Origin of the sequence: Corynebacterium sp. HMSC062E11 (assembly GCF_001811845.1) — a bacterium.
In the GTDB taxonomy this organism is placed as follows: Bacteria; Actinomycetota; Actinomycetes; order Mycobacteriales; family Mycobacteriaceae; genus Corynebacterium; species Corynebacterium hesseae.
Map to the genome: position 1 here is coordinate 111,863 of NZ_KV806797.1, position 41,588 is coordinate 153,450.

The following is a 41,588-nucleotide window of genomic DNA, read 5'->3' on the forward strand; positions in this document are numbered from 1 at the left end:
CGGCAAAGTGGTGGCGCCGCAACATCATCCGCGCTGCCGAGCGCTCCGCCCAGCGCGGAAACACCGTGCGCCTATCGATTTCCGGCCGCAACCTCGATGACCGTAAGGTAGTTGCTGATTTCCTTAAGGCCGCCGAGCGCGCCATGGCAGCAGGTGCCCGCCCCGCTGACTATTCCGTTTTCACGCACGCCGAATAGCCCACCAACCTCTTTTTCTTTGGGGTGTGGCCGAATTAGACGCGGTGTAGGTTTGTGAACCCGTCGGGTGTGCTGGCTGCGTGTTTCACGAGCGCAATCCCCGAATTGCGGTAGCGGACGTAGGTTTCAATTGCCCCACCCGCAATCGGAGCGAGAAAAGCCTCTCTTATGAGGGGCTTGACCTGGCTGAGCAGAGACGAACTTAGCGAGTATTCCGGTGTCGCGGGTCAGTGAGTAAGTGGCAGGAAGCTCCGTCAGTAATGCTGGCGGGTGTCCGGCTGCACTGTTTGCGGCGTCTAGCGCGTACTCGGTACTACATGGGGGGTGGAGGCGCCACGACTCGGTGGCGTTGCGTCAACTTCTACTTGGAAAAGCTAGTTCTTGTGGCTAACTTCAAACAGATCATCGCGATGTGCATTGAAGGTGATGGGGTCTTTACAGGTTTACAGCCAACTGCCCGTGTAAACACATGCAGATAAGCGTTTGGCGCTCTTGGGGCAGAGGTTTAAAAGCGTTCATTTGTTTGAAAATGATGTTTTGCTGCTGTCATTAAATGCGCCAGCTTCTCATACGGGCGCGTACGAAAGTACGGTTCCTTCTCGAATTAGGTGTGGTTCATTGAAAAGCGTGTGCCCCCGGGAGGTTTCCCTGGGGGCACGTGCGTGTTTCTCTTAGCTCTTTAGAACCAAGAAAGTTAGGGCCAATCTACTTAACAACAATCTTTACCATTACCGGCTCGTCATTCACGGTTACTTCCTGACTACCCTCGAGCGCTCGCGCGGAGGAAAGACTGGAAAGCCCTGAACAAGATGCGTTGATGGTATGCGAACCAGGTTCCAACGCGTAGAAGTACACGCCTTTGGCATTAGTCGTGTGTACCTTTTCCTGCGAAAGGCCAAGAAGCTTACATTCGCCTGCCGGGTTACCACTGGAGGTTACAACGCGAATCGTTGATTCTCCTGCATTAGGCTTGGACTGCCCATCGTTGGGGAGGCCTTGGCCGACACTGATTGCAACAACTAGGGAAATAATGCCCAGAACGGTACCAATGAGTCCGAGAAGGTTACTGGGGTTATTAATGAGAGCTTGAACCTGAGCTGGAACCGGGATCTGTGGTTGCATTGTTTTGGATCTCCTTAATGTCATTGAAGGTATTTAGCATGCTTGGGCTTATACGTAGGGCACTGTTTTCAGGGCAGCCGAGATCGCTGATGCCATGCGTGTGAATGCCGATGGCAGCGTTGTCTGTGGCATAGACCGGAGAACCGCTTTGTCCGCCTGTGGTGTCTAAGCTATAGCAAAGTCGAGTTTGGGTTCCTGGATGAAGGATTCCGAAGAGAGAACTTCATGAGTGTCCTTTGCAGGAGAGAGATGATTTGTGGGGTGAGCTGGGGTAAGTCCCTTTCACCTTGTAGTGAATTATGAGGCATCGAAAAGGAGCCTGCAACCGTCAGGCGGTTTGATGTTGCCTTGTGCTCCCCCCCAAAAAAGGGGAGGGGTGGCCTCTTGTTTCATCGGGTCCGGCTGGTCTCTATTCAGATTCGGTTGGGGCGCAGGCCGCGCCGATGATGCCAAGCGCAGCCAGCAGGCCGAGGCCACCGACGGCGTACTGAGCTTCGCGCGGGATGTTGCGGGTCATCGACTCAATCTGCTTCCGGACAGGCTCGAAGCCCGGGATGTTGAACTGCGTGTTGGCAAACCCAAGGAAGGCAACCGGAATGGCGAGGGCTGCGGGGATGGTGAGGCCGAGGGCAGTCGGCAGGCAGTGCTCGCCGGCAGAAGAACCGGAGCTGTGAGTTGGCTTGGTGTCAACCTTGTCGTCATCGTCGGTCTGATCCGGCTCCTCCGACGGAGCCGGCTCCTCAGACGGGTCCGGCTCGTCGGTCGTGGTGCAGTCCTTGAGCTGGTTATCGGTGCGCTTCACCGTCGCAAGGTTAAAGCCCACCTTGACCGGGTCGTGGTCGGAGGAGCGGTAGGGGTTATCGGCCTCGAAGACATCGCCGCCGGTGTAGTTGCGGCGGGAGTATTCCATGGCGATGGGCTCGTCAGAGTTGATGTTCCAGGTCTGCGCGGCCTGCGCGTCGACGTGCTCGTTGGCCAGGATGTGGTCCAGGGAGCCGAGGCGACCGGAGAACTGGTAGGAGGCCACGTTCTGCCAGTCCTCTTGCGCATTGAGCTCTTCCACCGGGATGGTGTAGCCCGCATTGCGGAAGACGGAAATGGCATCTTCCTTGGAGTAGGCGTTCAGGTCACCCATGACGAAGGTGGCTTTCTTCTGCCACTGGGGCTGCTTGGCCAGACCATCGAGGACGGCCTGGGCGTGAGCGTTGCGCACGTTGGGGTTGTTGCCCTGGCCGTCGCCGGTATCCGCATCACCGTTCGCCACAGAGCCCTTGGACTTGAAATGGTTGGTCACCACCACGAAGGAATCGGGGCCCTCAGCAGCACACCTATCGGAAACGGGCTGAAACTCCGCGGCGAGCGGGGTGCGAGCGGTGCCCTTGAAGCGGGCGTCCTCAAGCAAGGTGGCCTCACCCACCGGCTTAACGCGGTCCTTCTTGTAGATGATCGCGGTGCGGATGACGTCCGTATCGGCTGACGCGTTCGCCGGGGCCTTGACGTAGTCCCATTTCTCAGAACCCGCGCGGGAGTTGAGCTCACCCACGAGGTACTTCACGGCGTCATCGTAGGAGCCCCCCACGGTATTCGCGGCGTTCTCGATCTCAGACAGGCCAATGACATCGGCATCAAGGCCCTCCAGCGCGGTGAGGATCTTGCCCTTCTGGTCATTGAACGCGGACTCGGACCACGCACCGCGGAAGGTCCCGCTATCGGAGCCCACGCCGTTGCCAAAACGGTCCTTATACGCCTTCGCGCCGTTGTCCTCGCCCAAGTTGATGAAGAAGTTGAGCACGTTAAACGCCGCCACGGTGTAATCGCCGTCCACCTGCGGGGCCTCCGGACGGGCCGGGTCCCACGTAATCGGCAGGTCCGCGGCGGCAGAGTCACCGGTAATCATCGCGGTGGGTTGGAAGCGCCACTGCTCGTGACCGTAGCCCAGGATGACGCCGGAGTCCGCGAACTCTACCTGGTTGGTGGTGCGGATGGTCTTGACCTCCGAGCCGTTCTGCATGATGTAGGGCAGCTTCGTCGAGGCGCCATCACGGGAGAAGTCGCGGGTGGAGCCGTCGTCCAAAATGACGTACTTTGCCGCGTTAGCGGCTTCCATGTCCTTTTGTTCCTGGCTGCCCGGGGAGACGATGTCGGTGGGCTGACGCAGAGCCTCGGTGCCTGGAGCCAAGCCGAGCTCGCCGTAGCGGTTGAGACCGTAATTGTCGGTCACGGTGTGCACGCCAGGCTTGAGCAGCATGGACTCGAGCTTCTCCCGCTCCTCATCGCCTTCCGGAAGGGCATCGATGGCGAGCGGGGTGACGGCGGGGAGGGCGTCGTCAAGCGTGGAGCCGGCGCTCAGGGCAATCTGGGTCTGCCCAAAGTACTCATCAACGGTGCCGGTGACCTCGACGGAATCCCCGATGGCCGGGTAGAAGCCGGTGCCACCGGTGTAGACGAAGACGGCCTCGGAGGCCTCGGTCGGCGCGGTCTGGCCCGTGCCCGGGGTCTGGATGGTGAAGCCGTTGAGGGACTTCTCACCCTGCCACACCGCGGTAACCACACCTTGGGTGGTGACGTTCTGGCCCTTGAGCGGGGACTCCGCGCCAGTGCCCTGGATCTCCGGGATGGTGACGGCGGAACCCGGCTCGGCTGGGGTGGGGTCTGGGTCCGACACATTTGCGCGGCCGGCAGACTTCGGCGTCGGCGCTGCAGCGCTGAAGTCTGCGGCATTGTCGTCGGTGTCGGAGCCCTCGGCGTCGCGCTGCGCGGAGGTGGAGTTGTCCAGTGCCTGGGCGGGGGAGCCCTCGCTTATCGACGCCTCCCCGTACCCCACGATGTCCACCTCGGCCCCGGAGGCGTCGTAAAGCTTGACCGAGCCTTTGGAGCCGGACAGGTTCAGGTTCCCCTCTACATCAGGGGAAGGAAGCGGCTCCCCGGTGTCGCCGCCACCTTCCTGGATGAGGAAGTAGCCCCCAGCCGGGAGGGAGCCGGATAGCTCGTGCTTTCCGCCTGAGTTGCCAGAAGCGGATAGGTACTCCACGGACCAGCCAGTGAGGTCGAGGTCAGCGGAGGTGGGGTTATAAAGCTCGATGAAATCCTTAGTAAACGCCGCCCCCTTGTTGCCGCCGCCACCGTAGACCTCAGAGATAACGGCGTTGGAGCCGTCCGCCGCCGCACCGGCCTGAGGTGCGACGATGCAGGTAGAGACAAGAGCAGCGATGGCGAGTGAGCCAATGCCTTTGAGATGCATGAGAGGTTCCTTGGATAGGTGAGAACAGGACAATGCATCTCGTTCTACCCGGGTTTCGCACCGAGTGATACCGGAGCGCACTAGGTGAGCTGGGGGTTAAGGTGGGATTCCCCAAGAATTCTTCAGCCGTTTGGTTTGAATTCATCACCCCCCAAAGATTCCGAATCTTTCTTGCCGGCGGGATAGACTGGCGGGGCACCTATACTCACGCACAGTAAGGCAAAAATTTTCATGGCTCGTGTAGTTGTCAATGTCATGCCCAAGGCCGAGATCTTGGACCCGCAAGGTCAGGCCGTTGTTCGCGCGCTGGGCCGCCTGGGGGTTGCTGGTGTCAGCGACGTGCGCCAGGGCAAGCGCTTTGAAATTGAAGTCGATGATTCGGTCAGCACCGAGGAGCTGGAGAAGGTTGCTTCCACCCTGCTGGCCAACACCGTGATCGAGGACTACGAGGTCATCCAGTAATGAAGATCGGCGTTATTACCTTCCCCGGCACGCTTGACGACGTCGACGCGGCCCGCGCCGCCCGCACCGCCGGCGCCGAAGTCGTGTCCCTGTGGCATGCGGACGAGGACCTGCGCGGCGTCGATGCCGTCGTGGTTCCCGGCGGTTTTTCCTACGGTGACTACCTGCGCTCCGGCGCGATTTCGGCGCTCGCCCCGGTGATGCGCGCGGTCGTCGATGCCGCTAACAAGGGCATGCCGGTGCTCGGCATCTGCAACGGCTTCCAGATTCTGACGGAGGCTGGCCTGCTGCCCGGCGCCCTGACCCGCAACCAGGGCCTGCATTTCCACTGCGTGGATACCTACCTCGAGGTGGAGAACGCACAGACCTCCTGGACCAGCGAGTTTGAGCAGGGGCAGCGCATCCTCATCCCGGCGAAGCACGGCGAAGGCCGTTTCCAGGCGGATGCGGAGACCGTGGAGCGCTTGGAGGGCGAGGGCCGCGTGGTCTTCCGCTATACCGATAACTTCAACGGCTCCATCAACGGCATTGCCGGCATCACCAACGAGGCCGGCAACGTGGTGGGGCTGATGCCGCACCCGGAGCATGCCATCGATCTTCTCACCGGCCCGTCCACCGACGGTCTGGGTTTGTTTGTGTCCGCCCTCAAGGTCGTCGCTTAACCCGCGCCGACGGTTAAAGGAGAAACAATGACCGTACACAACGACACCGTCGAGCAGGCGGCCGCGCAGCCTGAGCTGGACCAGCCCTACCGCGAATTGGGCCTGAAGGATGACGAATACGCGCACATTCGCGAGATTCTGGGCCGCCGCCCGACCGACGCCGAGCTGACCATGTACTCGGTGATGTGGTCGGAGCACTGCTCTTATAAGTCCTCCAAGACGCACCTGCGCTACTTCGGCGAAACCATGACCGAGGAGATGGGCTCCAAGATCCTCGCCGGCATTGGTGAGAACGCCGGTGTGGTGGACATCGGAGACGGCAACGCGGTGACCTTCCGCGTGGAAAGCCACAACCACCCCTCCTACGTGGAGCCGCACCAGGGTGCCGCGACGGGCGTGGGCGGCATCGTCCGCGACATCATGGCCATGGGCGCGCGCCCGATTGCCGTGATGGATCAGCTGCGCTTCGGCCCGGCGGATGCGCCCGACACCAAGCGCGTGCTGCCCGGTGTTGTCGACGGCATTTCGCACTACGGTAACTGCTTGGGCTTGCCCAACATTGGCGGCGAAACCGTTTTTGATGAATCTTATGCTGGTAACCCGCTGGTCAACGCGCTATGCGTGGGCACGCTGAAGGTCGAGGACCTTAAGCTGGCCTTCGCTTCTGGTACCGGAAACAAGGTGATGCTCTTTGGCTCGCGCACCGGCCTCGACGGTATCGGTGGCGTGTCCGTGCTGGCGTCTGACACCTTCGAGGATGGCGCGGAGCGCAAGCTGCCAGCCGTTCAGGTGGGTGACCCGTTCGCGGAGAAGGTTCTCATCGAGTGCTGCCTGGAGCTGTACAAGTCCGGCATCGTGGTGGGCATCCAGGACTTGGGCGGTGCGGGCTTGGCCTGCGCCACCTCCGAGCTGGCTGCGTCCGGCGACGGCGGCATGGAGATCAACCTGGACAACGTCCCGCTGCGTGCGAAGAACATGACCGCAGCAGAGATCCTCGCTTCCGAGTCCCAGGAGCGCATGTGCGCCGTGGTGACCCCGGAGAACGTGGAGAAGTTCAAGGAGATCTGCGCGCACTGGGACGTCACCTGCGCCGAGATCGGTGAGGTCACCACCGGCAAGCACCTCATCATTCGCCACCAGGGCGAGGTCGTCGTCGATGCCCCGGCACACACCATCGCCAACGAGGGCCCGGTGTACGACCGCCCGTACGCACGCCCGGAGTGGCAGGATGCGCTGCAAGAATTCGAGGGCGTCGAAAAGCAGGACATCACTGTGGCGCTCAAGAAGCTCGTGGCCTCCCCGGCACTGTGTTCACGTGATTTCATCACTGAGCAGTATGACCGCTACGTACGCGGCAACACCGTGCAGTCCCACCACGCGAACGCTGGTGTTCTGCGCATTGATGAGGAGACCGGCCGCGGTATCGCGGTGTCGGCTGACGCGTCTGGCCGCTACACCAAGCTGGACCCGAACATGGGCGCACGCCTGGCTCTGGCGGAGGCCTACCGCAACGTCGCCGTCACCGGCGCCCGCCCGGTCGCCATCACCAACTGCCTCAACTATGGCTCCCCGGAAAACCCGGACGTCATGTGGCAGTTCCGCGAGTCCGTGCACGGGCTTGCCGACGGCGCCGTGGAACTCGGCATCCCCGTCTCCGGTGGCAACGTCTCCTTCTACAACCAGACCGGCGAGGAGCCGATCTTGCCGACGCCCGTCGTGGGCGTCCTGGGCGTCATCGATGACGTCCACGCGTCCATTGGCAACGAACTCGGCCTCGTGGAGGAACCGGAGGTGCTCGTTCTGCTGGGTGAGACCAAGGATGAGTTCGGCGGTTCCATCTGGCAGCAGGTGAGCGCTCATGAGCAGGGCCATGAGGCGAAGAACGGGCTCAACGGCTTGCCGCCGCAGGTCGACCTGGCTAATGAGCAGCGCCTCGCTGACTTCTTCGTGGGCAACGAAGGTCTGACCGCCGCTCACGATATCTCCGAAGGTGGCCTCGCCGTCACCGCATTCGAGATGGCCAAGCGCAGCGGCGTGGGCCTGAACCTGGATCTGTCCAAGGTCCACGAGGACGCCTTCGTGGCTGCCTTCTCCGAGTCCGCTTCCCGCGTGCTCGTGGCAACGACCGCTGACCGCGTCGACATGCTGCTGCACCGCGCTGAGGAGTGCGGTGTGCCGGCCGTCATCATCGGCCAGACCACCGATAACGGCGAGTTTGAGCTCGGCGGCGAGTCCATTGCTGTCTCCGAGCTTCGTGAGGCCTGGGCAGCAACCCTGCCGGACCTCTTCGGCCACGCGGTGGGCGCCAACTCCGTCGTGGAGTAGACCTCACGCACAGTACTGCAACCGGGCAGGGTTCTCGCCAAGGCGAGGCCCTGCCCGCACTGTCTAATTGCTCCAATCAGCGTTGTAGACTATTAGTAATAGCTGCGTACGGGGGCCGGGGAACAGAGATGGAAGACGTGAAGAGAAAAAGAACTTTGTATGTTTTTCTCGATGAGTCGGGGGATATGCAGTTTGGTGCAAAAGCCTCCACGCACTTCCTAATCACAGCATTTTGCACTTTCAATCCAGCAGGCACTGCGATAGGACTGCAAGCGCTGAAGTATGAACTTATGGCAGCGGGGAGTAAAGACCTTGAGTTTCATGCAACAGAAAATTCGAAGGGAACGCGAAAGCGGGTAATAGACCGAATTAATGAGCTTGATCGGTGCCGTGTCCACACGATCTGGGTGGATAAGCGAATGACGCATCCGACTTACCAGTCTCCACCGCAGCTTTTAGGGCTCTTTGCTGGTGCAATGGGGAAGTGGATTAATGCGGTGTGGGGAGACTCAGAGGTAAGCGACGTAATCTTAATTTTCGACTCGGTTCTTACTGGCAAGGAAAGATCGGCATTTGAAAAGAGGATAAAGCCTCTGTTGAAAGGCCTACAGCTAAAGTTCCGTGTGCTCTTTCATCCAGTAAAACAGGATTTGAACGGTCAGATTGCTGACTACTTTTCTTGGTCCTGGTTTCAGAAAATGGAACGAGGCAAGGGACAGTACGTTCAAGCACTTTCGCAGCGGCACAATTGGGATCAATTCAATATGTTTTCGGCGGGAAAGACCTATTACTGGAGTGGCCCGGTCCGAAAATAAGCGACCGCCCCACCTACCGGCGTAAGCCGGAAAGCCTTCAGGGGCTCTTTCAGTGGGGCGGAACCTTTCGCCTTGAGTTTAGACCTTCATCGTGTGGGGAGGCAAGGGAGCTATTAGGAAATGCCGAAGGCAGGAGCGAGGGGCCGGCCCCGCCCGCCGTGAGGCGGCAACCTCCTAGGAACCAACCAATTAAGCGCCGATGGTGCGGGCGATGGTCTGGTCCCAGCTCAGCTTCATCTGGTGGGAGAAGAGGTTGAAGGTGTGCGAGCCCTGGGGGCTGAAGTAACGGTTCACTCGCACCCCGGCATTGCGGGCGTTGCGGGTGAATTCCTCTGAGCACTGGTTAGCAACCGTCTCTACCGCGCGGGGTCCGAGCCATTGGCCGGGGTTATTGGTCCCATCGATGGGACCCGGGGTGCCGGAGGCCGAGCCCACGAAGACCTCGACGTCGCGCAGGCGCCCAGGGTTGGCGTTGGGGTCGTGCTCGAACCACTGCGGGGAGCCCGGCAGGCCCCACGCATTGAAGGAGGATCCGCCGCCATAGGCGATCATCGCGGTGGAGGTGGGGAAGCCAATCGCACCGGAGCGCACCGGGCAGCCGGAGTAGGAGGCTGCTGCTTTGTAGCGCTGTGGGGCGTGGCCGGCGATGTCGAGTGCGGCGCCGCCCGTGGAAGAAATGCCGCCGATGGCATCGCGGCCGGTGCCGTGGAATTCGGCGTCGATCAGCGGGGGCAACTCAGCGGTCATGTATGTGTTCCACTTGTTGACACCCAGGATGGGGTCCTCGGCATTCCAATCGGTGTAGAGGGAATAGGCGCCGCCGAGCGGCATAACGACGTTGACGTTCTTGCCCACGGCCCAATTGCGGATATCAGAGTGGGTCATCCAGTTCATGCCGGCCTGGCCGCCTTCCACTCCGGGCAGCAGGTAGAAGGAGGGGCGCGGCTTATCGCCCTCGGGGAGCAGGACGTTATTAGAAATCACCGCACGGTTGGCAGGGGACCACACGTCTACCACCCAGTGGTTGCCACCCATGTGGCGCTTTGAGGTAATGAAGGCCTTGTCACCGAGCCAGGGCTGCGGGTTGGTCACGCGCGAGGAAACCTCGCCGATGGTGCTGGACTGTGCGGAAGCGGAGCCGACGCCTGCCGACGCCGCCCCCAGCGCCACCATGGCAGCTGCGAACAGCGCCGCGGTGCGGCGAGAGCGTGAGACAAAGGAAAGCATAATGTGGGTAGTTTACGTGGCCAGCGCCCTCGAACTGCAAATATTGGAAGAAAAACTGGTGAAAACTGTTGCTCCACCCTTGTCTGCCACAATGCTCGTCCGTATAGTTACGGGTACGTAAGTTTTGGGAGTGAATGCGTTATACGCATGACCCGCATCTCAGGCAAGGCAAGGCCCCCACTATGAACGCACCCAGTGCTCAGAAATCGTCCCCGCAAGAATTTCCAGTTGAAGAAGGCTCTGTGCAGGAAAGCAGCACGATAGAGCAGCTCATCCAGCGAACGTACTGGATGGCGGACCGCGGCCCGCGCCCATTAACGCGCGGCTGGGGGCACTTCTTTGCGGCCATTGCCTCCCTGATCGCATCGACGGTTCTGATTACCTTTGCGTGGATGACGCTGCCGTGGTGGCAGGGGCTCGCGGTGACGGTCTACGGCGTCGGCGTGGTGGGCCTCTTTACGGTCTCGGCGTTGTACCACCGCTGGCCGTGGGTGTCTATGCGTGCGGTGCAATGGTGGCGGCGTGCTGACCATGCGACGATTTCGGTGTTTATCGCGGCGACCTACACGCCCTTGTGCGCCATCGTGCTGGAGCCAACGCAGGCGTTATGGATGCTGACCTCGGCGTGGGTGGGCGCCATCATGGGCGTCATCTTGAATCTGGTGTGGATTAATCACCCACGCTGGCTGGACGTGGTGGTTTACCTCGTGCTGGGCTGGCTCATCCTGCCGCTATTGCCGAACCTGTGGCAGTCCGCAGGACCGGCTGTGGTGTGGCTTCTCTTTGCCGGCGGCGTGGTCTATTCAGTGGGTGCGTTGATGTACGGCTTCAAGTGGCCGGGGCGCAACGCGCGCTGGTATGGCTACCACGAGCACTTCCACACCGCGACGATTGCCGCGGCGGTGGTGCACATGGTAGCCATCTGGATGGTTGTTGCGGGCTAGCCGAATACGGGGGCTAGCTTCACGGAATTTATGGGGATGGAGCTTATTCAGCGTCGGTGAGGTCCTCCGCGAGGGGGAATTCGACGACTAGGCCTTGGCACAGCACGCGTGCGTTAGGGTTGCCATCCCACGTGGGATTAAAGCCAACCGCACGCAGCGCTTCGACGAGTAGCTCGCCAACGGCCACAGGTGTGCTGAGCTCGGCATCGGTTCTCATGGTGCCGAAACCAAAGAAGAGGTCTCCGGTGTGGATTAACCTGTCGACGTCCTGCATGTGGCAATAAACATATCCTGCGGCACCGTCTTCTTCCGCCTTTTCGGCGCCGCATTCAGCGCCGTCGGAGGCGTCCCAGCCCTCGTCGAAGCTGAAGGCTAGGTTGCGCTGTTGCAGCTCATCACGGAGGGCGTCGAGGCGCTGTGCGTCTGCGGACTTCTCTGTGACCTTCTGTGCGTACTTAGCGGCAACTTCGTCAATGATGGAATCGAAATCTTCCGGGAAGGGATCCGTGCGCACTGTCGTCCACTCGGAAGGATCGTCGAGAAGCTCAATAAAGTCGTTGTGAATGTCCTGGCGTGAATGGCCGTGGCACAGATGCAGCGAGATGTCGTTGCGAAGGGTTCCGGAGACCAAGATGTCTTCGGAAGGCGGGAAGGAACTGGAGAACATGGAGTGTGGTGTGGTCATGCCTGTGGATGGTAGATGCGTGATGCTGACAGTCGTTGAAAGCAGGGAGGGCACCCCGCCAGGTGGCGGAGGTGACCTCGAGATGCGTGGCGTGACTAGACGTGGAGCGGATCCACACCGGCCTCGGTGAGCATCGGGATGTTGTGTACCTCAGGCGGAACGCCGAAGGCATCCACGAGAACGACGGACCATGGTGCGAGCGAATCGACGAGGTCGTTGATAGCAGCGCGGGCGGCCTTCATGCGGCCGGCCGGAATCAGGTTGTGCTCCTGGTACCAGCCCGCGTGCTGAACCAAGGTGTCGAAGACGAAGAGGTGGCGCAGCTGCTCGAAGACCTGGCGTGCCAGCGAACCTTCCTCAAGGCGCTCTTCTGCCTCAATCATGGCCTGGACCAACAAGGTATCCACGCGGGCCCAGCCGGCGGCGATGAGGTGATCCTGGCACTGATCCACGATGGCGGCGGCCTGCACCTTATCGGCCTTGCGAGCCGGCTGGATGCGGCGCACGAGGGAGAAGAGGATGGACTGGGCGCGATCGTCGATCAGCTTGGCCTGGTAGGTGGCGTCGAAAAGCGAGGCCTCTGAAGGATTCACGCGGTCCACCAGGCCTTGCAGGCGAGTAGTGAACCCGTAGCGGCGGCGAACCACATCGGTGGCGGTGGTAGCCGCGTACTTCACGGTGTCCCACGGGCTCATGTCATTCATCGCGCGACCATAGGCGGTGAGCAGGTTCTTGCCCACCATCTGAATGAGCACAGTGTTATCGCCCTCGAAGGTAGCGAAGACATCGGAATCGGCGCGGTAGGTGGTCAGGCGGTTCTCGGACATGTAGCCGGCGCCACCGCAGGCCTCGCGGCACTCTTGGATAGTGCGGGTGGCGTGCTGGGTCTGCGCGGATTTGATGGCAGCTGCCAGGGATTCCATCTCACGGGAGGCAAACTTCTGCTCTTCGGTCGGCTCCGTCACAGACCAGGTGCCAGCCTCGTGCTGATCGTTTTGCTCCTGGTAGCGCTCCAGAATTTGGTTGTAGAGCAGGTGCAGCGCGTATGTACGGGCCAGCGGAATGAGCAGGCGGCGGCGGTGCTGGCGGTGCTCAATGAGGCGCTTCTCGGCGCCGGTCGCGCCCTCGAACTGACGACGGCGGTTGGCGTAGCGGATGGCGATGTCCAGGGAAGCCTCGGTGGCGGCGCCCGCTGCGCCGGATACGCCGATGCGGCCGCGGATGAGAGTGCCCAGCATGGTGAAGAAGCGAGCATTCTTGGACTCGATGGGGGAGGAGTACTTGCCCTTCTCGTCCACATCGGCGAAGCGGTTGAGTAGGTTCTCGCGCGGCACGCGGACGTTGTCGAAGCGCAGGGTGCCATTATCGACGCCTACCAAACCACCCTTGTGGCCATGATCGCCCAAGGCAACGCCCGGCAGTTCGTTGCCTTCCTCGTCGCGGATGGGGACGATGATGGCGTGGACGCCGTGGGAGCGGCCGTCGCTATCCGGGGTGATGAGCTGGGTGAAGACGACTGCGGCGCGGCCATCCTTGGCGGCGTTACCGATGTAGTTCTTCACCGCGGAATCGGAGGGGGTGTTGATGATGAACTCATCGGTCTCCGGGTCGAAGGTGGCGGTGGTCTCGAGGGATTGCACATCGGAACCATGGCCGCGCTCAGTCATGGCGAAACAGCCCGGCAACTCCAGGCTGGCGGCCTTCTCAACCCACTCGAGGTGGCGCTCGGTGCCTAGCTGATCCAGCGCTCCACCCCACAGGCCCCATTGCACACCGGACTTAATCGCCAGCGAACCGTCGACCCACGCCAAGCCTTCGAGGGTGAAGGTGGAGAGATTTGGCTTGCCGGCACCGCCGTGCGCGCGGCGCAGGCCGTGGTTGAATCCGCCGAAGTCACGAACCTTGGAGAGGTTCTCAAAGGTGTGTTGGCGCTGCTCCGCCATGGGCAGATCCGGGTTCGGGAAGAGCGAAGGATCGTTGAGGAAGGTGCGCAGCTCCTGGCGGAAGGCGGCGTGGGGGCCGTCGAGAAGCGCGGCAAGTTCGGTGGCAACAGCAGGCTTCGGGGTGGTCGGCAGGCGGTGTGGGCTGCGGGCTTCGGCCTTGGGGGCGTCGGTGGAGGCCTGGTTGTTGAGCTCCGGGGAGATGGACTTTTTGTCAGCGGAAGACTTGGTCAGTGGCATGAGTGGTCCTTTCTGGGAGGCTTTTCTTAACGTTCGACGATGGCTGCGACGCCTTGGCCGCCGGCGGCGCAGATGGAAATGAGGGCCCGTCCGCCGCCGTTTTCTTCGAGAATCTTGGCGGTGGTGGCGAGGATTCGGGTGCCGGTGGCGGCGAAGGGGTGGCCGGCGGCCAGGGAGGAGCCCTTGACGTTGAGTTTGGTGCGGTCGATGGGGCCTAGTGCGGACTGCAATCCGAGGCGTTCGCGGCAGTAGGTCTCGTCCTCCCATGCGGACAAGGTGGCCAAGACCTGGGAGGCGAAGGCCTCGTGGACCTCGTAGAAATCGAAATCTTGCAGGCTTAAGTTGTTGCGCTCGAGCAGGCGCGGAACCGCGTAGGTGGGGGCCATGAGTAGGCCGTCGGGGCCGTGGACAAAGTCGACGGCCGCGGTCTCTGAGTCCACGAGGAAGGCGCGGGGCTCGATGTTGTGCTCGGCCGCCCATTCCTCGGAGCTGAGGAGGGCGACGGAGGCGCCGTCGGTCAGCGGCGTGGAATTGCCTGCGGTCATCGTGGCCTGCGTGCCGTGTTGCTCGGCATCGCGCTTGCCGAAGACCGGCTTGAGCTTGGCCAAGGACTCCAGGGAGGAATCCGGGCGCAGGTTGGTATCGCGGTTGACGCCGAGGAAGCCCGTAGTGAGGTCATCAAAGAAGCCCTCCTCCCAAGCCTTGTGGAGGTTCTGGTGGGAGGCGAGCGCCAACTCATCCTGGGCCTCGCGGCTGATGTTCAATTCGCGGGCGGTGATGGCGGCGTGATCACCCATGGAGAGTCCGGTGCGCGGCTCACCGTTCTGCGGCTGTTCCGGGGCCAGCTGCGAGGGACGGATAGAGCCGATGAGCTGGGCGCGCTGCGCAGCGGTCTTGGCGCGGGTGAGGTTGAGCAGCGTACGGCGCAGCGTGTCATTGACGGCCAGCGGGGCATCCGAGGTGGTGTCCGTTCCGCCCGCGATGCCGGTGGAGATTCGGCCTTGGGCAATGGCATCACCGACGTGGATAGCTGCCGCAAGAGAAGTGCAGCAGGCCTGTTGTACATCGATGGCGGGGGTCGTGGAGTCGAGGGCGGAGCCTAGAACGACCTCGCGGGTGAGGTTGAAATCGCGGGAGTGCTTGAGCACAGCGCCGGCGGCGACGAGGCCGAGACGTTCGTCGTGAAGCCCGTAGCGTGCGACGAGTCCATCCAGCGCACTGGTGAGCATGTCTTGGTTGGACGCGTGGGCGTACTGCTTATTGGAACGAGCAAATGGGATGCGGTTGCCACCCAGGATGGCTACGCGGTGCGGGGGGTTGGTCATTAAAAAGCTCCTTCGCGAGTGGTCTCGTGCGAATCATCCCAGCGGGAGGGGGGTAGCAACCCGGCTGTTCGTTTCGCGTCACAACTAAAGTGATATTGTTAGTTCTATCACTCAATTAACTAACCTTGCAACCAGCTCAACAAAGCTCGCAAGGTTGTGAAGAATCGAGAAAGGAACATGCCAGCCTATGCCGAACGTCACAATTGCTGAGAAGCTCATCAACTCACCGCTCGCCGCCAAAGCAGGAGTACCCCAAGGTCATCCCCTGCGCCGCCACAAGGCTGGGGAACCAGCGCTCGATGGCCCCATCGTCATTGGCGGCCAGGGGCGCATCGCTGAGTTTCTGAGTTCTCAGCTAGCCGTGGACTACCAGGTCATCAATGCTTCCGCGGAGGCGAAGCGGGCCGCCCTCGTCTTCGACGCCACCGGCCTGGAGACCCCAGAGCAGCTGCGTGAGCTCTATGACTTCTTCAACCCGCAGATGCGCAACCTTCTGCCGTGCGCGCGCTTGGTGGTCATCGGTACCACCCCGGAAGCTGCGGACACTATCGACGCCCGCATTGCCGCCCGCGCACTCGAAGGGTTCACCCGTTCCCTGGCCAAGGAAATGCGCAAGGGCGGCACCGTGAACTTGGTCTGGGCAGACCCCGCTGCCACCGCAGAGGTGGAGTCCACGCTCCGCTTCTTCCTGTCTGGGAAGTCGGCCTTCGTGGACGGGCAGGTTGTGCGCGTCAGTGCCCAGGGACACGATTCTCCGGCGGCCAATGGCGAAGCGCAGAACTGGGAGCAGCCGCTCGACGGGCGGCTGGCGGTGGTGACCGGTGCTGCCCGTGGCATCGGCGCCACCATTGCTGAGGTGCTGGCGCGCGATGGTGCGAGCGTCATCTGCATCGACGTCCCGCAGGCCAGCGAGCACTTGGCCAAGACCGCGAACAAGGTCAAGGGCACCGCGCTGCCTCTCGACGTCACCGACCCCCAAGCCGCAGACAAGATTGCCCAGCACGCGCAGGAGCGCCACGGCCGAGCCATTGACGTCATCGTCCACAACGCCGGAATTACCCGTGACAAGCTGCTGGCCAACATGAATGAAGGCCAGTGGGACTCTGTTCTTGCCGTTAACCTCTTGGCGCCGGTTCGCATTACCGAAAGCCTCTTGGAATCCGGTTCCCTCGCCCCGGGTGCCGCTGTGATTGGTGTGTCCTCCATGGCTGGCATTTCCGGCAACCGCGGCCAAACCAACTACGCCACAACCAAGGCCGGCATCATTGGCCTCGTTGATTCCTTGCGCTCAGTGTTGGCGGAGAACGGCTCCACCATCAACGCCGTGGCGCCGGGCTTTATTGAAACCGCCATGACCGCGGCGATGCCGACCGGGCCGCGCGAGATCGGCCGCCGCCTGAACTCACTGCAACAGGGCGGTTTGCCTGTCGACGTCGCGGAGACCGTCGCCTTCTTCGCCTCGCCGGCCTCCGCGGCGGTGAGCGGCAACACCGTCCGCGTCTGCGGTCAGAACCTCATGGGAGCCTAAATGAACGTCACCACACTCAACGAGATTCCGGACCTTCCCGCCCTGTACCGCAGCCTCATGCTGGGTGCGGTCCCCATCCCCGGGCTGGGGGCGGGCAAGCGCAAGGTTGAGGACCCGCAGACCGCGTACCGCGTCGACAGCGTAGGCGTCGACACCGAGCACCTGGCTCGCTACTGCCAGGCCACGGGCCTGCGTCTGAGTAACGAGCTGCCCGCTACCTATCTCTACGCGCTGGCCTTCCCGCTTGCCATCAAGGTCATGGCAGCACCGGACTTTCCGTTCCCAGCCGTGGGCGTGGTGCATCTGTCCAACCGCATCGAGCAGAAACGCCCGCTGCGCGTCGACGAGCGCTGTGACATCGCCGTGCACGCGGAAAACCTGCGCCCGCACCGCAAAGGGTTGGTCATCGATATGGTGACCACGTACAGCGTTGGCGGCGAGGAGATCTGGCGCCAGACATCAGTCTTCCTAGGCCAGGGGGCGAAGTTCACCAAGGACACCCCGCGACAAGTGAGAACACGTCCGGAGGCTGAGCGCTTCCTCGACTTCCCCGGCGATGAGGCGGGAACGCCTGCGGCAACGCTGCGCTTTAGCCCCGAAAGTACCCGCGTCTATGCCGCGGCATCGGGGGATAAGAACCCCATTCACGTGTCTGCGGTGGGTGCCAAACTCTTCGGATTCCCCGCGCCCATCGCGCACGGCATGTACACGCACGCTCGCATGCTGTCGGTGCTCGACGGCACCCTCCCCGGTGCTGTGCGCATCAGCGCGGACTTCTACAAGCCCGTCATCCTTCCGGCGACCACGGGAGTTTACGTAGCGCCCGGCGGCACCACGGACAGCGGTGGTGAAGCCCGCACCGTCACCTTGCGCAAGGCCAAGGACCCAAGCTCCCTCCACGTGGCGTGCCGGGTTGAGCCTCTACAGTAGGCGCGGCCCAGTGGATGAGCCTCGGGCTCATCCTTTTGTTAATCCACGTGCTGGTGCTTTGGTGCCACCACCAGTGGCTTCGGGGAGTATTTGCCGCGCAGTCCGCGAAGGATGCCGGCGTGCTCCCAGAGGCGCTTGTCTTCCTCGGTGCGGGGAGTGAATTGGCGGGCAGCTAGCGGCTGCCAGTCAGCGTCCATCGCCATGTAGGAGACGGTGGCGTGGATGGCGGTCTCCAGTTTTTCGCGGCCGCCGCGCGGGTTGCCTGAGCGCACGTGGACGGACATCTGCATCGAGCGGGTATCCGTGCGCATCATGCGGGCATCCACCTCGATGAGATCTCCAATGTGGATTGGCCGGTAGAAGCGGATTCCGCCGGCATAGACCGCGACGGTGTGCTCGCCGGACCACTCCATGGTGCAGGCAGCGCCCGCCTCATCAATCCATTCCATGGCGGTGCCGCCGTGGACGTTGCCGCCCCAGTTGACGTCGGTGGGCTTGGCCAAGAAGCGGTTGACCATGCGGGGAGCGTCGGACGGGCCGTCATAAGTCTGCTTTTCCATCTCCGCTTCGATGGCTTTGCGCAGCTCGATGCGGGACTCTGCAGCCTCCCATACGCGCTGGTGCTCAGTGGAATCCGGAACGAGCGGCGGAACGGCCATCGACTTTCCGGTCTCAGTGTCCTTGGCCACGAAGATGACGAGGCAGTCGCAGGCGCGTGTGAAGATGCCATCGCGCGGGTCAGCGGAGAGCACTTCGTTGACGATGTGCATGGAGGACCGCCCGGTCATCGCGATGCGCGAGCGTACCTCTACCAAGTGGCCCGAAGGGATCGGGCGCGTGAAGTGAATGTGGCCCACGTAGGCCGTCACGCAGTAGGTACCGGACCATTGAACCGCGCACGCATAGGCGGCCTTATCGATCCATTCCAAAACACGCCCGCCGCCGATGCCTTGGGCGCCGGCGATGGTGAGATCTGTCGGGGCGGCCATAAACCGCAGCGTGATGGAGGGGGACTTCCCAGTCGGGACAGGCTTCTTTTCTTCCGAGGAGCTTGGTGGCATGGTTGGTGACATGGATAACAAAGTATCAGGGAGTGTGCATAGCGTATGAAAAAGGCCGTTGATGCCGCCACCACCCGTGCCGCCGTCGAAGCGGTGGCGGAGTGGATCCGTGACCCTGAGAGGACCGAAAAACCAGGTCGCTCTGCTCTGGCGAAGGCCACCCGCACAACAGCCCGCCTGGTGGAGGCGGACGCGCCGGGACATTCCGTGGAGTTGCGGGTCCCCCCATTCGTGGCAGTCCAGTGCATCGCCGGTCCCCGCCATACCCGGGGTACCCCTCCGAATGTGGTGGAGATGGATCCCCTGACATGGCTGCAGCTGGCAACGGGAGTCATTGGCTGGGAGCAGGCGCTTAACGCCGGCCGCGTGGACGCCTCCGGATCCCGCTCCCACGACATTGCAGCCTGTTTGCCCGTGATTCCGTTAGTTTTCACAGGCCCAAACAGCTAGGATTGGCGCCGTGGTAGCTGAACACGTCCAGAGCATGACTAAGCCCTTGTCGACGGATCCCAGCCTGGATCCGGAACCCCGCGAAGAATGCGGAGTTTTCGGTGTTTGGGCACCAGGAGAAGAGGTTTCGAAGCTAACCTACTTCGGGCTTTTCGCCCTCCAACACCGCGGACAGGAGGCCGCCGGTATCGCGGTGGGCGATGATGATCGCATCGTCGTCTTTAAGGATATGGGCCTTGTCTCCAATGTCTTCGATGAATCAATCCTGAGCTCGCTGCATGGAAACGTGGCCGTCGGCCACACGCGTTATTCCACTGCAGGCGGCAAGGAATGGTCGAATGTGCAGCCGATGTTTGGGACGTCCCCCAGCGGTGTTGACATCGCGCTTGGCCACAACGGAAACCTAGTAAATTACCTGGAGCTGCGCGCAGAGGCCGTGCAGCGCGGGCTGATTAAGCCACAGGAAGAGTCCGTCTCGGATTCCATGTGCTTGTCCATCTTGTTGGCGGACGGCGTCAACGAGGACAACACCGTCTTTGATTCGGCCCTGCACTTGTTGCCTACCGTAAAAGGTGCCTTCTGCCTCACCTTCACTGACGGGCACACCCTGTATGCGGCGCGTGACCCACATGGCGTGCGCCCGCTTGCCCTGGGCAGGCTCAACACGGGCTGGGTGGTAGCCAGCGAGACCTGTGCGCTCGACATCGTCGGCGCGCAGTTTATCCGGGAGATCGAACCGGGCGAGCTCGTTGCCATCGATGAGACCGGAATCCGCTCCGAGCGCTTCGCCGAGACCAAGCGCCATGGTTGCGTCTTCGAATACGTCTACCTAGCGCGGCCCGATACGAATATCAAGGGCCGTTCTGTCAACGCCACGCGCGTGGAAATTGGGCGTCGTCTAGCGCGCCAGTACCCGGCACCCGATGCGGACATGGTGATCCCCGTTCCCGAGTCTGGCAACCCGGCTGCCGTCGGTTATGCTCGCGAATCCGGGCTGACCTTCGCGCACGGCTTGGTGAAGAACTCTTATGTGGGCCGCACCTTCATCCAGCCCACGCAGTCCCAGCGCCAGATGGGTATTCGCCTCAAGCTTAACCCGCTGCGGGAGGTCATTGAAGGCAAGTCCATCGTCGTGGTGGATGATTCAATCGTGCGTGGTAACACGCAGCGCGCGCTGATCCGGATGTTGCGGGAAGCCGGTGCTGCCGAAGTCCACGTGCGCATCGCCTCCCCGCCGGTGAAGTGGCCGTGCTTCTACGGCATCGACTTCGCCTCCCCGGGCGAGCTCATTGCCAACGCCAACCCTTCCGATGATCCGGAAGAGGTAGCACAGACCATCTGCACCGCGATTGGTGCGGATTCGCTGGGATTTGTCTCCACCGATGAGATGGTGGCGGCTACTCAACAGCCGCGCAACGAACTGTGCTGCGCATGTTTCGACGGTAAGTACCCACTCGGACTGCCTGCCGGAAACCCCAATGCTGAGGCCGTGCGCACCCTGCAGGGCTCGACGACAACTAACGAATAAGGACTAAGTCACTCATGAGCGAGAACACGTATGCTGCCGCCGGCGTCAACATTGAGGAAGGCGACCGCGCAGTAGAGCTAATCACCCCCCACGCCAAGCGCGCCACCCGCCCCGAGGTTATGGGCGGGCTCGGCGGATTTGCCGGCCTATTCAAGCTGGGGGAGTACAAGGAACCGGTCCTTGCGGCTGGCTCTGATGGCGTAGGCACCAAGCTGGCTGTGGCCCAGGCCATGGACAAGCACGACACCATCGGCATCGACCTCGTTGCCATGTGCGTGGATGATCTTGTCGTGTGCGGCGCTGAGCCGCTCTTCCTGCAGGACTACATCGCCGTGGGCGAGGTAGTGCCGGAAAAGGTAGCAGAGATTGTCAAGGGCATTGCTGAGGGCTGCGTCCAGGCTGGTGCAGCGCTCCTCGGCGGCGAGACCGCCGAGCACCCAGGGGTGATGGGCAAGGATGAATACGATGTCTCCGCTACTGCGGTTGGCGTTGTAGAGGCTGATGAGCTGCTCGGCCCGGATAAGGTGCGCGAAGGCGACGTTCTCATCGCCATGAAGTCCTCCGGCTTGCACTCCAACGGTTACTCCTTGGCACGCTACGTGCTCCTGGAGCAGGCGGGTCTGCCGCTCGACGGCTACATGGAAGACCTAGGCCGCACCCTCGGCGAGGAACTTCTGGAGCCTACCCGCATCTACGCCAAGGACTGCCTGGCGCTGACATCGGAGTGTGCGGTGTCTACCTTCTGCCACGTCACCGGAGGCGGCCTTGCCGGCAACCTGGAGCGCGTCATCCCGGAGGGCCTGAGCGCTGAGGTGAGCCGCTCGACGTGGACTCCGGGCCAGATTTTCAAGACCATTTCTTCGGTGGGCAAGGTTGCCCTCGAGGAGATGGAGAAGACCTTCAACATGGGCGTTGGCATGATCGCCGTCGTTGCGCCGGAGGACCGCGAGCGAGCATTGGCTATGATGACCGCCCGCCACGTGGAGGCGTGGGAACTGGGCACCGTTCGTGCTGCCGAAGAGGGCGAGCCGCGCGTTGTCATGACCGGCGAGCACCCAGGGTTCTAAGTCCTGAGAAAAGGAACAAGGCCGGAGGCGCTTCCCCTTAAGTAGAGGGGAGACGGCTCCGGCCTTTCGCTTAGGTGATGTACAGGGTGGGACAGTGACTCGCGCGCCTAGCGCGCGTCGGAATCATCCTCATCCCACTCATCCGAGTCCCAGCGATCTGCGTAGTCCTCGTAATCCGCGTACTCCGAGTATGGGTCTTCGTCCTCGTTGTGGGAACGCTTGGAGTTCTGTGAGGCGAGCTCACGCTGGAGCGAATCCAGATCCATCTCGGGCGAATTGTACTTCAGCTGGCGTGCAACTTTGGTCTGCTTTGCCTTTGCGCGTCCGCGTCCCATGTGCATGACCCCCTTGAGGTGTGTAGGGCGGTCCAGGGATTCTTGGCCGCCCCATCGTCTTAGTCAGATATGTGTATGTTCCTGTAAGACACCATAGCCTGTGTGAAGAAAAAATTCCGAACTACCCCCAGTGGTGCGTGGAAAAGTGCGCTAGCCCGCGGCCAACGGGCAGTGTGCATTTCGCCACTATTTTCCGCGCAGCCGGTCCACAGCGGCGCGCCCGGCCTTGGGGCCCTCGTCGGCGGGAATGGAGTCCGGCTCGACCGATGCCGCCACTGGACCAATGCTCAGATCCCCGTGGTTGAGGGCGCTGCGTTTCACTAGACCAAGCGCGATGGGGCCATAATCGCAATCCTCTACCACGGTGCCGAGCTTGCCGACGCGCCGTCCCCCCAGCGAAATATCCGCCCCGCTTACGGGGAGCTCCGGAGCGGAGCCGTCGAGGTACAGCATGATCAACAGGCGTGGAGAGCGCCCGAGGTTCTCTACGCGCGCGACCGTCTCCTGCCCGCGATAGCAGCCCTTCTCCAAGTGGACGAACGCGGGGTTATCATCGCTGCGTCGGATCCACTGGGGAACCTCGTGGGCGATGGTTTTCGCATCGAGGTCAGCGGCCAATTCTGGTTCGCGTGCGCGCACTCGTTCGGCGGTATAGGCCATGAGCCCCGCTAAACTTCCGCCTTGCTTTTCCAACTCTGCGACTGCTGTCTCCAGCTCACCCCGCGGCACGAGGAAATCCTGGCGCGGGCAGCCCGGCCAGTGCACGCAGCGCTCCATCACGGCGTTGGAAGGCTTCTGTAGCGGCTTGCCCAGCACGGTGATGATCGCCGCGTCCGCTTCCTCCACGGTGACCTGGGACCAGAAAATCATGGCGGTGAGGAAGTCTCGCAAAGATTCGAACTGGGCCGGTGGCACATCGAGGTAGAAGGTTTCTCCGTCGAAGGACAGGTCGATGTGGTGTAGGACGTGGCCCTGCATGTCTAGATCAAGGGCGCCGGCAGAGAATCCGGCGTCCACGTCATCGAGCTTCTGGCTCAGGAGGTTGTGCAGGAAAGCCCGGGCATCGGGCCCGGAAACGGCAATGACCCGGCGTTGGGAACGGTCGATGATGGCGGAACCTGTCTCCACCGCGCGCTGCTCCACGAGGGGGTTGCCGTAATGCCAGGGGATACCGGAGACGTCGACAAGCGTGGTGCCCTGGAACTCAGCGGCCCCGGGCCGGGAAAGAAGTGGCGAAGTATAACTCACGCCCTCCGATGGTAGGGCATAATCGGGTCTATGAGCCTTCAGCGTAGGAAAGAGCCGGTCATCTACGTCGTGGAACCGTTTGGAGGGTCGGTGCGGCGTCATATGCCGAACCTACCGTTGGTCTATTGGGACGATGCTGCGGTCACACGCGGTGATGGTATCTTCGAGTCCCTCCTCGTGCGTGACGGCAAGGCGGCCAATTTTCATCGCCACGCGGAGCGCTTCCGGCATTCCGCGCGTGCTCTCGATCTTCCGGAGCCACCCATCCACAAGTGGAAAGAAGCCACCGAGCTGGCCATCGCGGACTATTGTGGTCCCGCCGCCGGGGAAGGCGAGGACGGTTTAGCGCGAGAGGCCAAGTGCACGTGGACCTATACCCGCGGGCGGGCCTCGACTGGGGTGCCCACGGCATGGGTGGTGGTTCAGGAGATTCCGGATGACGTTGTGGCGCAGCGTGATACCGGCGTCAAGGTGATGAGCACGCCGCGTCTGTGGCAGGTGGCGGAAGAGTTGCCGGCGAAGACGCTGAATTATGCGGCCACGATGGCCACGCTGCGCCTGGCCCGCGAGCGTGGATTTGATGATGTGATTTTTACCGATCCCGATACGGGGCTGGTCTTGGAAGGGGCCACCTCCACCGTGGTGGCGGTCAAGGGTACAAAGCTGCGCACCCCGGCGGGCAAGGGAATACTGCCTGGCACCACGCAAGCTGCGCTTTTTGAGTATGCCTCTGAACAGGGATATCGCTGCAAGGCGAAGGAGCTGAATCTGCGCTACCTCGAGGAGGCTGACTCAGTGTGGCTCGTCTCCTCGGTGCGCACTGCGGTGCGTGTGACGCGCCTGAATGAAAAGAAGCTCAAGGCGCCGGCGAACGCGGAGAAGATACGCGCGCTGATCGACGCCGCCCTGGCACGCTAACTTCGCCGCATTGCTAGTTAGCCAGCCACACGGGTGAGCTCGGCGGACATGTAAGGGCGCATTTCGCCGTCGACAAGCCGCTCATCCACCCAGCCGAGGTTGTTGTTCGGCATGAGGCCATACATGCGCTTGCCGGGGCCGAGGTTGGCGGGGCCGGTTTCGGTGACCATCGTGGACGCGGACTCGAGCTGCCAGGCGCGCTCGTTAAACAGCGAACCATAGAAGATTTCGTTGATGCCGTTGGACGAGGTATAGGTCATCTCAATCTCGTCCTTGAGTGAGATGCGCCAGAACCCGGACTCGCGGACATCGGGGCCAACCGGGTTGCCCTCGGAATCAATCTTCCAGGTGCGGGACGTATAGGTCAGGTAATTCTCACCGTCGTGGGCGATGATGAGCTGCTGGCCAAAGGCGTACTGTTCACCGTCGGTGCTGTGGGCTTGGCCTTCCCCTTGCCATACACCGACGAGGGGGAGAAGCCCGAGCAGACCATCGTGCAGCGACGGACCCTGGCGCAAGTTCGCCGTCTCATCCGGCAGGGGATTATCTGCTACATCAACGGTGGGAATGTTGCGGGAGGCTGCATCCTTCCATGCCTCCGCTGCCTGGTTGACGGCCGCGTTGCCGTCTACCTTGGTGTTCTCCGGGTGGGTGTTTTCCGTGTTTTTCTCGCTATTTGTCTGTTCGCTCATGCTGCCCCAGCGTAGTCGTGGCAGCGCCGCGGAAACCACTAGGCTCCAGTAGTCTAGGGAGCCATGCGCGCTTTGCTGATTTCAAACCCTAATTCTACGAGCCAGAATGCGGCTCTCTTCCGAGAGGTTTTGCCCGTCATTCGGGAGGTGGATGGGTTGCAGCTGCTTGCTCGCTTCACGCACTACCCGGGCCACGCAGAAGACATGGTGCGCGGTATGACCCGGGAGGACTTTGACGTCATCCTGGTCTTCGGCGGCGATGGCACGGTCAATGAGATCGTCAACGGGTTGCTCGGCCCGGCGAATTTCGCCCAGCGCCCTAGCCCTCAGGAGATCCCGGCGCTAGCGGTGATCCCTACTGGTTCAGCAAACGTCTTCGTCCGCGCCCTTGGTTTCCCCAATACCCCCGTCGAGGCGGCGCACGTGCTGGCCCGGATGCTGGAGCGAAACACCCGCCGCACCGTGTCGTTGGGTATGTGGAATGACCGGTGGTTTGCGGTCAATGCTGGTTTCGGGCTGGATGCAGACGTGCTGGCTCGCGTGGACCGTGCACGGGAGATGGGCTTTTCAGCCACCCCGCTGCGCTACCTGGCGGTGGCCTTTCAGGCCTATCAGCGCGCCCGCATCCGCCCACCGCGCATTAATGTGCGTGCGCGCTCGAGCTCGGGCGAAACCTTCGCGGCCGATGACGTTCCCGTCATGTTCACCTCCAACACCAACCCGTGGACCTTCCTGGGGCCGCTGCCGGTGGTGACCAATCCGCGCAATTCCTTCGATCAGGGGCTTGGCCTTTTTGGTGTGTCGGACCTCGGCGGGATTGATGGCCTCGTGGGCGTTCTCCACCTGTTCGGCGTGGATCACCGTCACTGGTTGAATAAGGTCACGGATGCCCGCACGCTGCATTTTGAGGATGCCGTTGAGGTGGACCTGGTCTGCCCCAAGCCGCACCGCTTCCAAGCGGACGGGGAGTCGGAAGGCACCTTTACGGAGGTGCACTTGGAGTCGGAAGCAGACGCGCTGGAAGTCTTTGCTCCCATCGACCCAGCCCCGCCCATTCACCGCAGCTTCCGCCGAGTCCTGCGAGATCTCATCCGTATTAAGTAGCCGGCGGTAGTAACAAGTCTGCGGTGCGGGTACCGCTGGTGCACCGTCGGCTTAGTTTTGCATCGGCTTAGTTCTGCCTGTTTTGGCGCCAGCTCGGCGGCGTCGTCGGCGCGCTGCCCACTTCGTTGGCGGTGTCTTGCGCTTTTTGCGCGGCATCCTCGACGGCCTTCTCCTCCGAACCATCGATCTCCAGCGGGGAGAGTTGTGCTGTTTTTAGCGTGATATTGCGTCGCTGTACCTCGAAGGTGATGGAGCCGCCGTGTAGTTTCACGGAGGTGGCTTGAGAAGGCAACGGGAGTTGGCGCGTGTCCAAGACCAGGCCGAAGGCCTTTTTCAAGCGTTCGTCATCAGTCCCGTAGACACTCATGCGAAACTCTGGGCCGACGAGGCGCAGCGTCACCGTCGCGGTGGACTTGGTGGTATCCCCCGGCAGCGTGCCAGTGAGCTCAGCCTCGGCGGAGGGCCCGCCGGTGGGGGACATATTATCGGGGTTGGCAATGGAGAGGTCAGTAATACCCAGCATGCGGCCCAAGGCCACTCCGTCGAGGCTGATGCTGCGCGTATAGGTGGATACCGGTGAGCCTTCCAGTTCGCCGCTGAAGAGTTGTTCGGGGTTAATTGTGATGTCGCGCAGTGTTGTGGAGGCATTGACCATGCCGAGTTTCGGAACTTCCACGTCGGAGGAGTTGACCTCCAGGTATGGAATCTCTTTGGTTAGCGCGGCAAGGGAGAAGGGGACGCCGCCGATGTAGACATTCGGGGTGTTTTCCAATTGGGAGCTGGCTTTGGCTTTCTGGGCCACGGTGTGTTCTGCGTGCATCGCCACCGCTGAATCCGCCAGCCATGCTGTCAGGGCCACACCCGCAACGGCGGCAAGGCGTACGGCAGTGCGGTTGAGGTAGATGACAGTCACCCCTCTATTACTACCGCACGTAGGGTGGGAAGCATGAATATTGAGACCAAGACTCTGCCACTGAACCCAGATGTGGCCCAGCGCGTGGAGGAGCTGGCCACTGCTGCTGAAGCTCACGACGGCTTTGCGCCCCTCTCCGAGCAGTTTCTTTTAGGGCTCAGGGATGAACGCCTTGGGCACCATCATCTTCTCGCAATTGAAGATGGTGCGGTAGCTGGCGTGGCTGCCCTCGATGGGCAGACTGTAGAGCTCTTTGTTGGCGTGGAACACCGTGGGCGAGGGGTAGGGCAGGCGCTTGTCGACGCCCTCCCAACCTCCCCCCAAATCTGGGCCCATGGCAATCTTCCCGCTGCGCAAGCGCTGGCGAAGCGCAACGAGATGGACGTCGTCAGGCGCCTGCTTGTCATGGCGATTGAGGGGAAGGACTTGCGCGCGGCCGAGGAAGCGCCGGCAACGGTTGATGGCCTAGAGATTCAGACCTACGCCGAGTCAGTGGAGCGCTTCGGGCGCGAGCACGTCGAGGCGGAATGGGTACGCACCAATAACGAAGCCTTCTCCTGGCATCCGGAGCAAGGAGGCTGGGATCTGGAGCGCCTGCACCGCGGGATGGAGGCAGAGTGGTTCGATCCGGCCGACGTGCTTTTCCTGTGGGATTCTCCGAATGACTCCCACAGCCACCCGGTAATGGCTGGCTTCCACTGGCTGAAGTGGCACGACGAGGCTACCCCAGCCTTCGGTGAGGTCTATGTTGTGGGATTGGGTGAGGACTATCGCGGGCGCGGGCTCGGTGGACCGCTGCTGAGCGCTGGGCTGCAGCGCATGGCGGCTAAAGGTGCGGACAAGGTCATCTTGTATGTCGAGGCTGATAACGCTCCGGCGGTAAAGGCCTACGAGCGTTTGGGCTTTGGCATCGCTGAGGAACACTGCGTCTGGGCGAAAAGTGACTAGCCTCACCGGCTTTTGGTACAAGTTCACCGATTGTTCATCTCTTGATCCCTGTGGGGTTAACCCGCCCTGTATAGCTTTACAACACGTGAGTTAATCGCGCTCGTCTCAAGAAGATCGCTCAAAGAAGAGTAGAGGGCGATTTGCTCGGACAATCATTCTCTTGTATCCGCACCGGAAAGGTTTCCCGTGATCCGCAACTTCAAGCGCACCGCCGCTATCTTCGGCATCGTCGCCGCCACCTCCACTGCTCTCGTTGCCTGCTCTGAGTCCAACGAATCTGGCTCCGCTGAAGGCGGTTCCGATGGGGCAGAGGTTTCCGGCGACCTCTCTGGTGAGGGCGCATCCTCCCAAAAGTCCGCTATGTCCGTCTTTGAGAAGGCATTCCTGGAGGCATACCCGGATGCTAACTTCTCCTACACTTCTTCCGGCTCCGGCGCTGGTGTGAAGGCTTTCAACGGCGGCACCGTTGACTTCGCCGGTTCTGACTCCGCTCTGAAGGAAGATAAGGGCGAGGTTGAGGCCGCCAAGGAGCGTTGCGGTGGCAACGACGCATGGCACCTGCCGACGACCATTGGCCCCGTCGCCATCGCCTACAACCTGGGTGACACCGAGGTCAACCTCTCCACCGAAACCCTCGCCAAGATCTTCAAGGGCGAGATCACCAAGTGGAACGATGACGCCATCAAGGCTGAGAACGAGGGCACCGACCTTCCGGACAAGAACATCACCGTCATCTTCCGCTCTGACGAGTCCGGTACCTCCGATAACTTCCAGAAGTTCCTGAAGTCCGCTACCGGCAACTGGGACAGCGAAGGCAAGCAGTTCCCGGATTCTGTTGGTGAGGGTGCTAACGGTTCCTCCGGTGTGGCTGACCAGGTTGCCTCCATCGAGGGTGCTATCACCTACGTTGAGGCTGGCTACGCTCATCAGAAGGAAGCCGATGGCGTCAAGATTGCCAAGATTGACTTCGGCAACGGCCCGGTTGAGCTCAGCTCTGAGTCCGTCGGTGTCGCTCTCGACCACCTCGCTTTCAAGGAGACCAACTCCGAGCACGACATGGTCGTTGACTCCGACAAGCTCTTTGCTTCCAAGGATGAGGGCGCTTACCCGCTCATCCTGACCACCTACAACATCGTCTGCTCCGCTGGCTACGACGAGGAGACCTCCGCTCTGGTGAAGGCCTTCTTTAACACCGTCCTGGACAATCAGTCCGAGGAGCTGGAGAAGGCAGGCTTCATCCCGGTTTCCGGTGACCACCTGGAGCGCCTGAAGGCAGCCGTCGAGGCTATCCAGTAAGAGCGCGTTACTACGCGGGTTTCTTTGAACCCCCGTAGCGTCCGTTTGAACACACACTTCCGCCCCCAACCCGCCCTTCACGAGCGCTTTGGGGGCGGCAGCATGTCCCGTATTTTCATTGTTTCCGTTGAAAAGGATTCCCTAGTCTCATGGCAGACAACAATCTCACCACAGCGTCGTCCGTGAAGGAGGATGCCGTTTCAGCGACCCGCCCTAGCGCGCATGCGTCCGAGGCGGACGCCACCTCTACGCCCGCCGTCAAGTCCGGTGTGAAGCGCCCTGGTGATCGCATTTTTGAATTCTTGTCCACTGCGTCCGCAACGCTGATCACGGTGATGATCGCTGCCATCGCGGCCTTCCTGATCTGGCGTGCGGTTCCTTCTCTGTCCGTCAATGAGGGTGGCATTCTGGGCTTCTTCACCTACGGTGACCGTTGGGAGACCAACGACACCGATGCTATGAAGTTCGGTATCCCGACCATGTTCGGCCACACCGTCTTGATTTCCATCGTGGCTCTCATCATTGCGATGCCGGTCGCGCTCGGTATTGCCATCTTCCTGTCCAACTACGCGCCGGCCAAGCTGGTCAAGCCGTTGGGATTCTTGGTAGACATGCTCGCCGCCGTGCCATCCATCGTGTACGGCCTGTGGGGCTGGCAGGTGCTCGGCCCTGCGCTGTCCGGCTTCTACACCTGGCTGCACTCCTGGGCTGGTGGCTTCTTCCTCTTCAAGGTCTACGACAACTCCCCGAACTTTGCGACGGGCCGCAACGTCCTCACCGGTGGCATTGTTCTGGCGGTGATGATCCTGCCGATCATCGCTGCCACCGCCCGCGAAGTCTTTGTGCAGACCCCTCCCGGTCAAATCGAGTCCGCCTTGGCCCTCGGCGCCACCCGGTGGGAAGTCATCCGCATGACGGTTCTCCCCTTCGGCATGTCCGGCTACATAGCCGGCTCCATGCTGGGTCTGGGCCGCGCGCTGGGTGAGACCATGGCTCTCTACATGGTTGTCTCCCCGCTGGTGGACTTCCGCTTCTCGCTGTTCGACGGCGGTACCACCTTCGCAACGGCCATTGCCCTGGCGGCTGCTGAGTTCGGTAATGAGATGCGTGCCGGTGCGTATATCGCCGCTGGCCTCATGCTGTTCCTTCTGACCTTCTTGGTCAACGCTATTGCCCGTTCCATCGTGAAGAGCAAGTAAGGAGGGCTCAGAGATGACTACGACTACAACTTCCAACTCTGTCCCGGCATCTTCCGGCCCGACCTTCCTGGATATCTCCTCGAGCCGAAAGACCACCAATACTGTTGCCACCGTTCTCGTGTGGGCAACGATGATCATCGCCATGATTCCGCTGCTGTGGGTTCTCTTCGAGCTCATTTCTCGCGGTTCGGGCGCTATCCTGAGCCCCGAATGGTGGACCCACTCCCAACGCGGAATCCTTGATACCGAGGCCGGCGGCGGTGCGCTCCACGCTATTATCGGTACCTTTGTGCAGACCGTCATCGCGACCGTCATTTCCGTTCCGATCGGCATTTTCACCGCGATTTACCTGGTGGAGTACTCCCGCGGTGGAACGCTGAGCCGTCTTACTACTTTCATGGTGGACATCCTCTCCGGTGTGCCTTCCATTGTTGCGGCCCTGTTCATCTTCGCCATGTGGATTACTCTGTTCGGCTTCAAGCGTTCCGGTATGGCGGTGGCGCTATCGCTTGTGCTCCTGATGATTCCGATTGTGGTCCGCAATACCGAAGAGATGCTCCGCGTGGTCCCGATGGATCTGCGTGAGGCTTCCTATGCTCTCGGTGTGCCGAAGTGGAAGACCATCGCGCGCATCGTTCTGCCGACCGCACTGTCCGGCATTGTCACCGGCATCATGCTGGCCGTGGCCCGCATCATGGGTGAGTCCGCGCCGGTGCTGGTGTTGGTGGGCTCCACCTCCTCCATCAACTGGGACGCACTCAAGGGTGCGCAGTCCTCGTTGCCGTTGATGATGCTGGATATGTACAAGTCCGGCGCTGATCCGGCCGTCCTGGACAAGCTGTGGGGTGCCGCCCTTACGTTGGTTCTCCTCATCGCGATTCTCAACATTGGCGCGCGCATCGTTTCGGCGAAGTTCTCCGTCAAGAAGTAACCGTATTCACTTTCTACCTACCCCATAGGAGCACTACTCATGTCCAAGCTTGAGCTCAACGACGTGAACATCTACTACGGTGACTTCCACGCCGTACAGAACGTCAACATGCAGATCCCGGCGAAGGCCGTGACTGCCTTCATCGGCCCTTCCGGCTGTGGTAAGTCCACAGTCCTGCGCACCCTGAACCGCATGCACGAGGTCATTCCTGGTGCTTATGTCAAGGGTGAGATTCTCCTGGACGGCCAGAACATCTACGGGCCCAAGGTCGATCCGGTGTCCGTTCGCAACACTATCGGCATGGTCTTCCAGAAGGCCAACCCGTTCCCGACGATGTCCATTGAGGATAACGTTGTTGCCGGCCTGAAGCTGTCCGGCGAAAAGAACAAGAAGAAGTTGAAGGAGGTCGCCGAGAAGTCCCTGCGCGGCGCCAACCTTTGGGATGAGGTTAAGGACCGCCTGGACAAGCCGGGCGGCGGCCTGTCCGGCGGTCAGCAGCAGCGTCTGTGCATTGCTCGCGCGATTGCCGTGGAGCCGGAAGTCCTGCTGATGGACGAGCCCTGCTCGGCGCTCGACCCGATTTCCACCTTGGCCGTGGAGGACCTGATCCATGAGCTGAAGGAAAACTTCACTATCGTTATTGTTACTCACAACATGCAGCAGGCAGCCCGCGTGTCGGACAAGACCGGCTTCTTCTCCCTGGAAGCTACCGGCCGGCCTGGCCACCTGGTGGAGTTCGATGACACCACGAAGATCTTCGAAAACCCATCCAAGAAGGATACCGAGGATTACATCTCTGGCCGCTTCGGCTAAACATGCGCTTCGGCTAAACACTGACAGCGCCGAAAGCCGGCACCTCTTCTAAAGGTCTAGAAGAGGTGCCGGCTTTGTGCATGCACTGTGCGCTAGGTGTGGCGAGCAGTAGGGGGGCTAGCGGTGAAACTGGCGCTCCAGCTCCGCCATGCGGGCCTCCAGCTCAGCCTCTCGTTGCTCCTGATCGCGCTTGCGCATGTAGCGGTCGGGGTCCAAGCCCGTTGCCAGGTAAATGATGCGGCCGGCAGCTGCTGCGCAATGATCGGCGAAACGCTCGTAGTAGCGCGAAAGCTGCGAGGTTTCCACGGCCTGGCGCACCGTTCCTTTCCACTCCCGCTGCGTCAACATACGAAGCAGGTGTTGGTTGATGTCATCGACGGCGTCGTCGTCCTCGGTCAAACGGAGCGCCAGCTCCGGATCGCGGGTGATGAGGATGTCTTTGAGGCCTGAGGACATGTCGAGAACGAGACGTGTGTATTCCTCGAAATAGCCCATAATGTCTGACGGAACAACTGATTCAGGGTGGCGGCGGCGGGCGCTGGTGGCAATGTGCTGAGACAAGCGGCCCATGCGGTAAAAGTCTTCCACAATATAGATGGAAGCTATGACCTGGCGCAGATCCTTGGCCATCGGGTTTTCCAAGGCCAGAAGGGACACCGCACGGTCTTCGCAGCGCGAGCGGACTTCATCCAACTCATCGCGCAACGACAAGGCCTCTTCGGCTGGTTGCAGGGAGGATTCGATTAATGCCTGAGAGGCAAGAGTCATCAGCTTATGAACCGCAGTGCTCATGATGATGAGGTCATGGGCAAAGTTGTCCAACTGTTCACGGTAGGCAGCGCGCATGTCACGTACTTTAGCTGAACAATTGGTCTAGTGCCTGTCGAGCGACACAAAAGGGAATTTTCGTGGCTAGCCGCCGGAATGCATAATCTCCGCGCCTTCCGGCACGGTTGCATCCTCCGGATCGTCGAGCCACCCCTCGGGAAGGACCACTTTGGCGGGGGATCCCTGGCGTCCGCGGGCGCCATCGGCGTCGTCGGCAAGCGCAGGCGAATCAGCCCACGGCTCGAGCAGCTCCCGGAGAGCGTCGAGGGAGTTCACGCGGGACAGGCCAGCACGGACCTGACCTCCCACGGGAAAACCGCGTAGGTACCAGCCGATGTGCTTGCGGATATCGCGGCTGGCCTGGTCCTCGCCCTCGTGCTGCGCCAGCAGTTCTGCGTGGCGAATCATAATCTGCGTGACCTCACCCAACGTGGGCTCGGCCGGCACCGGCTCGCCACGAAGGTGGGCGGAGAGCTCCGCGAAGAGCCAAGGACGACCCAGACAACCTCGTCCCACGACGACGCCGTCGCAGCCCGTTTGTTCCATCATGGCGCGGGCATCCGTGGCCTTGAAGATATCGCCGTTACCCAAGACAGGGATACCGGTATGGGCCAAGTGCTCCTTAAGGCGCGCAATTTCATTCCAGTCCGCATGGCCCGAGTAGCGTTGCGCGGCGGTACGGCCGTGGAGCGCGACTGCCGACGCCCCTTCTTCCACCGCAATGCGGCCGGCGTCGAGGTGCGTGTGGTGATCCTCGTCGATGCCCACGCGCATTTTTACGGTGACCGGGATATCGGTGCCCTCTGTGGCCTTGACCGCTGCGGCGACGATGTTGCCAAAGAGGCGGCGCTTATAGGGGAGTGCGGAGCCTCCGCCGCGGCGCGTGACCTTGGGAACCGGGCAGCCAAAGTTCATATCGATGTGGTCAGCCAGATTCTCATCCACGATCATCTTCGCCGCCTTGTAGGTGTACTCCGGATCGACGGTGTACAGCTGCAGCGAGCGCGGATTCTCCTGTGGATCGAAAGTGGTCATGTGCAGCGTCTTGGGATTTCGCTCTACCAAGGCGCGGGCGGTAACCATTTCGCAGACATAAAGGCCGGAGACGGTGCCGGTCTTCGCTATCTCTTGCTCGCGACACAGCACGCGAAAGGCCACGTTGGTCACGCCCGCCATGGGGGCGAGGACAACGGGGGAGTTGAGCTGGATTTTTCCGATAGCAAGAGTCACGCCGCCAATTGTGCGCGGAAAGAGCCTGGGGTGGCAAATTCTCACGAGGAAAGTGAGGGGTGCACACAGTTTGGGGCAGAGTGCGGTAAATCCTCCACCGATTCGCTAGTGTGGTGCATGTAACTAACAGGAAAGGACCGTAACGTAGGTCGTTTCTGCACATAAAAGGAGGACTAATGTCTGAGAGAATTGCATACGCACCGTTTGAGAAGCTCGTGATGAGCGCTGACGAGGCCGCAAAGTTCGTCAACCACGGTGACCGTGTGGGAATCTCCGGCTTTACCGGCGCTGGCTACCCTAAGGCGTTGCCGACTGCCATCGCGGAGAAGGCGAAGGCAGCTCATGAGGCGGGCGAGGAGTTCAAGATCGATGTTTTCTCCGGTGCCTCTACCGCTCCGGACTGTGATGGTGTGTTGGCTGAGGCAGACGCCATCCGCTTCCGCTCTCCGTATAACTCTGACCCGGTTTTGCGCGGCCGCTTCAACGACGGCTCCGCCCTGTACCAGGACATCCACCTCTCGCACTCTGGCCAGCAGGTGGAAGAGGGCTTCTACGGTGACTTCCAGGTAGCCATTATTGAGGCCGTTCGTATTGATGAGAACGGAAATATCGTTCCGTCCTCCGCCGTGGGCAACAACCTCGAATACATCGATGCCGCCGACAAGATCATCATTGAGATCAACGAGTGGCAGTCCCTCAACCTCGAGGGCATGCACGATATCTACAAGATCGAGAAGCTGCCGAACCGCCAGCCAATCCCGATTACCAAGCCGGCTGACCGCGTCGGTACCACCTACATCGAGATTCCGGAGGAGAAGGTCGTGGCTGTGGTCAAGACCAATGCCCCGGACCGCAACGCTCCGTTCAAGGCCCCGGATGAGGTTTCTGAGAAGATTGCTGCAAACTTCATCGAGTTCCTCGAGGGCGAGGTTGCTGCCGGCCGCCTAGAGTATGACAAGTTCATCATGCAGTCCGGTGTGGGCAACGTCCCGAACGCCGTGATGGCAGGCCTGTTGGACTCCAAGTTCGAAAACATTCAGGCCTATACCGAGGTTATCCAGGACGGCATGCTGGATCTTATCGACGCTGGCAAGATGACCGTCGCCTCCGCAACCTCCTTCGCCCTGTCCCCGGAGTACGCGGACAAGATGAACGCTGAGGCTGATCGCTACGCCAAGCACATCATCCTGCGCCCGCAGCAGGTATCCAACCACCCGGAGGTTATTCGCCGCGTGGGCCTGATTTCTTCCAACGGCATGATTGAGGGCGATATCTACGGCAACATCAACTCCACCAACGTCTCCGGCTCCCGCATCATGAACGGTACTGGCGGCTCGGGTGACTTCACCCGTAACGCCTACATCTCCACCTTCGTCTCCCCGTCGGTGGCCAAGGGCGGCGCTATCTCCGCCATCGTGCCTTTCGTTTCTCACACCGACCACACCGAGCACGACACCATGGTCATCATCACCGAGTATGGCGTTGCGGACCTGCGCGGTTTGGCCCCGAAGGAGCGCGTGGAGAAGGTCATCGCCGTGGCTCACCCGGACTACCGCCCGATGCTGGAGGAGTACTTCGAGCGCGCCAAGGCTAACAAGTTCCAGCACACCCCGCACGATCTGAAGACCGCCTTCGATTTCCAGGTGAACTTCATGGAGAAGGGTGACATGCGCGGCTAAGTCTTAGACCCGCAAGGTTGTGGCCCTTACCACTGAAGGTGAGGGCCATTTCCTTTTCTTTGGTGCCACCGGCTAGGATAGGTGAGCGTTGGGCCTTTAGCTCAGTTGGTAGAGCTACGGACTTTTAATCCGCAGGTCGTGGGTTCGATCCCCACAGGGCCCACAAAAAGAGCCGCCTTCGGGCGGCTCTTTTTTGTTTTGGGGCCCAAGCGCAGGGCTGGGTTCAGGGCTAGCTCTTAACGAGCTTCCTGATGGCCCGCATGGCCTCCTCGAGCTTCGCTGTGGCTACTTGCCCGTCTTCGGCGGCTGCTCCCGCCACACAGTGTTCTATGTGGTCCTCCAAGAGTGCTAGGGAAACGTTCTCGAGCGCTGAAGTAACCGCTGAGATCTGCGTGATGATGTCGATGCAGTATTGGTCCTCCGCGATCATGCGGTGGATGCCTCGGGTTTGGCCTTCGATGCGCTTGAGGCGAGCCAAGTACTTTGCTTTCTGCTCATCATTGGAGTTGTAGCCGTGCACACCCGGCTCGTGACAGGAACAGGTATCCCGCTGGTCAGCCATGGTTTTCTGCCTTTCTGCCAGGACGATTTGGTTAAGTGAGGATGTCTCCAGTATATTTTTACAAAGTTGCCTCAAGGCAACGGGCCCCCATCGTCTAGCGGCCTAGGACACCGCCCTTTCACGGCGGCGGCACGGGTTCGAATCCCGTTGGGGGTACCAACACTTTTGTGTTGGTGCACAAGAAAATACTTATGGCCCTGTGGCGCAGTTGGTTAGCGCGCCGCCCTGTCACGGCGGAGGTCGCGGGTTCAAGTCCCGTCAGGGTCGCCATATTTCAGCCTCGGAGCATTGTTTATAGAACATATGCCTCGGGGCTTGTGTCGTTTTATGGTGGTGTGTGGAGGCTCCTGCAACGTCGCAAATGGCGCATAGATCTGTATAGGTCTAGGCGCTGTGGTGACAGTGTGTATTGAGGGGCTGCATCACCGTGAAAACGGTGAATGACATGCTGATTTGGTGTGCTTATCTAGCTTTGTGTAGAGTACTTATTCGTGCCCAGCGCACAACAGATAATTGAAAATGGCCCTGTGGCGCAGTTGGTTAGCGCGCCGCCCTGTCACGGCGGAGGTCGCGGGTTCAAGTCCCGTCAGGGTCGCCGAAGTCCTCGTGGCTTCTGGCCAGATAGCTCAGTCGGTAGAGCACACGCCTGAAAAGTGTGGGGTCGCCAGTTCGATCCTGGCTCTGGCCACAAGACAGCCCCTTCCATTGGAAGGGGCTTTTTTGTTGCTCTTTTTGGTTTAATGGGCGGCATGACTACTTCAGTTGCGCACCAAACCGATCAATCCCGTTTCGTCATCACCGTTGATGGGGAAGAAGCAGGCTTCGCCGAATACAGTGATTCCGCTACCACACGCGAATTCACGCACACGGAAATCTTCGAGTCATTTCAGGGCCAAGGACTGTCCAAGCCGCTAATTAAAGCGGCACTGGATGATGACTCAACGGCCGGCCGCCAAGTCATTCCAACGTGCAGCGCCGTGGCGCGCTTCATTGAGAAGAATCCCGATTACCAGCGGCTGACTGCCCGTGAAGGCAGCCTTTAAGGGCACGGTCTATTAGATGTAGTAGTCCGGGTCCACCAGCTTGATGCGCTCATCCTTCTTGCGCGGGCGGTTGGTGGCCGGGATACCGATGGCAATGTGCTCCGGTGGCACGTCCTTTGTCACCACGGCGTTGGCACCCACAGCGGAGCCGTGGCCGACGGTAATCGGGCCGAGCACTTTAGCGCCCGCGCCAATGGTGACGTTGTCCTCAATTGTTGGGTGGCGCTTAGTCTGTGTCAGCACCTGACCACCGAGCGTGACGCCGTGGTAAAGCATGACGCCATCGCCAATTTCGGCGGTTTCACCGATGACGATCCCCATGCCGTGGTCAATGAAGAAGCGCCGGCCAATGGTAGCGCCGGGGTGAATCTCGATTCCGGTGAAGAAGCGGTTAAGCTGCGCCAAAATACGGGCTGGCCCACGCCATCCACGTTTCCACATGCGGTGGGCGATTCGGTGCGCCCAAATGGCGTGAAGGCCGGAGTAGACCACGGCATTTTCGACGTCGCCGCGCGCGGCCGGATCATGCTCGCGCGCGTTGGCGAGGTCTTCACGAATCATCTTCAAGATGTGCATGCGAACCATCCTATCTAGAAAGAAAAAGCGCCCCCTAGCACAGAGGGCGCTTTTATTCGGAGGGCTCACCACGGCGCCGTGCTTGGCGACGTCCCGTGGAAAGCCACGTTAGCGTTTTCCTTAGGCCTCGCGAATGTCCTCGAAGAGGATGGTGGAGACATAGCGCTCACCGAAGTCCGGGGCGACGACGACGATGGTCTTGCCCTTGAACTCATCGCGCGCAGCCAGCTTGAGTGCCGCAGAGACGTTGGCACCGGAGGAAATGCCGACGAGCAGTCCTTCTTCGGTGGCCAGCTTGCGGGCAGTGGAAACGGATTCCTCGGTGGTTGCGGTGAGCACCTCGTTGAGGATCTCGCGGTCCAGAACCTCTGGGACAAAGTTGGCGCCGATGCCCTGGATCTTGTGGGGGCCAGCGTGTCCCTCGGAGAGGACGGGGGAGTCAGCGGGCTCAACGGCGACCAGATAGGTGTCGGGGTTCTGGGAACGCAGGTAGCGGCCCACACCGGTGACGGTGCCGCCGGTGCCGACGCCAGCGACGAAAGCGTCAACCTTGCCCTCAGTGTCGTCCCAGATCTCGCGGCCCGTGGTTGCCTCGTGAATCTTCGGGTTTGCCTCGTTGGCGAACTGGGAGGCCAGGATGGCGTTGGGGGTCTCAGCGATAATTTCGTTGGCCTTCTCGACAGCACCCTTCATGCCGGCAGCGCCCGGGGTGAGGACGATTTCAGCGCCATAGGCGCGCAGCAGTACCTTGCGCTCGTTGGACATGGTCTCCGGCATGGTGAGGATGACCTTGTAACCCTGGGCGGCACCGACGAGTGCCAAGCCGATGCCGGTGTTGCCGGAGGTGGCCTCAACGATGGTGCCGCCTGGCTTTAGCTCGCCGGATTCTACGGCGGTGTCGACGATCGCCTTGGCAATGCGATCCTTGACGGAATTAGCGGGGTTGAAAGACTCAACCTTCACCAGTACCTCGGCGCCGAGGCCTTCGGTCAGGCGGTTGAGGCGGACAAGCGGGGTACCGCCGATGGTGTCGAGAATATTGTTGTATACAGCCACGATGTGGACTCCTTGAAAATAAGTTCTGATGTACAGCAGACACTCTACACCGTGGCAATAGACTAAGTGGTATATAGATTCTGAACAGATCATTCGGGCATGGCATGTGGGATTTGAGGCGTCTCATGAGGGCGAGGCGTGATTTAGAATTACCCCCGTCGGCCGGTTATACTTCGCAAATAGTGTTCGCCTACCCCCGTTTCAGGCGGGAAATGTGGGTGCACCTGCTGGTTACCCCCGAGTAAGAGAGAGTCTCATGGAGCCGCACCGACTCAAGGATGACGACGAAGCCGTACGCGCAGCGCTCTCGTCACTAAAGACCGCAACGGGAATCCCCGTCACGATGTACGGGACCTTGCTGCCGGACAATCGCCTGCAGATTACCCAGTGGGTAGGGCTGCGGACCCCGGCCTTGCAGAATTTGGTGATTGACGCGAACGTGGGCGTCGGCGGGCGCGTTGTCAGCACTCGCCGCGCGGTTGGTGTGTCCGACTACACTCGTGCCACCACAATTAGCCATGAGAATGATCGCCATATCCAGGATGAGGGGCTGCATTCGATCGTGGCGGTGCCGGTCACCGTTCAGCGTGAAATCCGCGGTGTCCTCTATGTTGGCGTCCATTCGCCGGTGCGCTTGGGCGACAAGGTAATCGAGGAAGTCACCATGACCGCTCGGTGCCTCGAGCAGGATCTGGCCGTTAATTCCGCGTTGCGTCGTGCCGACGGAGGCAAGGGCGGCGCTGCTCGCGGTCACGTGATGAACGGGGCTGAGTGGGAGCAGGTGCGCTCAACGCACTCCAAGCTCCGCATGTTGGCTAACCGAGTCAACGATGAAGACCTCCGTAAGGAACTAGAGGCTCTTTGCGACCAGATGGTCTCCCCGGTGCGCGTTAAGCAGTCCACCAAGCTTTCTGCTCGCGAGTTGGATGTTCTTTCCTGCGTGGCGTTGGGGCATACCAATGTCGAGGCGGCCGAGGAAATGGGTATTGGCGCCGAAACGGTGAAGTCCTATTTGCGCTCTGTCATGCGCAAACTGGGTGCACATACTCGCTATGAGGCGGTTAATGCGGCCCGTCGTATAGGCGCGTTGCCCTGATCGTAGGTAAGTTGGGTGGGCGTGAAAGACCAATTTATTGTCTCCGGTGGGGCGCGCCTGCAGGGCACCGTCAAGGTGGACGGTGCCAAGAACAGTGTGCTGAAGCTGATGGCTGCGGCACTGTTGGCGGAGGGCACCACCACGCTGACCAACTGTCCTAAAATCCTTGATGTTCCACTGATGCGAAAGGTCCTTGAAGGCCTTGGCTGTTCAGTGGAAATCGATGGCCACACCGTGCAGATCACCACGCCGGCCACGTTGCATTCCAATGCAGACTTCGATGCGGTGCGCCAATTCCGCGCGTCGGTGTGTGTATTGGGGCCGCTGACGGCGCGTTGTGGTCACGCAAAGGTAGCTTTGCCAGGTGGCGACGCCATTGGTTCCCGCCCATTGGACATGCACCAATCTGGGCTAGAGAAGATGGGCGCTAGCACGCGCATCGAACACGGCGCCGTTGTGGCGGAGGCGGATCAACTCCATGGCGCGAACATCAAGCTCGATTTTCCCTCGGTAGGCGCCACCGAAAATATTCTCACTGCTGCAGTCCTTGCGGATGGCGAAACTCAACTCCACAATGCGGCCCGCGAACCGGAAATTGTGGACCTGTGCACGATGCTCAAGGAAATGGGCGCCGACATCTCCGGGGAGGGGACATCCACCATCACCATTCGGGGAGTGGACAAGCTGCAACCGACGGAGCACGAGGTTATCGGTGACCGTATTGTTGCGGGTACGTGGGCATATGCTGCCGTAATGACTCGCGGGGATATCACGGTGGGCGGTATTGCTCCCAAGCACCTGCACCTGCCGTTGGAGAAGCTTAAGTCCGCCGGTGCGGATATCGAGGACTATGTCAATGGTTTCCGCGTGCGCATGGACCGGCGTCCAACTGCTGTGGACTACCAAACGCTGCCGTACCCCGGCTTCCCCACGGATCTTCAGCCGATTGCCATCGGGCTCTCCGCGGTCGCGGAAGGTACATCCATCATCACGGAAAATGTCTTTGAGTCGCGTTTCCGGTTCGTCGATGAGATGCTCCGCCTTGGCGCTGATGCCCAGGTGGATGGACACCACGTAGTTATCCGCGGTCAAGAGCGCCTGTCCTCGACGCATGTCTGGAGCTCCGATATCCGCGCAGGTGCCGGATTGGTCCTCTCCGCTTTGTGTGCGGATGAGACGACCACCGTGCACGATGTCTTTCACATCGACCGCGGCTATCCCAACTTTGTAGAGAACCTGCAGGCCTTGGGCGCCACCATTGAGCGCACTCAAGAGGAGGAGCTCTACTAAGGAACATTGCTTGGCGACGTCCCTATGTGGCGCACCTTTTTGGTGTGTCACCTGGGGATTTGTTGTTTGTTGGGGGTGTGCG

38 protein-coding genes and 5 tRNA genes (1 of these 43 cut by a window edge) are annotated in these 41,588 nt (G+C 61.0%); 27 read left to right on the forward strand and 16 right to left on the reverse strand.

Annotated elements, in window-relative coordinates; all coding sequences use genetic code 11:
• On the forward strand, positions 1–197 hold the end of the coding sequence (locus HMPREF2822_RS07060; RefSeq protein ID WP_070522880.1) for a DUF2334 domain-containing protein. 490 nt of this gene lie to the left of the window's left edge; the window shows 197 of its 687 coding nt (coding positions 491–687); its start codon lies beyond the left edge, outside the window; it ends in the stop codon at positions 195–197.
• A 705-nt stretch (positions 198–902) separates the two neighbouring features.
• On the opposite strand, the gene HMPREF2822_RS07065 is transcribed toward HMPREF2822_RS07060, so the two are convergent.
• Entirely contained in the window at positions 903–1,319 is a 417-nt protein-coding gene (locus HMPREF2822_RS07065; RefSeq protein WP_070522883.1) for a hypothetical protein, read from the reverse strand.
• Positions 1,320–1,728: 409 nt separating this feature from the next.
• On the reverse strand, positions 1,729–4,560 hold the full coding sequence (locus HMPREF2822_RS07070; protein WP_070522886.1) for an ExeM/NucH family extracellular endonuclease: 2,832 nt from the start codon (positions 4,558–4,560) through the stop codon (positions 1,729–1,731).
• A gap of 231 nt (positions 4,561–4,791) precedes the next feature.
• On the opposite strand from HMPREF2822_RS07070, the gene purS reads away from it, so the two are divergent.
• From purS to HMPREF2822_RS07090, 4 genes are all read left to right on the forward strand, one after another.
• Complete coding sequence (purS, locus tag HMPREF2822_RS07075; RefSeq protein WP_070522888.1) at positions 4,792–5,022, forward strand: phosphoribosylformylglycinamidine synthase subunit PurS; 231 nt, start codon at positions 4,792–4,794, stop codon at positions 5,020–5,022.
• On the forward strand, positions 5,022–5,684 hold the full coding sequence (gene purQ / locus HMPREF2822_RS07080) for a phosphoribosylformylglycinamidine synthase subunit PurQ (protein ID WP_070522890.1): 663 nt from the start codon (positions 5,022–5,024) through the stop codon (positions 5,682–5,684). Before purS ends, purQ begins: the two co-directional genes overlap by 1 nt.
• 27 nt (positions 5,685–5,711) lie before the next feature.
• Positions 5,712–8,009 (forward strand): phosphoribosylformylglycinamidine synthase subunit PurL, encoded by a 2,298-nt coding sequence (purL, locus tag HMPREF2822_RS07085; protein WP_070522892.1) that lies wholly within the window; start codon positions 5,712–5,714, stop codon positions 8,007–8,009.
• A gap of 128 nt (positions 8,010–8,137) precedes the next feature.
• The gene (locus HMPREF2822_RS07090) at positions 8,138–8,824 is read left to right on the forward strand and encodes a DUF3800 domain-containing protein (RefSeq protein WP_070522896.1); all 687 of its coding nucleotides are present in this window, start codon (positions 8,138–8,140) and stop codon (positions 8,822–8,824) included.
• A gap of 189 nt (positions 8,825–9,013) precedes the next feature.
• Here HMPREF2822_RS07090 and HMPREF2822_RS07095 read toward each other — a convergent pair whose 3' ends face one another.
• Entirely contained in the window at positions 9,014–10,051 is a 1,038-nt protein-coding gene (locus HMPREF2822_RS07095; protein WP_070522900.1) for an alpha/beta hydrolase, read from the reverse strand.
• A 290-nt stretch (positions 10,052–10,341) separates the two neighbouring features.
• Between HMPREF2822_RS07095 and HMPREF2822_RS07100 the strand changes: the two genes are divergently transcribed.
• Entirely contained in the window at positions 10,342–10,995 is a 654-nt protein-coding gene (locus HMPREF2822_RS07100) for a PAQR family membrane homeostasis protein TrhA (RefSeq protein WP_196189552.1), read from the forward strand.
• Positions 10,996–11,038: 43 nt separating this feature from the next.
• Here the strand turns inward: HMPREF2822_RS07100 and HMPREF2822_RS07105 are convergent, their stop codons facing one another.
• The 3 genes from HMPREF2822_RS07105 to HMPREF2822_RS07115 form a co-directional block, all read right to left on the reverse strand.
• The gene (locus HMPREF2822_RS07105; RefSeq protein WP_070522903.1) at positions 11,039–11,680 is read right to left on the reverse strand and encodes a DUF6891 domain-containing protein; all 642 of its coding nucleotides are present in this window, start codon (positions 11,678–11,680) and stop codon (positions 11,039–11,041) included.
• A gap of 95 nt (positions 11,681–11,775) precedes the next feature.
• Positions 11,776–13,860: an acyl-CoA dehydrogenase family protein gene (locus HMPREF2822_RS07110; protein WP_070522906.1), complete on the reverse strand. Its 2,085-nt coding sequence runs from the start codon at positions 13,858–13,860 to the stop codon at positions 11,776–11,778.
• A gap of 26 nt (positions 13,861–13,886) precedes the next feature.
• Positions 13,887–15,185 carry an acetyl-CoA C-acetyltransferase gene (locus HMPREF2822_RS07115; protein WP_070522909.1) on the reverse strand — a complete coding sequence of 433 codons (1,299 nt, stop codon included), beginning with the start codon at positions 15,183–15,185 and terminating at the stop codon, positions 13,887–13,889.
• A gap of 187 nt (positions 15,186–15,372) precedes the next feature.
• On the opposite strand from HMPREF2822_RS07115, the gene HMPREF2822_RS07120 reads away from it, so the two are divergent.
• Positions 15,373–16,713 carry a 3-oxoacyl-ACP reductase gene (locus HMPREF2822_RS07120; protein ID WP_070522912.1) on the forward strand — a complete coding sequence of 447 codons (1,341 nt, stop codon included), beginning with the start codon at positions 15,373–15,375 and terminating at the stop codon, positions 16,711–16,713.
• Positions 16,714–17,643 (forward strand): MaoC/PaaZ C-terminal domain-containing protein, encoded by a 930-nt coding sequence (locus HMPREF2822_RS07125; protein WP_070522915.1) that lies wholly within the window; start codon positions 16,714–16,716, stop codon positions 17,641–17,643.
• 38 nt (positions 17,644–17,681) lie between these two features.
• Here the strand turns inward: HMPREF2822_RS07125 and HMPREF2822_RS07130 are convergent, their stop codons facing one another.
• Entirely contained in the window at positions 17,682–18,716 is a 1,035-nt protein-coding gene (locus HMPREF2822_RS07130) for an acyl-CoA thioesterase (RefSeq protein ID WP_070522918.1), read from the reverse strand.
• Positions 18,717–18,749: 33 nt separating this feature from the next.
• Here HMPREF2822_RS07130 and HMPREF2822_RS07135 point away from each other — a divergent pair, with 33 nt between their 5' ends.
• Genes HMPREF2822_RS07135 through purM form a run of 3 tightly spaced genes read left to right on the forward strand, consistent with a single transcriptional unit; the run spans position 18,750 to position 21,749 of the window.
• On the forward strand, positions 18,750–19,154 hold the full coding sequence (locus HMPREF2822_RS07135; protein WP_070522921.1) for a sterol carrier family protein: 405 nt from the start codon (positions 18,750–18,752) through the stop codon (positions 19,152–19,154).
• 34 nt (positions 19,155–19,188) lie between these two features.
• A complete protein-coding gene (gene purF / locus HMPREF2822_RS07140; protein WP_198530965.1) occupies positions 19,189–20,682 on the forward strand; it encodes an amidophosphoribosyltransferase in 1,494 nt (497 codons plus the stop codon).
• Positions 20,683–20,696: 14 nt separating this feature from the next.
• Positions 20,697–21,749 (forward strand): phosphoribosylformylglycinamidine cyclo-ligase, encoded by a 1,053-nt coding sequence (gene purM / locus HMPREF2822_RS07145; protein ID WP_070522927.1) that lies wholly within the window; start codon positions 20,697–20,699, stop codon positions 21,747–21,749.
• Between the two features lie 107 nt (positions 21,750–21,856).
• Here the strand turns inward: purM and HMPREF2822_RS07150 are convergent, their stop codons facing one another.
• Together HMPREF2822_RS07150 and HMPREF2822_RS07155 are read right to left on the reverse strand one after the other, a co-directional pair.
• Entirely contained in the window at positions 21,857–22,084 is a 228-nt protein-coding gene (locus HMPREF2822_RS07150; protein WP_070522931.1) for a DUF3073 domain-containing protein, read from the reverse strand.
• Positions 22,085–22,270: 186 nt separating this feature from the next.
• Positions 22,271–23,332, reverse strand: coding sequence for a CAF17-like 4Fe-4S cluster assembly/insertion protein YgfZ (locus HMPREF2822_RS07155; protein WP_070522935.1), 1,062 nt, complete (start codon positions 23,330–23,332; stop codon positions 22,271–22,273).
• Positions 23,333–23,362: 30 nt separating this feature from the next.
• On the opposite strand from HMPREF2822_RS07155, the gene HMPREF2822_RS07160 reads away from it, so the two are divergent.
• Positions 23,363–24,250, forward strand: coding sequence for an aminodeoxychorismate lyase (locus tag HMPREF2822_RS07160; protein ID WP_070522936.1), 888 nt, complete (start codon positions 23,363–23,365; stop codon positions 24,248–24,250).
• Positions 24,251–24,267: 17 nt separating this feature from the next.
• Here the strand turns inward: HMPREF2822_RS07160 and HMPREF2822_RS07165 are convergent, their stop codons facing one another.
• Complete coding sequence (locus HMPREF2822_RS07165) at positions 24,268–24,942, reverse strand: heme-binding beta-barrel domain-containing protein (protein WP_070522940.1); 675 nt, start codon at positions 24,940–24,942, stop codon at positions 24,268–24,270.
• Between the two features lie 63 nt (positions 24,943–25,005).
• Here HMPREF2822_RS07165 and HMPREF2822_RS07170 point away from each other — a divergent pair, with 63 nt between their 5' ends.
• A complete protein-coding gene (locus tag HMPREF2822_RS07170; RefSeq protein ID WP_070522944.1) occupies positions 25,006–26,046 on the forward strand; it encodes a diacylglycerol/lipid kinase family protein in 1,041 nt (346 codons plus the stop codon).
• Between the two features lie 67 nt (positions 26,047–26,113).
• On the opposite strand, the gene HMPREF2822_RS07175 is transcribed toward HMPREF2822_RS07170, so the two are convergent.
• Positions 26,114–26,959: an LmeA family phospholipid-binding protein gene (locus HMPREF2822_RS07175; protein ID WP_070522947.1), complete on the reverse strand. Its 846-nt coding sequence runs from the start codon at positions 26,957–26,959 to the stop codon at positions 26,114–26,116.
• A 33-nt stretch (positions 26,960–26,992) separates the two neighbouring features.
• On the opposite strand from HMPREF2822_RS07175, the gene mshD reads away from it, so the two are divergent.
• The 5 genes from mshD to pstB all read left to right on the forward strand — a co-directional run bounded on the left by mshD (position 26,993) and on the right by pstB (position 32,146).
• Positions 26,993–27,907 (forward strand): mycothiol synthase, encoded by a 915-nt coding sequence (mshD, locus tag HMPREF2822_RS07180; RefSeq protein WP_070522950.1) that lies wholly within the window; start codon positions 26,993–26,995, stop codon positions 27,905–27,907.
• A gap of 186 nt (positions 27,908–28,093) precedes the next feature.
• On the forward strand, positions 28,094–29,203 hold the full coding sequence (gene pstS, locus HMPREF2822_RS07185; RefSeq protein ID WP_070522954.1) for a phosphate ABC transporter substrate-binding protein PstS: 1,110 nt from the start codon (positions 28,094–28,096) through the stop codon (positions 29,201–29,203).
• 149 nt (positions 29,204–29,352) lie between these two features.
• Entirely contained in the window at positions 29,353–30,402 is a 1,050-nt protein-coding gene (gene pstC / locus HMPREF2822_RS07190; protein ID WP_070522957.1) for a phosphate ABC transporter permease subunit PstC, read from the forward strand.
• A gap of 13 nt (positions 30,403–30,415) precedes the next feature.
• Positions 30,416–31,333, forward strand: coding sequence for a phosphate ABC transporter permease PstA (pstA, locus tag HMPREF2822_RS07195; RefSeq protein ID WP_070522961.1), 918 nt, complete (start codon positions 30,416–30,418; stop codon positions 31,331–31,333).
• Positions 31,334–31,372: 39 nt separating this feature from the next.
• Positions 31,373–32,146 (forward strand): phosphate ABC transporter ATP-binding protein PstB, encoded by a 774-nt coding sequence (gene pstB / locus HMPREF2822_RS07200; protein WP_070522964.1) that lies wholly within the window; start codon positions 31,373–31,375, stop codon positions 32,144–32,146.
• 117 nt (positions 32,147–32,263) lie between these two features.
• Here pstB and phoU read toward each other — a convergent pair whose 3' ends face one another.
• Both phoU and dusB read right to left on the reverse strand, forming a co-directional pair.
• Positions 32,264–32,992, reverse strand: a complete 729-nt coding sequence (gene phoU, locus HMPREF2822_RS07205; protein ID WP_070522967.1) for a phosphate signaling complex protein PhoU — start codon at positions 32,990–32,992, stop codon at positions 32,264–32,266.
• 66 nt (positions 32,993–33,058) lie between these two features.
• Complete coding sequence (gene dusB / locus HMPREF2822_RS07210) at positions 33,059–34,204, reverse strand: tRNA dihydrouridine synthase DusB (RefSeq protein WP_070522970.1); 1,146 nt, start codon at positions 34,202–34,204, stop codon at positions 33,059–33,061.
• 176 nt (positions 34,205–34,380) lie between these two features.
• On the opposite strand from dusB, the gene HMPREF2822_RS07215 reads away from it, so the two are divergent.
• Both HMPREF2822_RS07215 and HMPREF2822_RS07220 read left to right on the forward strand, forming a co-directional pair.
• Complete coding sequence (locus HMPREF2822_RS07215; RefSeq protein ID WP_070522973.1) at positions 34,381–35,883, forward strand: acetyl-CoA hydrolase/transferase family protein; 1,503 nt, start codon at positions 34,381–34,383, stop codon at positions 35,881–35,883.
• Between the two features lie 90 nt (positions 35,884–35,973).
• Positions 35,974–36,046, forward strand: a tRNA-Lys gene (locus HMPREF2822_RS07220).
• Positions 36,047–36,112: 66 nt separating this feature from the next.
• Here HMPREF2822_RS07220 and HMPREF2822_RS07225 read toward each other — a convergent pair.
• A complete protein-coding gene (locus HMPREF2822_RS07225) occupies positions 36,113–36,445 on the reverse strand; it encodes a metal-sensitive transcriptional regulator (protein WP_070522977.1) in 333 nt (110 codons plus the stop codon).
• Positions 36,446–36,528: 83 nt separating this feature from the next.
• On the opposite strand from HMPREF2822_RS07225, the gene HMPREF2822_RS07230 reads away from it, so the two are divergent.
• The 5 genes from HMPREF2822_RS07230 (at position 36,529) to HMPREF2822_RS07250 (ending at position 37,488) form a co-directional block, all read left to right on the forward strand.
• Positions 36,529–36,604 (forward strand) — tRNA-Glu (locus tag HMPREF2822_RS07230).
• A gap of 34 nt (positions 36,605–36,638) precedes the next feature.
• Positions 36,639–36,715: transfer RNA gene (locus HMPREF2822_RS07235), tRNA-Asp, on the forward strand.
• Between the two features lie 251 nt (positions 36,716–36,966).
• A tRNA-Asp gene (locus tag HMPREF2822_RS07240) sits at positions 36,967–37,040 on the forward strand.
• A gap of 20 nt (positions 37,041–37,060) precedes the next feature.
• A tRNA-Phe gene (locus HMPREF2822_RS07245) sits at positions 37,061–37,133 on the forward strand.
• Between the two features lie 52 nt (positions 37,134–37,185).
• Positions 37,186–37,488 (forward strand): GNAT family N-acetyltransferase, encoded by a 303-nt coding sequence (locus HMPREF2822_RS07250; protein ID WP_070522980.1) that lies wholly within the window; start codon positions 37,186–37,188, stop codon positions 37,486–37,488.
• A gap of 12 nt (positions 37,489–37,500) precedes the next feature.
• Here the strand turns inward: HMPREF2822_RS07250 and epsC are convergent, their stop codons facing one another.
• Both epsC and cysK read right to left on the reverse strand, forming a co-directional pair.
• Positions 37,501–38,064, reverse strand: coding sequence for a serine O-acetyltransferase EpsC (gene epsC, locus HMPREF2822_RS07255; protein WP_070522984.1), 564 nt, complete (start codon positions 38,062–38,064; stop codon positions 37,501–37,503).
• Positions 38,065–38,184: 120 nt separating this feature from the next.
• Positions 38,185–39,120, reverse strand: a complete 936-nt coding sequence (gene cysK, locus HMPREF2822_RS07260) for a cysteine synthase A (RefSeq protein ID WP_070522988.1) — start codon at positions 39,118–39,120, stop codon at positions 38,185–38,187.
• A 256-nt stretch (positions 39,121–39,376) separates the two neighbouring features.
• On the opposite strand from cysK, the gene ramA reads away from it, so the two are divergent.
• Positions 39,377–40,216 (forward strand): acetate metabolism transcriptional regulator RamA, encoded by an 840-nt coding sequence (ramA, locus tag HMPREF2822_RS07265; protein WP_070522991.1) that lies wholly within the window; start codon positions 39,377–39,379, stop codon positions 40,214–40,216.
• A 21-nt stretch (positions 40,217–40,237) separates the two neighbouring features.
• The gene (murA, locus tag HMPREF2822_RS07270; protein WP_070523021.1) at positions 40,238–41,506 is read left to right on the forward strand and encodes a UDP-N-acetylglucosamine 1-carboxyvinyltransferase; all 1,269 of its coding nucleotides are present in this window, start codon (positions 40,238–40,240) and stop codon (positions 41,504–41,506) included.
• Positions 41,507–41,588 lie beyond the last annotated feature (82 nt).

Excerpts from the sequence above, each read along its gene's own strand:
- HMPREF2822_RS07065 (WP_070522883.1), bottom strand. The coding sequence starts at position 1,319 with ATGCAACCACAGATCCCGGTTCCAGCTCAGGTTCAAGCTCTCATTAAT.
- HMPREF2822_RS07070 (WP_070522886.1), bottom strand. The coding sequence starts at position 4,560 with ATGCATCTCAAAGGCATTGGCTCACTCGCCATCGCTGCTCTTGTCTCT.
- purS (WP_070522888.1), top strand. The coding sequence starts at position 4,792 with ATGGCTCGTGTAGTTGTCAATGTCATGCCCAAGGCCGAGATCTTGGAC.
- purQ (WP_070522890.1), top strand. The coding sequence starts at position 5,022 with ATGAAGATCGGCGTTATTACCTTCCCCGGCACGCTTGACGACGTCGAC.
- purL (WP_070522892.1), top strand. The coding sequence starts at position 5,712 with ATGACCGTACACAACGACACCGTCGAGCAGGCGGCCGCGCAGCCTGAG.
- HMPREF2822_RS07090 (WP_070522896.1), top strand. The coding sequence starts at position 8,138 with ATGGAAGACGTGAAGAGAAAAAGAACTTTGTATGTTTTTCTCGATGAG.
- HMPREF2822_RS07095 (WP_070522900.1), bottom strand. The coding sequence starts at position 10,051 with ATGCTTTCCTTTGTCTCACGCTCTCGCCGCACCGCGGCGCTGTTCGCA.
- HMPREF2822_RS07100 (WP_196189552.1), top strand. The coding sequence starts at position 10,342 with ATGGCGGACCGCGGCCCGCGCCCATTAACGCGCGGCTGGGGGCACTTC.
- HMPREF2822_RS07105 (WP_070522903.1), bottom strand. The coding sequence starts at position 11,680 with ATGACCACACCACACTCCATGTTCTCCAGTTCCTTCCCGCCTTCCGAA.
- HMPREF2822_RS07110 (WP_070522906.1), bottom strand. The coding sequence starts at position 13,860 with ATGCCACTGACCAAGTCTTCCGCTGACAAAAAGTCCATCTCCCCGGAG.
- HMPREF2822_RS07115 (WP_070522909.1), bottom strand. The coding sequence starts at position 15,185 with ATGACCAACCCCCCGCACCGCGTAGCCATCCTGGGTGGCAACCGCATC.
- HMPREF2822_RS07120 (WP_070522912.1), top strand. The coding sequence starts at position 15,373 with ATGCCGAACGTCACAATTGCTGAGAAGCTCATCAACTCACCGCTCGCC.
- HMPREF2822_RS07125 (WP_070522915.1), top strand. The coding sequence starts at position 16,714 with ATGAACGTCACCACACTCAACGAGATTCCGGACCTTCCCGCCCTGTAC.
- HMPREF2822_RS07130 (WP_070522918.1), bottom strand. The coding sequence starts at position 18,716 with ATGTCACCAACCATGCCACCAAGCTCCTCGGAAGAAAAGAAGCCTGTC.
- HMPREF2822_RS07135 (WP_070522921.1), top strand. The coding sequence starts at position 18,750 with ATGAAAAAGGCCGTTGATGCCGCCACCACCCGTGCCGCCGTCGAAGCG.
- purF (WP_198530965.1), top strand. The coding sequence starts at position 19,189 with ATGACTAAGCCCTTGTCGACGGATCCCAGCCTGGATCCGGAACCCCGC.
- purM (WP_070522927.1), top strand. The coding sequence starts at position 20,697 with ATGAGCGAGAACACGTATGCTGCCGCCGGCGTCAACATTGAGGAAGGC.
- HMPREF2822_RS07150 (WP_070522931.1), bottom strand. The coding sequence starts at position 22,084 with ATGGGACGCGGACGCGCAAAGGCAAAGCAGACCAAAGTTGCACGCCAG.
- HMPREF2822_RS07160 (WP_070522936.1), top strand. The coding sequence starts at position 23,363 with ATGAGCCTTCAGCGTAGGAAAGAGCCGGTCATCTACGTCGTGGAACCG.
- HMPREF2822_RS07165 (WP_070522940.1), bottom strand. The coding sequence starts at position 24,942 with ATGAGCGAACAGACAAATAGCGAGAAAAACACGGAAAACACCCACCCG.
- HMPREF2822_RS07170 (WP_070522944.1), top strand. The coding sequence starts at position 25,006 with ATGCGCGCTTTGCTGATTTCAAACCCTAATTCTACGAGCCAGAATGCG.
- mshD (WP_070522950.1), top strand. The coding sequence starts at position 26,993 with ATGAATATTGAGACCAAGACTCTGCCACTGAACCCAGATGTGGCCCAG.
- pstC (WP_070522957.1), top strand. The coding sequence starts at position 29,353 with ATGGCAGACAACAATCTCACCACAGCGTCGTCCGTGAAGGAGGATGCC.
- pstA (WP_070522961.1), top strand. The coding sequence starts at position 30,416 with ATGACTACGACTACAACTTCCAACTCTGTCCCGGCATCTTCCGGCCCG.
- pstB (WP_070522964.1), top strand. The coding sequence starts at position 31,373 with ATGTCCAAGCTTGAGCTCAACGACGTGAACATCTACTACGGTGACTTC.
- phoU (WP_070522967.1), bottom strand. The coding sequence starts at position 32,992 with ATGCGCGCTGCCTACCGTGAACAGTTGGACAACTTTGCCCATGACCTC.
- HMPREF2822_RS07215 (WP_070522973.1), top strand. The coding sequence starts at position 34,381 with ATGTCTGAGAGAATTGCATACGCACCGTTTGAGAAGCTCGTGATGAGC.
- HMPREF2822_RS07225 (WP_070522977.1), bottom strand. The coding sequence starts at position 36,445 with ATGGCTGACCAGCGGGATACCTGTTCCTGTCACGAGCCGGGTGTGCAC.
- HMPREF2822_RS07250 (WP_070522980.1), top strand. The coding sequence starts at position 37,186 with ATGGGCGGCATGACTACTTCAGTTGCGCACCAAACCGATCAATCCCGT.
- epsC (WP_070522984.1), bottom strand. The coding sequence starts at position 38,064 with ATGCACATCTTGAAGATGATTCGTGAAGACCTCGCCAACGCGCGCGAG.
- ramA (WP_070522991.1), top strand. The coding sequence starts at position 39,377 with ATGGAGCCGCACCGACTCAAGGATGACGACGAAGCCGTACGCGCAGCG.